A 43376-nucleotide genomic window follows, 5' to 3' on the forward strand; every position below is an offset into this window, starting at 1 on the left:
AAGAAAAAGCGTATCAGAAATCTGAAAGAAAAAAAGATTTAAAAAACAAACTTGACCATCTAAAATACCGCACACATATGATAGAATCATTGCAAAAAAATATTCTTTTATGTTCATGTGGCAATCTTATGAAATGTGAATATACATAGGTACCCCTAATGACAGACTCTACAGTGAAAAATGCATCAATGATTGCAGAAGATACACTTATCGAAACGAAGTGTACTGCTTGTGGTCATATTGACAATGTTCCTAACTGGATCATTGGTGAATTGGCAGAAGAAGACAGAATCTCCAGTAAACATGGTGAAGTTGAAATAGAATGTCCTGTATGTAAAGGTCCTATGAGAAGAGTTAGGTAACTGTTATATAACACAGGGTAAAAAAATTCATACCAGATCACGCAAACATATCATAGTGTTTTGATATGAATTTTTATATACTATCTTTCTTGACGCATCCAAATTCTTAATAGATAAAAAAAAGAAAAGTAAACGGGCGTCGCTTACTTTTCCTACGTCATTCAATGAATATAGTTGTCAAAAAAATATCTAAGAGAAGAATGACTTTATAATCTTCTTTGATTACACTTTCATTTTACATATCTTTTATGAATTGAAAATGAAATTTATAGATTTTGATAACTATTTTCATATATTTTTTCATTTATGATTTAGTGTATGCAAATTATTTTCATCGATGTGCTTGAATAAAGGAAATATTTTTTAATTCAATTTCATTAAAATACTCTGACATATGATTATTCATCATTTCTGATGTCAAAGTTTCATCTGCACTATACCAACTTTTAGATTTAAAATAGTCTGCAATCTCAGGTGTTTTAAACGTACAATGATGTCTGGCATAAATTTCATTAAGTCCTAACCGTAACTGAGAATCATCTTTATTTTCTAAATCAGCTTCTGTAAGAAGTTCTGTATCACTATGAGCAAATATATATTCATCCTCATCTGTATTTTCTTCTACTGTTGTTTCTATTTTTTCATTTACAATAACTTGAAGAGCTTTTTCTTTACCTGATTCACTAGTACAAATTACTTTTGTCTTACCTGATGATAAAGCCGTAATTTTACCATTTGTATCTACGATACATATTTTTTCATTTTTCGATTGATAAGTACATTTAAGATTAGTTTGAATGGTATATTCATCTCCAATATTTAATGTAACTTTACTTTTTTCTAAATGTAATGGTTTTTCAACATGTTGACTAATAAGATTATCTGGTGAATAAGATGGTTTATTTCCTTTAAAAAATAAAATAAATCCTAACATAGCAATCACCACGACAAGTGCTATGATTCCTAAAATAATAATTTTAGTTTTTTTACGCACTTCTTTTTTATGTTTTTCTCTATTTTTAACCCTTGAACCTACTTCTTCTACTTGGATATCCTCTTGCGATATTCTTGTTCCACAAATATCACAATATTTGGCTCCTTTTGTTAGTAAACTATGACATTTTGGACATAACATAATCATCATCTCCTTACCTTTATTATAAAATAAAATATATTGATTTTCACTACCCGTTTTAGTATAATGTCAAAGACTGGTTCGAGAGCCAAACCCAGTATAAAAAACTAAGGATAAGTAATGAAGATGGCTCTATCATCTTTTTTATTTTATCTGGCTTCTAACTGTACTTTAGAAGAGGAGGACTACAAATGAATAATAAAAAGGTACAATTAATTGTAATGAATGCCATGATTGGGGCTGCTTATGCCGTTTTAACAATTTTGATTTCACCTATTGCTTATGGAGCAGTGCAAATGCGCTTAACTGAAATTATTGTTTTACTTGCATGTTACAACAAGAAATTTATTCCAGGACTTACTATTGGATGTTTGCTTGCAAACCTTGCATCTCCAATGGGATTATATGACATTTGTTTTGGAACAGCTGCAACATTGATTGCTTGTCTTGGTATGTATTATGTTAAAAATGTTTTTGCTGGAGCTTTAATTGGTGGGGTTGTCAATGGTTTAATCGTTGGTTTAGAACTTTATCTAGCTTTAGAATTACCATTTATGATTAATGCATTCTATGTTTTCATTGGTGAATTTATTGTTTTAATTATTGGAGCATTCTTATTTAAATGTTTAGAAAAAAATAAAACACTTATGGATAAATATATTTTAGAATAGTAAAAAAAGCTATAACAGCGAAATGCTTGTTATAGCTTTTATTTATGTTCTTCAATATAGTTTACTATATCGTTTACTGTTTTAAAATTCATAACGTCTTCATCAGGAATTTCAATTCCAAATTCTTCTTCAGCAGACATGATTAGTTCAACTGAATCTAATGAATCTAATTCTAGATCTTCTTTTAATTTAGCATCTAAAGTAATTTTTGATTCATCAATATCCATTGTATCTTTTAAAATTTCTTTGATTTGATCAAGTACCATTTTATTTCCTCCTTCTGTATACAGCTATTATAACAAATGCTTTTGATTTGTAAACAAAACAATTTGACAAACAACCTAAAAGTCTATATCATTTAGGAAAGTATGTTTGGGAGGTAAAATAATGATTTTAAGACCAACGAAAATCGAAGATATTTCACGTGTCATTGACATTATTAATCAAGCAAAAACTTATTTCAAAAATAATGATATTGATCAATGGCAAGATGGATATCCTAATGAAGAAACAATTGAAAAAGATATAGAAAATAATGAAGCTTATGTTTTAGAAGAAGACGGTGTTATTTTAGGAACGTGTATGGTAACGATTCATGGAGAACCTGCTTATAACCGTATTGAAGGAAAATGGATTTTAAATTGTCCTTATATATGTGTACATCGTATTGCTGTTGATAATGAATATAAAGGAAAAGGATTAGCTTCTACGATTTTAGATCAAGTAGTTGCTATGTATCCAGATTATCATAGTGTTAGAATGGATACACATCATGATAATCTTTCTATGCAAAGTTTTTTAACTAAATATGGTTTTAAATATTGTGGAGAAATCACTTTAAAAAGTGGTGCTTTAAGAAGAGCTTATGAAAAAAGAATCTAAGCTCTTTTTTATGTCCTTAATTTTCCTTCTTTAAGTAATCTTAATAATTCATCATTTTGCCTTTGTGAACCTGTATAATTATCTATTCCATTTAATTTAGCTAATTTTGTTCTATTAGCAAAAGAAGCATCTTCTTGAATAGAACGCAATGCATCTGTAAAACTATTGCCTGTATAATCAGGTGCACTTAAATATCTTATCTTTCTTTCTATGACCTGATCATTGACCCAGCCGGCATCTTGTCCTATAAGATAGGGATTTCTAGCACCTTGAACAATTCTCGTAATAATTCCAAAATGACGATATGGCATTAATGGTTGCGTAGATTCACTTGTTAAAAATACATGGTGAAATTCTACCTCATCGCCTATCTTATACCTTGTTAAATTCGTATTAGAAAAATTATTATAACCACCTTCTTCGATGATTTGTGGAAAATCTTTATAGGCATAATTTAGATCCACCATTGTATCAATTCCTAAAACATTTCCTGTAGCGCTATATTGCCACATACCATATTCTCCATCATAATTAAGTTCATCATTATATCTTGCAATCCATTTTGTATACTCATTAAAGATTGGACTTGTAAGTTTAGTTCTAAACCAAAACAATGATGCATACATTCCTACATAGTAACCTTCTTGTTCGAGTCTTTGAGCAAATGTTTGTGCAATATTCGCTATTGTTTGATTACTTTGTCTTCCTGTTGTATTATTATCTTCTAAATCATAATAAACAGGATAGGCCATTTGATAATCCTTTACGAGTCTTAATACATGTTTAGCTTCTGATAGAGCTTCTCTTTCATTGGTTGCATAAGAATATAAATAAACCCCAAAAGGGATTTTTAAACGTGTACATTCATCCGCATTTCTTTTAAAATACGGATCATCTTGACTTTCCAGATTACTTCCATACCCACATCTAATGATTGCAAAATCAATATGTTTTTTAACTTCTTGCCAATCAATCAACCCTTGAAATTTAGAAACATCAATTCCATGTTTTACCAAAATTTTTCACCTCATTATAAAATATGTCATAATGTCAAAAATGTTATTATTATCGTTGTTTATATTTACTTTTGGTTAAAAAAATAAGATAATAGCTACGGGAGGAATTATAGTTATGAAAAAGAGTTTAATCTCCATGATTTGTTTTACTTTGTTAGTATCCTTTTTTTGTTCTACAAGTCAAGTTCATGCAGTAAACTTTGAAGGACAAGAAGATAAATATATGAAACTTTGTTCTAGTAAAAGTTTATCTAATAGTAATTATAATACTTGTAAACAATTTAATTCATACTTAAAAAAGAAAAACAATCAGTTACAAAGTTCTATTGATGAATCTAAATCTAAAATTTCAGATACTCAAAGTTCATTAGATGACGTTGTTTCTAAAATTGCTGATTTAAATAACCAAATTGAACAAAAGCAACAAGAAATCAACTATTTGGAAAGTTCAATTAAATCATTAGAAGCAAGTATCACAGCTAAAGAAAACGAAGTTAAAGAACGTATGTATGCTATGCAATCATACAATAATAGTAATAGTTATATTGAATTTATTTTTGGTGCTTCAAACTTCTCTGATTTCTTTTCAAGAATTGATAGTGTCAATGAAATCACTCAATTCGATAAAGAATTAGTAGAAAAAATTGCTGATGAAAAGAAGCAAGTTGAATCTCAAAAAGCAACTATTGAAACAGTAAAAGCAAATATTGTTTCTCAACAAAACGAACAATATACTTTACAAACTCAATATGAAGATCTATTAGCTAAACAACAAAAAGATTTAGCATCTGCTGAAAGTGAACAATCTAAAATTTCTGATACTCAAAGTTCATTAGATTCATTCTTATCATCAGTCGTTGTTACTCAACAATCTTCATCAGGTAGCAGTAGTGGTTCTACAACTATTAGACCATCTACAAATGTTCCTACTACAAATAAGTATGGTTCTACAGTTGTAGCTGCTGCTTATTCTAAATTAGGTTGTCCTTATGTATGGGGAGCAAGTGGACCTAATTCATTTGACTGTTCTGGTTTAGTTATGTGGTGTTATGCACAAGCGGGTGTTTCACTTGATCACTATTCTGGATCTCAAGGTCAATCTGGAGCAATTATTCCATTAAGTCAAGCTCAACCAGGAGATATCTTATGGAAAAGTGGACATGTAGGTATTTATATTGGTAATGGTCAATATATTCATGCACCACAAACAGGTGATGTTGTTAAGATTGCATCTAATGTAAGTAGATTTACTTGTGCAGTTAGACCTTATTAGTCATGACTTAAAACCTTTAAGTTTATAAGCTTAAAGGTTTTTATTTTGTATAAAAACAACTTTTATTTACTTTTTTTAGAAAGTGATGTATAAATAATATGAGGGGGTGTTTTGTTTGAAAATTAAAAAATATTTTGTAGGATTTGTTGCATCTACAATGCTTGTATCAACATGCTATTGTATAAAACCTGTAGAAGCTATTGATTTTTCAAAAGATGAAGCAAAATATATGTCACTATGTGCAAGTGGAAAACTAACAAATAGTAATAAAAAAACATGCGAAGAATTCAACAGCTATCTCAAAGCTAAAAATAAGAAGTTAAAAAAAGATTTAGAAAATCAAAAAAGTGCTGCAGCAAGTACAACTCAAACATTAGATAGTGTACAAAAGAAACTTAATTCTTTAAATTCTGACATTTCATCTAAAGAAGCTGAAATTCAATATGTTGAAACATCTATACAAAATACCCAAGCAGATATAGATAAAGATAATCAAGAAATAAAAGATCGTATGTATGTCATGCAGTCTTATATGAATGAAAATACTTTTATCAATTATATATTTGGGGCTGATAATTTTACTGATATGTTATCTAGAATAGATAGTTTCAACACACTTACTTTAAGTGATCAAGATTTAATTGCTCAAATGTTAGAAAAGAAAAAGGAAATTGAAAATCAAAAAATTACTTTAGAAAACGCAAAAGTTGTTTTAGAAGAACAAAAGAAAGAACAAGCTGCTATTCAAGTACAATATGAAACATTATTAGAAGAACAAAGAAAACAAATTGCTGCAACTGAAGTTGATGCAAATGTTGCTGCAAGTCGTAGTGAAGCAATTGATGCCTCATTAACAGAATTCTATGAACAATCTAAAAAAGACGATGTAGGTCATGTCAGTCAGATTCCTACACCAAAACCATCTAACAGTAACAACAATAATCAAACTTCAAATTCAAATAATAATAACAATACAGGTAATAATTCAAACAATAATTCGAATAATAATACAACTAACAATGGTTCTCAACCATCTCAAGATAGTACAACATTAGGAATAAGTATTGCTAACTATGCTTTATCTAAACAAGGTAAACGCTACTATTGGGGAGCAAGTGGACCAAATTATTTTGATTGTTCTGGACTTGTTTACTGGGCACATAATCAAGCAGGCGTAAAAATAGGTAGAACAACTGCTGCTGGATATGCTGGTAGTGGTAAAGCTGTTTCTTATAGTAATTTACAAATTGGTGATGTCATTACTTTCAATTATGGAAGTGGTGTCGCTCATATTGGAATTTATATTGGTAATGGTAATATGGTTCATGCCTCTGGTAAAGGATCTGGGACAGTGGGTCAATATCCTGATCAGTGTGTTAAAGTAACATCAGTTGCTCCAGGAAGTTATTTCTATCGTCATATTTATAATTGTCGTAGATTATACTAAAATAGGATGCGCTACATTTTGTAGCACACCCTATTTTTTATTTTAAAAATGTTTTGTAGTCTTCATAATTTTTCTTTAATAATTCAGGAGTATTTAAATGATATGGACAATGTTGTTTACATTTACCACAATTTAAGCATTCTTCAATTTTTTTCATCTCTGCTTGCCAATGATCATTAAGCCAACTTGCTGCTGGTGCTCTTCTTAACATTAAAGACATTCTAGCACATTGATTGATTTGAATTCCTTTAGGACAAGGCATACAATAACCACATCCTCTACAGAAATCTCCTGCTAATTCTTTTCGATCATGAGCAATTAAATCTTGAATTTCTTGAGTAAGTTCTGGTGCTTTTGTTTGATATGAAATAAATTCATCCAATTCACTCTCTTTTTGAATTCCCCAAATTGGTAAAACATTATCAAACTGTGCTAAATATGCATAAGCAGCATCCGAACGGTTAATAAGTCCACCTGATAAAGCTTTCATACAAATAAACCCAATATTGTTTTCTTTACATTTATTCACTAAATCAATATCTTTTTGATCTGCTAAATAACTAAATGGGAATTGAATTGTATCATATAACCCACTTTCACAAGCTTCTATAGCTACTGGTAAACGATGATTCGTTAAACCTATAAAATGTATTTTTCCTTGAGCTTTTGCTTCTAACATTGCTTCATATAAACCTGTACCATCTCCTGGTTTAGGGCAAAATGAAGGATTATGAAATTGATAAATATCAATATAATCTGTTTTTAAATTATTTAAACTTGTTTCTAAGTCTTTCCAAAAACCTTCTACTGTAGTAGATCCTGTCTTCGTTGCAATATAAATGTCTTTTCTAACATCGCTTAATGCATTTCCTAGCTTTTCTTCACTATCACTATACCATCTTGCACTATCAAAAAAACGAATTCCTTGATCATATGCCTTTCTTAAAATTGTTATTGCATCTTCTCCAGTTACTCGTTGAATTGGTAATGCCCCAAACCCATTACGATTCACTGTAATTCCTGTTCTTCCTAATGTAACTTTTTCCATTCCTTTTTCCTCTTTTTCTAATCTTAACTTAAATATTCCCCAATTCCATTTACAATTCCTTGAACAATTTTATTTTGATAATCCTCACTTGAAAGCAATCGATCTTCTCCTGGATTTGATAAAAATCCCATTTCTACAATAGTAACAGGCACTTTTGACCAATTTAAACCTGTCATATTATCAACAATTGAAACTCCTCTATTTCTAGAACCTGTTGCCTTACAAATATTATTCACAATACTTTTTGAAAGTGATTGTGATTGGCTTGCAATACTTGCACAATATCTATTAGAAGTTGAAGGCGCAAGTGTCAACGTTCCTGTAGAAGAAGATGATTCACTTGAATCACAATGTAAACGAATAAATGCATCTGCATTTGCCTCATTTGCCATTTGAGCTCTTTGAGCATTAGATAAATCGACATTTTGTGATGTACGACACATAACCACAGTATAACCTTGATTTGATAAAGCTTCTTGTAATTTAAGTGCCACTTCTAAGTTGATTTGTGATTCTGTTTTCCCTGTTACACATCCTATTGCCCCTGTTGTCACTTTTGCTTTCATTGTCGATGAACCTGGCCCATTAGGTTCTAATGAACTATTTCCTCGTGCTTGATGTCCTGCATCAATACAAATCACTTTTCCTCCGCCATGATAAATCTTAGCTGCTGATAATTCTTGTTTAGGTTTTTCTTTTACATGTACAGTTATTTCTTTTTCTGCTTGATTTCCTGAACTATCTTTCGCAAATACTTTTATTTGATAATCCCCTGCTTTATTTATATCTAATGAAGATAAATCATATTGTAAATCAATATTGCTTAAATCTGTTGTTTTGATTTCTTGATTAAAATCATAATTTTCTGTTCCTTCTTCAAATGAAACTTCATTTATTTCATTAAAAACAGGCGCTGTAGTATCTTTAACAATCACTTTCTTTTTTAGTTTTTGATCTTGATATTTAATATTTATTGTATAGTTTCCAATTGCTGGATAATCTTTTTGATCTTCATTTTTTAGATTGTCTGTTATTTTTGTTTCTTTTTTTATTTCTTTCAACTTATCTTTATCTATGTCTTTTGTTTGAATGAGATCATCAAATGAATAATGAACTGTATTTCCATATTCTACAATAATCTCTTTTTTATTTTTTAAAGATAATTCCATTTTTTCTGCTCGTGTAAGATAATAAATACCTCCCACCATCACCGCGATAACAATCCCAATAACTCCTATAAACTTCTTTTTCATATTCCCTTTTTCTCCTTAAAACTATTATACAAAAAAAAGAGAAGAATGGAAGTTCTTCTCTATAAACCTTTGACATGAATACGTGTAATTGCACGTTGCAAAGCTGCTTGTGCTCTTAACATATCGATTTCATTGTTTTGTATTTTAAGTCTTTCTTCAGCTCTTCTTTTTGCCTCTTGTGCTCTTTCTAAATCAATTTCTTCTTGTGATTCAATTGCATTAGCAATTAAAGTTGTTTCTGTTTCATTTACATAAATGAAACCACCTGCGACAGAAAAATATGTTCTTTTTCCATCAATAATATAATTCATTTGAGACACTTTCACACCACTTGCTAGTGGAATATGATGAGCTAAAATACCTATTTGTCCAGCAGTTGTATCAAGATTTATCTGATCAATTTCCACTTCTTGGTAAATACCTTGAGGTGTAATGATTTTTAGCTTAAATTTAGTCATTTTCGATTTGTTTAGCCTTTTCTACAGCTTCTTGAATAGTACCAACATTATGGAATGCTTGTTCAGGTAATTGATCCCATTTACCTTCAAGAATTTCTTTAAATCCTTGAACAGTATCTTCTACACGGACATATTTTCCATCTAAACCAGTAAATTGACTAGCTACTGTAAATGGTTGTGATAAGAAGTTACGTACACGTCTTGCACGTGCAACGATTAATTTATCTTCATCACCTAATTCATCCATCCCAAGAATTGCGATGATATCTTGTAATTCTTGATAACGTTGTAAGATTTGTTGAACACCATGAGCTACTTCATAATGATCCTTACCTACAACTAATGGATCTAAGGCTCTTGATGAAGAGTTAAGTGGATCTACTGCAGGGTAAATACCTAAAGCAGCGATTGAACGATCCAAGACGATTTTAGCATCCAAGTGAGCAAATGTTGTTGCTGGTGCAGGGTCAGTTAAGTCATCTGCTGGTACATAGACCGCTTGTACTGATGTAATTGATCCTTTTTTAGTTGATGTAATACGTTCTTGTAAAGCACCCATTTCAGTTGCTAGAGTTGGTTGATATCCTGCTTGTGATGGTACACGCCCAAGTAAGGCAGAAACTTCTGAACCTGCTTGTGTGAAACGGAAGATGTTATCAATGAATAATAACACGTCTTGACCTTGTCCATCACGGAATTGTTCAGCCATTGTTAAACCAGTTAAGGCAACACGTAAACGTGCTCCTGGTGGTTCGTTCATTTGTCCAAAGACAAGTGATGTTTTAGATAAAACGCCACTTTCTTTCATTTCATAGTATAAATCGTTACCTTCACGGCTACGTTCTCCAACACCGGCGAATACTGATAAACCACCATGTTGTGTTGCGATATTGTTAATAAATTCTTGGATCAATACTGTTTTACCTACTCCGGCACCACCGAATAACCCAATTTTACCACCTTTGATAAAAGGACAAATTAAGTCTACAACTTTAATTCCTGTTTCAAAGATTTCTGTAGTTGTCATTTGTTCTGCATAAGTTGGCGCAGATCTGTGGATAGGCATACGTGGAACATCATTTCCTAATTCACCTTTACCGTCAATTGGTTCACCTAAAACATTGAACATACGTCCTAATGTATCATTTCCTACTGGAACTGAAATTGGGTGACCTGTATCAACAGCATCCATTCCTCTTACTACCCCATCAGTTGGTCCCATGGCGATACATCTTACTGCATCATCTCCAATGTGTTGAGCAACTTCTACGACTAATTCTTCTTCACCATTTTGAATACGAATTGCTGTATTTAATCGAGGTAATTTATCTTCGCTAGCAAATGCAATATCAATAACTGGCCCACGGGCACTAATTATTTTCCCAATATTTGCCATATTGACCTCCTTATTGCGCATTAGCTCCAGCAACAATTTCACTAACTTCATTAGTAATTGCTGTTTGACGAGCTTGATTGTATTTTAATAATAATTGTTCTGTTAATTCTTCTGCGTTATCTGTAGCATTTTCCATTGAAGTTCTACGTGACGCATTTTCACTTGTCACACTTTCAACAAGATAGCCATAAACGACAGCTTGTAAATACATTGGTATTAAACTATCTAAAACTTCTTCAGGACTTGGTTCAAAAATAGTGAATTTATTGGTAATTTCAATATTTTCAAACTCATTTGTATCAATTGGTAAAAGTGTTACTGTACGTGGTTTAAATGTTAAGTTATTAACAAATTCAGTATAAATGATTTTTATACTTCCCACTTCTTTATTAATATAAAGATCTGTGACACTTTTTACTAATTTAGTCACTTCATCAAAAGCTAATGTTGAATTTAATGAAGCAAAATCAGTATTGATTGGTCCTTGATGCGTTCTACGGAAATAATTTGTTCCTTTACTTCCAATTGAGTAAACATAATCTTCATCTTTAATTTGTTGACTAATTTCTTTAAAGACATTGGCATTATATCCACCACATAATCCTAAACTTGAAGAAATAACAATATAAACATCTTTATCTACTTTATTTTCAGCGAGATAGGCAGAATCTTTTAACCCTTTATTAGAAGCTAAAATTTCTGCACATGTTTGTCTAACACCTTGATAATAAGGTTTTAATTCATCAAGTTGATTTCTTGTTTTACGAAGTTTAGATGTCGCAACTAATTCCATTGCTTTTGTAATCTTTTTAGTAGATTCAACGGATTTAATACGACGCTTAATTTCTTGCATTGATCCAGGCATTAGTTAGCCCCTTGTGTTTTTAAGAATTGATCAACATAAGCGCCTGTTGCTTCTTTCATCTTCGCTTCTAATTCATTTGAAATCACTTTTTGAGTTTCTATTTCAGTAATAAATTCAGGATGAGACATTTGAATATTTTCTACTAAACCATCCATAAATTCTTTTACTTTTTCTACAGCTATTTGTTTTGTATAACCATATTTTAATGCAAATAAAGTAATGACTTGTGTTGGCACACTACGTGGTGAGTATTGTGCTTGTTTTAATACTTCACGTACTTTTGCCCCATGATCTAATGTTGCTTTAGTAGCAGCATCTAAGTCAGAACCAAATTGCGCGAAAGCTTGCATTTCTGCATATTGAGCAAGTTCAAGTTTTAATGAACCAGATACTTGTTTCATCGCTTTAATTTGTGCAGTAGAACCTACACGTGATACAGATAATCCTGTATCTACAGCTGGTCTAAATCCAGAGTTGAACAATTCTTGTTGTAAGAAGATTTGTCCATCAGTAATTGAAATAACGTTTGTTGGAATATATGCTGAAATATCCCCAGCTTGTGTTTCAATGATTGGTAAAGCAGTAATTGATCCTCCACCATTTTCTTCATTTAAACGGCAAGCACGTTCAAGTAATCTTGAATGTAAATAGAAGACATCCCCTGGATAAGCTTCACGTCCTGGTGGTCTTTTTAATAATAACGACATTGTACGATAAGCTACCGCATGTTTAGATAAATCATCATAAACAATTAAAACATCTTTTCCTTCATCTAACCAATGTTCAGCAATTGCACATCCAGCATATGGTGCAATATATTGAATTGGTGCAAGTTCACTCGCTCCGGCAGAAACAACACATGTATAATCCATTGCTCCACCTTGACGTAATTTTTCAACAACTTGTGCAACCGTTGAATTCTTTTGTCCAATAGCAACATAAACACAATAAATGTTTTGTCCTTTTTGGTTTAAAATTGTATCAATAGCAATTGCAGTTTTACCTGTTTGACGGTCACCGATAATTAACTCACGTTGACCTCTACCGATAGGAATGATAGCATCAATTGATGTAATACCAGTTTGTAATGGTTGATCAACTGATTTTCTTGTCATTACACCACTAGCAACACGTTCGATTGGTTTAGTTTTACCAGTATTGATTTCACCTTGCCCATCGATTGCTTGTCCTAATGGATTAACAACTCTTCCTAACATTTCATCCCCGACAGGGACTTCAATAATTCTTCCAGTACGTTTAACTTCGTCTCCTTCTTTAATCGTACTTTCAGATCCAAGTAGTACGGCTCCTACACTATCTTCATCTAAGTTCATGACCATTCCGTAAACATCATTTGGGAAAAGTAATAATTCACCTAACATGGCATTATCTAACCCATGAATAACACTTACACCATCACCAACAGTCACGACTGTTCCGACATCTTTTTGTTCAATGATATCGTCATAATGCTTAATTTGTTCTTTAATTAAAGCACTAATTTCATTTGGTCTAAGCCCCACTATTTCCACCTACTTTCTTAATAGTTCTTTTTTAAGCATTTCTACTTTATTTTTAATTGTTCCATCATAAATACGGTTAGCAATTTGAACTTTAATACCACCTAATAATGATGGATCAATAGATACTTTTAAAGTAACCTTTTTGTTTTCTTTTTGACTGATTGCTTTTTCTATATCTTGAATTTGTTGATCAGTTAATTCATAAGGTGTATAGATCATACCTTCTTCTATACCTAAATATTGATTTGATAAATTAATATAAGATTTAACAATATCATCAATATAACGAATTCTTCTTGATTGCACTAATAGTTTTAAGAAATTTAAAACATATTGATCAACATTCCCTTTAAATGATTGATCCAATAATTGAATCTTTTTATCATTTTCAATAAGAACGTGATTAAAGAATTGAACAATTTGAGGATCACTATCTAGAACCTCACCAACTAATTTGATGTCATCAAGATATTGAGTGACTTTATTTTCTTCTTTCGCTAAATCAAATAAAGATTCAGCATATCTATCGCCAACAACACTCATTAGTTAACCACATCATCAACAAATTCTTCTACTAATCCTTTGTTGATTTCTTCATTCATTTCTTTGTTCATCACTTTAGTTGCAACCTCAATAGCAACATCCACAATTTCTTGTTTCATATCTGCTTGAGCTTGTTTCTTTTCTGTTTCAATTTCTTTTTGTGCTTGTTCAATTTTAGCTCTTGCTTCTTCGTTTGCTTGGTCAATAATTTGTTGTTTCACTTTTTGACCATCATCTTTTGCTTGATCAAGAATTTCACGATATTTGCTGGCAGCTTCACGTGCTTCTTTTTCAGCTGTTTCTAAATTTGTAGAAGCTTTTTCGTTCATTTCTTTTGCCTCATTGATTGTAGATTCTATGTAATCTGCTCTTTTAGCAAAATATTCCATGACATTTTTCCATAAAAACTTCTTAAAAATAAGTAACAAAACTCCTGTAGATAATAATTGAACAATCAGTGTTGTAAGATTAGGGAATAATTTTCCTGCTATATCTGGCATCTTTATTCCTCCTTTGTCAGATTTTCAATTATTAATATACGAATAATAAGATTAAAGAAACTAATAAACCATAGATGGCAACTGTTTCTGATAAGGCAATCCCTAAGATCATCATAGTACGGATTTTACCTTCAGCTTCTGGGTTTCTACCAACAGCTTCTACAGCTTTACTAGCAGCAATCCCTTCACCAATCCCTGTTCCTAAACCTGCACATACAGCAAGACCTGCTGCAATAGCAATTAAACCTTTTACCATAATTTTTTTCCTCCTAAAAAATAGTTCATTTTTCATTTATATCTTAACTAGCAAGCTAGTAAAGAACTTAATCTGGATTTTCCATCATTATCAAGATAGATGATAATGTAACGAATACCAATGTTTGAATGCATCCCGCAAAGACATCAAAATAACAATGTAGCCAAGGAGCAATCACTGGTCCTAAAAAGTTAAAGTTGATCAATAACCCTGAAATGTAACCTGTTAATTGATAAACTAAATACATAAGGATCGATCCACTTAAAATATTCCCAAATAAACGCATTGATAACGAAATCAATGGCGAAAGAATACTTAATAAGTTTGTTGGTGGCCATACAGCACCCCAAATGTAAGATAATAATCCTTGTTTTTTGATTGCATTAAACTGAATTAAACAGAATGTAATTGTTGTTAATGCAAGAGTAATAGAATAATTTGAAGTTGGTGCTTCAAATCCTAATAATCCACTTAAGTTAGCAATGACCAAATATGCAAAGAGCATTGCAAAGTATGGATAATAGTTCTTTTCAAATTTCTTTGGCATGATACTTTTTAAATAGTCGTAAATCATTTTAACACCTGTTTCAACAACTAAAACAACACCTTTAGGTCTTGCTGTTGGATCAGCAGTTGCAAATTTTTTTCCGGCATAAATAAAGAAAATAGCCATCACCACCATAATAATCAATGAAAAGATTAATTCTACCTGTAAAGAATCTAAGAAGTTACTCACCCTTTCACCCCCTTCATTTGATAACTTACAATATATATGGTTATTTTAATGACCATATATCCAAAAAGAACACCTATCAGATTAAACCATTTTGGAATAAAAATAGCAATTAAAAAACCAATCGCATAAATTGCAAGTTTGACTATATTTAATAAGATAATTAAACTTGTAGATCTTTTTAAGTTCAATATCATATCAGACGTGATAATAATAACATAAAAAATTGCAAGATTAAATAAATATCCAAGCAAAAAACCTAGCGAATAACTGAAAGATTTCATCATCAAACCAATAATTGAAAAAACGATAAAACCTATCAAAAAAATAAAAAATGATTTCTTAAAAACTAACTTTTCATTCATGATTTTCCACCTTTTAATAATGTTCTCATCACTTCTATAAACGCTAAAACAAGAAATACTAGCGTCAGAAGAGGTTTGGTTAGTAATATACTATCCAAATATAAACCCAATATGACGCCAGCTATTAAAGTTCCAAATATTTTACCTGATAACGTCAATGCATAAAGCAAATCTTTAAAAAGCTTCTCTTTATTATTCATTTGTTCCAAACAAACGATCTCCAGCATCTCCAAGTCCAGGAACAATATAACCATGCTCATTTAATTTTTCATCTAATGCTGCAAGTGTAATATCAACATCAGGATGTGCTTCTTGAATCGCTTTAACTCCTTCTGGTGCTCCTACTAAACAAACAAGTTTGATTTTTCTTGCTCCTCTTTGTTTAATATTTTCAATTGCCATATTAGCACTTCCACCAGTTGCTAGCATTGGATCTAAAACAATGACTAAAGCATCTTCTAGACCTTTTGGAAATTTAGCATAATATTCACGTGGAATTAAAGTTTCTTCATCTCTTTCCATTCCAATATGTCCAACTTTAGCTGTTGGAATAATATCTCTAAAACCATCAACTAAACCAATTCCTGCACGTAAAATAGGTGCAAGAATAATTTGTTGATCCATTTCTTTCCCCACCATTGGACAAACAGGTGTTTCAATTGCTTTATCTTTTAATGAAACATTGCGTGTTACTTCAAATGCCATAAGTTTAGCAATTTCATCTAAGTTTTGTTTAAAAATATAAGTTGATGTATTTTTATCACGCATAATTGTTAATTTATGTTGAATTAAAGCATGATCTAATATTGTTACTGACATATTTGCCTCCTAGATATATTTAATATTTGAATACATTGTGACCTTTTCAGTAAGTTTTGCTACTCGTTTTAAACATTCTTCTTTAATTTCGTCTGTTTCTTCATTTTTTAAACGATAAGCAATAATTCTAGCAACTTCTTCAAAATCTTCTTCTTTGAATCCTTTTGTTGTCATTGCTGGTGTTCCAATACGAATTCCTGAAGCTTTGAATGGTTTTTCTGTATCAAAAGGAATTGCATTTTTATTAGCTGTAATATTGATTTCATCAAGTAAACGTTGTGCTTTTTTACCAGAAATACCACAACTTGCTTTAACATCAACAAGTAATAAGTGGTTATCTGTTCCTCCAGCAACCAATCTGAACCCTTCTTCTTTAAAGACTTTTTCCATTGCTTTAGCATTTTTGATAATTTGTTTTGCATAGTCTTTAAATTCTGGTTGTTGTACTTCATAAAAACATTGTGCTTTAGCAGCGATAATATGCATTAATGGTCCACCTTGCATACCTGGGAAAACTGCACGATCAATATCTGCAGCAAATTCTTTTTTACACATGATGACACCACCACGAGGCCCTCTTAATGTTTTATGTGTTGTTGTTGTCACAATGTCAGCATATGGAAATGGTGATGGATGAACACCAGCAGCTACAAGTCCAGCGATATGAGCCATATCTACCATAAATAATGCGCCATTATCATGAGCAACTTTAGCCATAAATTCAAAATCAATAATTCTACTATAAGCACTTGCTCCAGCAACAACGAGTTTTGGTTTAATTTCTTCTACTTGTTTTTTATAAGCTTCATAATCAATTGTTTCTGTTTCTTTTGAAACACCATAGCTATAAAATTCATAGTTAATTCCTGAAAAGTTCAATGGATGTCCATGTGTTAAATGTCCTCCATCAGCAAGTGACATTCCTAACACTTTATCTCCATGTTGTAATAAAGCTAAATAAACTGCAGTATTTGCTTGTGCCCCACTATGTGGTTGAACATTAGCATGTTCTGCCCCATAGATTTCACAAATTCTTTGTCTTGCAAGTTCTTCAACTTCATCAACAAATTGACATCCCCCATAATATCTTTTTGCTGGATATCCTTCAGCATATTTATTTGTAAGAACTGATCCAGCTAATTGTAATACTTCTTCAGAAACAAAGTTTTCTGAAGCAATCAATTCAATGTTATTTCTTTGTCTATTTAACTCTCTTTCAACACTTTCAAATAATTGTGTATCTTTCATAATTTATTACTCCTTTTCTAAAGCCATCATTTTTTGAATTCTTGCATCATGTCTTCCGCCTTCATATTCGCTTTCAAGCCATGCATGTAAGATTTCTAAAGCTAAGCCTTCCCCTATAACACGTTGCCCCATTGCTAACATGTTTGAATCATTATGTTGACGTGTTGCTTTTGCACTAAATACATCATGACATAATGAACAACGAATTCCGTTTACTTTATTGGCAGTAATGCTGACACCAATTCCAGTTCCACATACGACAACCCCCTTGTCGCACGTTCCATCAGCAACAGCTTTTGCTGCTTTAGAAGCATAATCTGGGTAATCACAGCTTTCTTCTGTGTATGTACCAAAATCTACAACTTCATAACCATTTTTTTCTAAATCTTCTTTTAATACATTTTTTAATCTGAGACCACCATGGTCACATGCCATTGCAATTTTCACTTCAATACCTCCCTGATTTTTTCTTCACTAATACAACCTTGACGTAATATTGTTACATCATCATCAATTTTTACCACTGTACTTGCTAGAGAATTTTGACATTTTCCTTTGACAATCATCTTTAGTTTCCCATTAAATTCATGATACACATCTAAATCATTTAAAAGTGTCTCTTGACCTGAAATATTAGCGCTTGTTACTAACATTGGCCCTACTCTTTTCAATAATTCTAATACAAATGGATCATCAGGTATTCTTATACCTATCGTTTCTAATCCCGCTGTAAAATCATCTGATAAAATTGATTTCTTTTTTAAAACAAGAGTTATCATTCCCGGCATAAATTCATCAATCAATTTTTGAGCATTTGTATTTACATAAGCATATTTTTCTATATCTTGAGAATCATAGATCATCAAAGATACTGCTTTACTATGACTTCTATGTTTAATTTCATAGATTTTTTCAAGTGCCGAAAGATTTCCAAACTTCACACCTAAGCCAAAAACAGTCTCGGTAGGAAAAGCCACAACCTCATCTTGTTTTAATAATTCAACAACCTCGTTTATGTTCTTTTTTTCTACCAAAACTGTTTCCATGATTCCACCTCATTTTGTGATATTATACTATTTTATTATTTAAAATGATACCCTTATCCCTGGATATTTATCTCTTTCAATAGAATATTTAGCATATTTCTTAACGATTTTCCCACTATTTCTTTAATTTTCCCTAAACAAGCAAAAACCAACCTATTTTATATAAAATAACAGTGAAATCTCTATACAAATAAAATTTAAAAAAAGATATTTCACTACCGACACACAGAAAATAAAAAATCTGAGATCATATCTTAAAAACACATTTCGCGTTCTCAGTTTAATATAGAGATTTTACTTGTGTTTAGAAAGGAGGCATTTAAAAAGCAACTCTGTTTAATGAGAGTTGTTTTTTATTTAAACCAAAAATGAACAAAAAAAGTAATCACCTATGCTGACAAGTTTGTGATTACTTTTTAATAAATTTTGAAATAAACCATCATAGCAATGAATCTATTTGATAGCTCTTTTCATATATATTACATTTTATTTCATCTTTAAAGACAATTCTATTTTTGATTATCTTTTAACCTATATTTTCTATTTGTGTTTGTACCAATAGCTTCAATTGTTTTCATTTCTGATAATATTTTTCTTGTTCTAGCAGAACTAAGATTTAGATATTCAGCAATAGCATTTGTTTTGGATTCACCATTTTCTTTAAGATAATTTTCAATTTTTACCATGTTTTCTATTGTTTTATTTCTAATCTTACTTCCTTCGCTTGTTTTCTTCGCTTGTTTTCTTCGCTTGTTTTCTTCGCTTGTTTTCTTCGCCGTTTTTTCTTTGTTTGTTTTATCTACAAATTCAAGTGTTAAGATAGTTCGATCAGGATCAAATCTTTCTTCAATAACAGGTTCTTTCCATCCTTGATCTTCCCATGTATTGAAGATATTAGGAACACCACTTCCAGAACGTTCACCTATGTTTACAAGATTAAACATTTTCATAAGAGTTTTATTACGCGGATCAGATTCTCCACCTTTTCGCATTTGTTCCTTTCCAGTTCTAATATATCCAGGATTTTCGAAAATAATTTGATTTTGATCTTTTTTAATAACAACCCCTCTTGTCCCATAGTAATCTGCATTAATCAAACAATTAGCCAATGCTTCACGAAGTGCTTTATGGACAGGTGTATCATCTATCCTGTCCCCTCCTTTCATCGAAAAAGGAACCTTAACATCTTTAATGATTTTATTATAGACTCTAAAATAAAAGTCACATATATTTCCAGACCATTCACCTGAACTTGATTGTAAACGATCAGTCCAACGAATAGATGGATCTAAAACTTCTCGATAATCTAAAAAATAATCTGGAAAATGACGTACAATATTATACTCATCTCCAAACATCAGCATTCCTGCTGCTGTAGGATGTAATTGATGATCTTCTTTTGAAATAGCTGCTGCACCAATGCTTCTTAAATATTCATCATTATTTAATCTTTCAAAGGGATGTCCTGCATTTAATACTTGATGTCTATTTCGATAACCTTGGATTGTTTCATAGTTTAAATCTCCTAATGGAACATCATCTAACACTTCCATATCCATTGTTTTTTCTGCTTGGTCACGTAACATTGTTTTAACTTGCAAACGTGTACAATGATAATCACCATCATGATTTCTTCTATATGTTCCATAAAATAAATTATTATTAATATAGACAGGTTTTTCTTCCCTTCTTGCCATTGGAACATGAATCACAATAATTTGATCATCTTCTTTTTTATAAGCTTCTACATCATCATCTCTTAATAAATTAATACTTACTTTTTGTCTATTATTAATATCATTCCAAAATTGTTTAATTAATTTTTGACAACTGTCAGCATCTAATCCTGAAGTAGACCATGTTCCATCTTTATTTTCTATTACCCCTAGAATAATAACTCCACCATATCCATTTGAAAAAGCAGAATACGTTTCCCAAATAGAGTTTGGTAAACCATTTTTAGCACTTTTTACTTCTCTTCGATTATCTTCTTTATATGAATCAAATTCACTCAAATCAAATAGTTTTTCCACAAAGATTATTCCTTTCTTTTTATTATATATAATATATGTTCATATATTGTATAAATTATACTATTTTCACTTCTAAAAAAATAGCTTATTTTAGCAAAAATAAAAAGGCACTGATCACTCAGAACCTTCATTATTTTTTAAATACAACCAACTTACTTAAAATATAATTTAAGATAACAACAATCACATTGACAACAACTTTAGCAACAACATCATTAACAATATTAAAATTCACTAAGAACCACATTAACACCATATCCATGATTCCTGTTGCCAACCTAGAGCCAAAAAAAGAAATCGCTTCTTTAATAATTTGATTATTTTTACTATCAAAAACATACTTTCTATTTGTAACATATGCAAATAAAACAGACAAAAACCATGCTACAGCATTCGAAAATAAATAGTTCATATGTATAATATTTGAAAATAAATAATAGCAACAATATTTACAGCTGTTGTTAATGTTCCAAAGATAAGATACATAATGATTTCTTTAAGCGATTATCTTTATAATGGAAGCAAGAGCTGTAATAAACACTATAAATCTAACAGTATCCATTTTAATAATCATCCCAATTTTCTTAGGTATACTTCTAACAATTCTGATATTACGAAATGAATCAATCATTTCATTTGTCATATCCATTAAACCTTTTGCACAATAAGGAATCAATAAAACAAAATATGTAATAGTATATTGAGATTTAGCTTCCCAAAATAAATGAAATAAAAATCCACCAATAAAAATAGTTGGTAACAATAATCTATGTAATTTCATATGTCTTCCAGTAAAGTAAATATAAGCTAATGTTCCTAATAAAATAACCGTTTCATAGACATTATATATTTGATACCATAACTCACTTTGAATATAAAAACTACTATGCCTCGTTACCCAAGTTCCTTGAAAGTCAGGATTACACCATTGTGAAACTGTCTTTCGATATAAAAAGTTAATAAATTCTCCAGGGTGTGTTATGTAATAAGATAACGTATTACCTAAATCGCTTTTTGCTTGTGAATTTGCTACATCATAATCTCCGTTATTATTTTCATATACGCTCCAATTGTAGCCGTTATACCATCCTGGCGCTACATCACTATCTTGTAATCCCATTTCTACATATGCTATCATCGGTATACCTTTACCAAGTTCAATACCTGTAATATTTTTGATAATTGTATTAGGAATCATTGAAGATGCAAAATAGGCAGGTACAAATAAAATCAATAAAATAATAGATGTATATTTTTTATTTAAAATAATATCAAATAAAATAAAGATAACCATTGCAACAAAAACAATCATATAATTAGATTTAAACATCATTGCAAAAATAATTGAAACAATCGATAAAACTATATATTTTATTTTACTTGTTTCAAAATATTGGTATCCCGCTAATATCGCAAGTAATGAAAAAGTATGTCCAAAGATATTCCCATATACAAAAGCAACATAAAATGTTAAAGGAAAAAATATAAATAATAAAATAAGTGTCCAGTTTTTTAACTCATCATTATGAAAACTAATTTGTGATATTTTGCATAAACAATAATAACTAACTAATAACCCTATAATATTAAGTACTTGAAATGCTTGATAATTATTTTCTCCAAAGATAAATGATAAATAATAAAGAATAACAACAATTCCCGCTTGATTAGAACACTTTCCTACATATCCCATTGGTGTAAAATAACTATAATTGCCATTCTTTAATCCAGCTGCTGCTTCTAAAATAGATGCTTGATCAGCTACAGGAACAAAATCAAATTTGAAAATCATAAAAATACCAACAATCAATAATATCAAGCTTAATATAATAAATATTTTATTAAAATAATAAGTATCCTGTGTTCTATAATGTTTTCTAACAAAATAAACAAAAAACAATACTATAATAAACCATAATAATAAATAAAATGGTTTATCAGCTACGATTGTTGTATGCTCATCCCAACTTAAATAAGCATTATTAAATAAACATAACAATGTAAGTAATAATGTGATAGCAGCAAAAAATCCTAATACAACATTTTTACCTAATTTCTTTAATTTTGAATCAAACACATAATCACCTTCAATTTAAATTATTGTACTTCCGAAACAAACAGCTATATAACTTGAATAACAAATAACGAATAATAAAATATAGATCCCTATCATTGATAACTCTATATATCTTGATTTTATTTGTATTTTATTTTCAATAAATTCACTAAAATATTCATAACCAATACTCATAAATAAAGCAATCGGAATTAAAATAGACATAATATACCTTCCTTGAGGTTGATAATCTATAGAATAAGAATATTTTATTGATAAAATAATTGGAATCAAAACACATAAAATTAAACATATTATAAAATAATTTTCAAATTTAAATTTGAATTGATATTTTCTTTTTAAAGCAATAAGCATCATAATCATACCAAACAAAATTATTATTAAATATAAACAAAAACGTTTTCCACTAATCATATATTGCATATATCCTGTGGTACAAATAAAACTTTTTATAGTTGTTATTATCCAATTTGTATCAAAAATCATAGAAAACACACTAATTCCTTGATTTTGATAAGTATCTCTTTGTGATAATTGATAACCTGGCATTGCATATTTTTCACCACAATCGTACATAGAATTCATTCCTAAAAAATCTCCATTATGGATCATTGCATTTCTAATAAAAAACCATCCGCCAACAACTAAGGCAGCAATTGCTATTATAAATCCTTTTTTTAAAAACTCATTAAATGTAAAATGTAATTTATAACTACTCATACAATATACAATAATACTACATAATATAAATCCATAAGCATTATAATAGGTTAATGCACATAATCCTATAGCAACACCTAAAAAAATACACCATTTACAATTCCAATTTGTTTTTATTCCTTTAATCCAACCATAAACAATAAGTGCTGTTGCAAATATTGAAAACGAATCATTATTTAAATAAAGAGATAAGTACATGAATTGTGGTAATAGTGAAACAAAAATAGCAAAAAGATATATTGTCATCTTATGATTAAATATTTCTTCACCAATTTTACAACATACAAAAAACGTAAGTGCCCCCGCAAGAACACTTGTTAGTCTTGCCGCAATCAATAAATGTACTGGAGTAGTTGTAAAGATAGAAGCTATTTTCATAAAGAAAAAACTAATTATTGAAGGAAGATAAGGTGTAAATCCATAAGAAAATCCCCATATTGCATTTAATATTTCTTTTTCATCACCTTTAGGTAAATATGAATGATTGTAAATAAATAAGGGGATATCATATCTCATATATTCATCTGGTGCTACATTCATACATAATTTTGTTGAACAATAAAATAAAAATAGAAAGAGAATCAATGTTCCTATAATATAAAATTTATTCTTATTTATCATTTGTTTTAATTGCGCCATTATTAATGTTCCTTTTTTAAATAAGTTATTGTTATATAAAAATAGCTGCTTATAAAAAGCAGATATTTTTATTATTTACTTGGATATTCAATACTAAATCCCCTAAAAATTCCATTTCTATTTTCGTTACAGCAATCAAACATATATTTATATCCTGCATCGTCTGTATAATGGAATCTACCATCTGTCTCTTGTTCAGGATCTCCAAAAAGTTTTCTAACTTGTGCATATTTTACTTTATTGTTTAAAGCTAATGTTCCTTCACTTGTTTCTACTTCAATACCTTTTGCTGCTTTATCATATTCTTCTTCAGCATATTCATCGTATTTAACTTCAATAAATGTTACAGATGCTTCAGCAACACTAATTGTTTTTTTAGTTGGATTTTCATATCTTAAATAGAAATGAGCTTCATCTCCACTATCTAATTCAACATTTAAATAGGCAGCCATTGATGAAATACCATTACCTTCTAATTCAACATCTTCTACTTTATCACCTGTATCATTTAATGTAACAGTTCCTACTTGTGATAAGTAATTTGCATATTCACCAACTGTTTCAGGAATAGCAATTTTTTTATCGTCCATTGTAAAATATTTAATCATACCATCAAATTCTTGAAAATCACTTACATCTTTGATTTTAGTACTGCTTGATGTAGTTGTCTTTTTAGATGTTGTTTTTTTATCACTCGAATCATTACTACATCCTACTAATGACATCGATAAAACAAATGTCATTAATACAGCCATTATTTTCTTTATCATAATTGTTCCTCCACGAAATTTTCATTTCTTTTCTTTATTACTATATAACAAATTACAATTATCTACAAATCTTTTTTTCTTAAGAACAAGCTTTCATAGTCTGAAACAATCTTTGTCCAACTATAAGCATTTTTAATTCTATCTTTAGCAGCTTTTCCTAAAGTATCAATATAATCTTGATCAAATGTTTCAACATGTTCTATAAGATGTTTTAAATTATTCTTTTCTTTACCCCAATAAATACATGAATCTAAACCTACTTCTTGATTAAAACCAACATTTAATAAAAGATTTAAAGAAGTAGAGCCTAAAGCTTCTAATAAAGATGGATTTGTTCCCCCTACTTCGTGACCATGTAAATAAGCAAAAGCATTCTTTCTTACACTTTTTAATAAAGCATCGTCATAAATTGTACCTACAAATTTAACTCTTTGATCATTTTCAAAATGATACTTGTTATTTAAAATATGATACAACTTACTTTCTTGATATCCAGTAACAATCACTAAATCTTTTTTTGTATTTGAACTCATGAATTCTCTAATCATTGTTTCATAATTATTTTCAGGAACAAAACGTCCAACAATTAAATAATATTCATTTTTTGAAACCTCATGTTCCTTAGCCCATACTTCAAATTTTTCTTCATCACTGTTATCAACAACATCTGCTCCATAAGCGATAAATGTTGTTTGGGGTTGATACTTTTTGTAATCTTCTTGAATATACTTTTCAATATTTTGTGAATCACAAACGACATAATCTGCATTTTTAATCATCAATCTTTCAGATAATTTCCAATATTGTCTAATAAACCAATTCCATTTAGCTCTTTTAAATTCATGACCGTCAGGATTAACAAAAACTTGAATATTTTTAGTATGAAACATTTTAACATATTTCTTTAAAAATGGACCAATACGACAAGCTAAAATATAAACAATCCCCTCTTCAATGTTATGATCAACAACATATTGATAAACTGCTTTTAAAGCTGCAATATCATAATAAACTGCTTTTGCTGGTCCAATATTAGGCACTTGTACTTTAAAACATCTTGATTGATTATGTTCAAATTCTTCTTCATGATCAGACAAACAAGCTACATGATACTTAATATCATCACTGACCTTATACTTTGTTAAATATTCGACAAAGGTTTCAAAGCCACCATAATTAGCAGGTATTCCTTTACTCCCTATAATAAATACATTTTTCATATTTTACATACCTTTCCATAATAATTGATAGATTGTATTATATAAAAATAAATCTATATTTTTTATTGATGGAACTAATTTCCCTTGTTTTTTCATATCATATTTATATGTAATAGTTCTTTTCAATAAATCAACATTGACATTATGACAATATTCTTTTAATAAATCAACCATTTCCATGTTAGACTTATGCACTTGGTCTATACTTCCTGAAACATTTTCTCCAGTATACTTATGGGTATATAATACATCATAATTCACATTAAATTGACATTTATTTTCAATCATCAAAAGCCATAAAAAGTAATCATCTGCCGAATTAACAGACATGACATGCTTTGTCCAATATTCTGGTATACTTGTTTTTTTAATCAAACAATGACCTGGTGAAACAATTAAGTCTCTTACTTTAATAAAACCAATTTGTTTCTTTAAATAATCTTGTGATTTTTGATTTTTATAAATCAAACATTTCCCATTTTCTGATTCCATAATGCCATTAGCGATACATAAATCTGCATCTCCAATATGTTCTAATTGACTTTTAATAAAAAAATCACTAATTTCATCATCTTGATCTAAAAATAAAATATATTTACCTAACGCTTTTTTTAAACCGTTGATTCTTGTTTGATGAATTCCTTGATTCATTTCATTATTAATAATTCTAATTGGAAAATCATGTTGACTACCTACAATAATTTCTTCATCAGGATAATCATTAACAAAAATAACCTCTATTTCTTTTTGACTTTCTTGATAATTCTTCTCTATTTTATTTAATAAAGATTCTATATATCCATTCCCTTTATAAATAGGAATAATAACTGACACATCCATACTTTCACATCCTATATTCCATTAAAAATATCCACTAGATTTTGAGAAATATCATTTACATCATACGCTTTGGCCGTTTGATAAGCATGATCTTTAATCTCTTTTATTTGATGTTCATTCATTGATAAAATATCTTCTATTTTTTGATTTAAATCTTTACCATCTCTCGGTTTAAAGAAAAAACCATTTTCTTGATTTTTAATATAACTTGTTGGCCCTGCCATATTAGATGCAATAACTATACAACCACAAGCCATAGCTTCTAATCCAACCAATCCTAAACTATCGCTTTTACGATAGGTTGGAAAACAAAAGATATCAATAGCTGAATAAAATAACGCCAATTCTTTTTGAGTTTGCATTGGATATTTTTTTATCACATTTTCTAAATGATATTCTTGAATAAGTGCATTCGCTTTTTCTTCATCTTCACCAACACCCACCATCACGATTTGATATTGTTCTACGTTTTCTAATAAACTAATAGCCTTTAAAAAGACTTCCCAACCTTTTCTTTTTTCATATCTTCCTATATAACCTATACATTTTTTATTTGGATCTAAATGCAATTTTTCTTTAGCGTTTTCTATTTCTTGAAAGACATCAAAATTAATACCTCCTGAAGGAAAAATCTTGATTTTATCTTCATTCAATCCATATTGTTCCATCATGACCTTTTGATAATAACTTGATGGTACAATACATAAATCTATTAGAGGTAATGTTGATTTAACTAAAGGAATAAACTTCTCATCATGTGCGTCTTCTGGAACAACGTCATTTCCATGAACATTTACAATAACCTTTATACTTGGTTTTAATTTCTTAATGATTTTAATCAATAGAGCACAATGTGAAATATAATGAGCATAAAGATAATCATAATGATGAAATAAACACAAAAAGATACTTTTTAAATAAAAACTTAAATATCCACCTAATTTTCCTAACTTACTATCTTTCTTTTTTAAAGCTGATACATCTACTTGATATCCATTATTTTTCAAAATACTTGCTGTATTTTGAACAAACACACCATAATGTTTATATTTTTTAGATGGATACATATTTGATATTAATAATATTTTTTCCATACAATCACCTATTTAATAATGTTCACTAAATCTCCTAAAAAAGTTTTAACTCTTCCAAATCCTTTATATTTTCCTTTTAAAAAGTATAAAATCAAAGAACAAGCTTTCTTTTCTTTCATCATTAAAACTCTTTGTGTTAAATAATCTTTATATTTTAAACAATATTTTTTTTGTTCTCTATTTAGCTCTAATCCCAATGCAAAATTCACATTTTCTATTTGTGCTTTCGTCTGTTCAATACGTTCATTCACTCTTTGTTTCTTTTCATTAATAATATTCCCATCAACAATATTATCCATTCCAATTGTATTATTATTATGAATTCTATAATCAATTAAAGGAATATCTAAATAATAACATCCATTTTGAATAGCAGAAATAATATTCAATTCCCAATCATGAGGCAATTTACCTTGTGTTACTTTTAAATATTCATCTTTAACTTCTTTTTTGATAGCCATACAACAACCTTGAGAAAAATTCATTTCTAATAAACTCTTTAAATCGATTTCCGTTAATTCTTCTGTTACTTCTTTAAAAAGTAAATTATTATTTGAACGTCCTTTTATTTTATTCACTTCGAAACAATTTCCATCTTGATCCATAAAATTAAAACTCGATGCTAGAGATAAAATAGTGGATTGACTCATTTTTTCAACCATCACCTCTATTTTATTTAAATGCCAACGATCATCTTGATCACTTAAAAAGATGATATCCCCATCTACTATCTCTAATCCTTTTTTAAAATTCTTACGATATCCTAAATTATTTTCATTTTTTATAAGTTTCCAATTAATAAGTTTATAACCATCGATATACTGATGAATCAACTCATAACTATTATCAGTAGAAACATCATCTATTAATATTACTTCATCAATTAGATACGTTTGTTTTCTAATAGAATCTAATTGTTCAATTAAATACTTTTCGCCATTATATACAGCCATTACTAATGATACTTTCATAACTATCCCTTTCTTTTGTTAGAAACAGTATAACATAATTTAAATTATAAAGCGTAGTCATGGCACATAAAATCAACTAGATTTTAATTACTTCGTCTTTGAAAATGAGTAATTAAAAATACTATAATCCTATGTAGCTTTGTATAATTATCATATAGTTTAAATGTGACTACTCAATAACAAAAATTAACATTTAGTTTTATTTCTTTACTTTACAATTGATATATAAGCAACATTTTAATTATCATTTCTAACATATATTCTAAATACTGATCTTATTTCTTTTAGTAGTAACAGTTTATAAAACAAACAATTCCCATCTATCAAATATATAATGTATATAAAATTAATGCGGCTTTAAAAACATATTTTTCAATTTAACAAATTTCATATTAATTTTCTACTTTTAAGCCTACTATGTTTATAAACCAATACTTTAAATATTTTTTATCTTTGAATATTAATTTAATCTTTATTGACCTTTAAATAGCTTTTCTCTATTTCTTTTCTTTTAAATTCTTCCTTATCTATTCTTATTCCTTTATCATATGCATTTGAAGTTTTCTCATATAATTCTAAAAGTGCAATTTTCTTATTTATATCATCAATATTTTTTCCTTCAAACTTTAATAACGTGTTATTAAGATATTTAGATTTATTATATTCATAATCAAAATAACTATCCTCTTTAAAAATTTTTGATAAGACATTCATACAATAAATCCAAACAGAAACAATAAAAAAAAGAAAACATATCATTTCATATGTATTATATTCATTCAGTTTTTGATTTAATAAGACAAAATTGGACAAATACAAAGATAAAACAAAAAAATATAATTCAATAAATTTTTTTGTTAATAATTCCCATTGTACAAAGTTATATTTAAAATCATATTTAATTTTAATCTTATATTGAATTTTGTCTATCACCACAAATATAAGGACAAAAATAGTCAATACAAAAATATTTTTAAAACTAAAAATATATATAATTTCTCTAATCATTTTCCTATTCAATCTTAATAAACTAAAATTTGGAAAAAATATATATGTACTCATTACAATAACACCAAAAGTCATAAATTCTAATAAACTAACACCTTTAGGTATTATTTTTTCCATTTTCTTCTCAATATATTTAATATCCATTATCATTTTCCTCTCACTATTATAAAACCAATTACTTATATTAACAACAAATCATAAATCTTATATTTTTCTTTAAAATTATAAAATTAAAACTAAAATTCGCTCATTTAAAATGAGCGAATCAATCTTAATATTCAATTTCTTTTAAATATCTACTTAAAGCATCTTGCCATGTAGGTAATGGTTTAAAACCATTTTCTACAAGTTTTGACTTATCCAATCTACTATTAAATGGTCTAGCAGCTTTAGATAAACCATATTCTTCAGTAGTTACTGGTAAAACTTCTGTTGTATATCCTGCTTGTTTAAAGATTTCTACTGTAAAATCATACCATGAAATATATCCACCTTCATTAGTAGCATGATAATAACCATATTTATCACTTTCAGCCATATCTACTAATAATCGAGCAAGATCATAAGTATATGTTGGTGTTCCAATTTGATCATTAACAACTTTAACTTGTGGATATTTCTTTCCAACATTTAACATCGTTTTAATAAAGTTTTTACCATTAACACCAAATACCCAAGCAATACGAATAATAAAATATTTATCTAAATTAGAAGAAACTGCAAGTTCACCTTCTAATTTAGTTTGTCCATAAACATTTAATGGTTTGTAATCTTTACAATCGGGATCCCAAGGTGTTTCACCTTGTCCGTTAAATACATAATCTGTAGAAATATAAATCATTTTACAATCTAACTTTTTACATACTAAAGCAATATTTTCTGTTCCTTTAGCGTTAACTGCTCTTACTTTTTCTACTTTATCATCATCTTCTGCTAAATCAACAGCAGTCCATGCTGCACAATGAACAACAACATCAGGATTGATTTTTGTAATTTCTGATTCTACAGCTTCTTTATTTGTAATATCTAATTGAACATATTTTTGAAAATGTTCATTACTTTCAGTAATATCACTTCCAATTGCTTCATGTCCTCTTTGATTTAATTCATTCATAACGTCATAGCCTAATTGACCATTAACACCTGTTACTAATACTTTCATTGATTTACCTCCAATCAGCATACTTATTATAGCATACTTTCTAATTTTCTTGAATTAACACATAAAAACGTTGCAATTACGATCAAAAAATATGAATTCACAAATGTTCTTGTTCCAGAAACAAAAATAGATGGTGAAAATCCAAGTACAACTCTTGAACAAAATGCTGCACAAATAATTATGAAACTTAGAAACATTGTCTTATTTCCTAGATTAATTTTTATTACATAAAAACTAATCAATAAAATACATATAAAATAAAGAATAATTAAACAAACATTCATATTCAACGAAATGTGTTCAATAACTTTTGTATAATCATTAAACACATTAAAGATTTGATAAAACCCTCTATGATTACAGTATCTATCACTTACACTAACTACAAAGGTAACAAAGGTCATAAGACCTACTAGTATATATTGTCCTTTATTTTTTGTATTTTTATAAATGATATAAATCAACATAATGTTCCAAACAAAAATAATATATGCAGGTTGTAAAGAACCAATTGCTATTGTTGAAAGAACTCCTAACAATAACTTATCCATCAACTTAAAGCCATAAAAAGCTGGATAATAAGCATTCATTTCTGCAACTTTTCTTAGCTCATTTCCAGGACATAATGCATGATATCCTAACATTATAAACGATAACACTAAAAGAACATACATTAAAACAGGTACCTTTTTATGTTTTACTAAACTATATATCATAAATAAAGCATAAAATCCTACAAACAATGCACACATTTGTTCTTGATTGATAGCGTATAAACTAGCAACCACATAACTTATTTGTTGAGCTATTGATATCTTTTCATTGGAAATGATTTGTATAATATATGAAAGTCCATATAATCCTAACGCAAGTGGCCATACATAGTTAAGTGTCGTCGCATACCATCCAGCCACGCCAAATGTTCCAAAAGGAAATAACATGATTACAAGCATTAGAAAAAAAGTAATGATCCAATCATTTTCTTTTGTTGGACAAATTATTCTTCTTAAAGAATGTAAAACAAGTACAAACATTCCACTATCTAAAATGATCCAAGCCCATTTATTAATATTTAATAAAACAAGCATCACCAATTCAATGATATTTCTACTTGTCCAAGTTTGTATCCTCATTTGAGTATAGTTAATTAATCCCATTTTTGATTGTTCAAGAAACCATACATCATCTGCCACTCCTAATTTTACAGATGCATGCCTAATAACCATAAAAACAAATAAGATTAGATAAATGACCCATATATGATTTTTGATACATTCTGTTACTTTTTTCATGGTGTCCTCCTATTTTAGACAATATAAATAATAAGTAAAATCCATACCTTCATAAAGTTGTTTGAATTTTTTTATTTCTTTATAGTTATCATTTAAATAAGGAATATTCTTTCGATATCCTATTGTATCTTTATATTCTCTTATCACAACAAATTCAATTTCCTTATTTTTAATAGCCTCTCTTTGACCATCAATAATTTGAGGGTAACGATCATATCCAACATTTTGTCGCATAAAATATTTAACATTAGGAACAATATTACATGTTGTATAAAATCCCCCATCTAAATTATCATAATTCAATAATGTTTTATTTTTTGATTTATCAATAATATCTTTAAAAACATATTGTGCATATGCACTTTGAGGGATATTCATATATCCTCTATTAGGACTTTTTAATGGATAATGAACAGAAAATATCATTCCTCCACATAGTATACATATCGCTAAAGTTTGACTACTTAAATAATTTTGAACAATTGAAAAAACAAAAATAAATCCAAAAATAATATATGCTTCAAAACATAAAAAATAATAAATAAATGGTAATCCACCTACATAAACACCAATCATTAGAAAGATAAATGATAATAAAATAAATATATTGATCCAAATATTTTTTAAAATCTTTGTTGTTAAACAATTTACAAAACCAAGACATAATAATATATAAATTGTTCTATTGTATTTCATTTGTTGGAAAATTGCTGAAAACATATTTAATATTCTTGTTTTTAAATCAATAGTTGTACTATAAGCAGTTAGATTAAAAGTAATATATACATCATAATAATCTCTTAATGCACCATTGATAACAAAATAAATAATTGATATAAAGATAGGAATAAACATTCCCACTAAAAAATAAACACAACTTATAAAAGCTTTTTTTATTTCCTTTAAAGAAATTAATTTAAAGAAATATAAAGCCATCCAAATAAACCACAAACCTAATAAATTAAATTTGATCAATGAAACACATCCAGCTATTGCCCCATTAATTAATAAATATTTCTTTCCAAAATCATTTTCATTAATAATTTTAATAAAGAAATAAACACTACTTGCAACAAAAGGTAAACAAAATTCTTCTGCACTACCTCCTTGTACAAAAGAAATCGATCCTGAAATAATAGCTAATGTCAAAACAGATGCTAATAAGGCATAAAATTGATTTAAATAAGTTCTAGCAATTTTAAAAAGAAAATAGCCAAAAATTGTATATGAAATAACTTCTAATAAATAAACACCTAAAAATGTATCATGACTTATTAAATAACCTATTCCATATATCAAATAAAGCAAAGGTCCCTTTTGTTCAAATAAATCTTTATAAGGAACCTTTCCATTAAACATACCTTTTCCCATTGTAAAAAAAGCATTACCATCAACCCAATCATTATAAGGATATAATGGTGAATTTTTTGAACAAATCAAAAGAGTTAGGATAGAAACAATCAATAAGATAGCTAAAATAACTTTTTTATTATCTAAATAATTACTTAGTTTTTTCATCTTCGATATTTGTATCCTTTACAATATAAACAGGTCTTTTCTTAGTTTCTAAATAAGTTTTTGATAAATATTGTCCTAAAATACCTGTACAGAATATTTGTATACCACCAATTAAAGTAATAATGCATACAAGAGATGGCCATCCACTTGTAGGATCATTAAAAATAAGTGTTTTAATAATTATAAATATTATAAATATAAAAGCAATAAATAACATCAACATCCCTATAAGCGATGCAATCGCTAATGGTGCTGTTGAAAAAGCAACGATTCCTTCAATACTATATAATAATAATTTCCAGAAAGACCATTTTGTTTCTCCTGCAACTCTTTCTACATTTTCGAATTCAATCCACTTTGTTTTAAATCCTACCCAACCAAATAGTCCTTTACTAAAACGATTATATTCTTTTAATTCTAATAAAGCATTTACAAATTGTCTTGTCATTAAACGATAATCACGTGCACCATCCATTAATTCAGTATCAGATATCTTATTCATGATTTTATAAAACATTCTTGCAAAAAATGATCTTATTGGTGGTTCTCCTTTACGAGTCACTCTTCTTGTAGCAGCACTATCATAACCTTCTTCTCGAATTGCTTTTAACATTTCTGGTAATAAGCGAGGAGGGTCTTGTAAATCAGCATCCATTAAACATACATAATCACCTGTACTATTTTCAAATCCAGCATACATAGCCGCTTCTTTTCCAAAATTTCTTGAAAAAGAAATATATTTAACTCTTGAATCTTTTTTAGCAAGCTCCATCATAATTTCTAATGTTTTATCTTTTGAACCATCGTTTATGAATAATAATTCAAAATCTACGTCATTCATTTCATCCATGACCCTACTCATTTCCTTGTAATAGTAATGAAGTGCTGCTTCTTCATTATAACAAGGTACAATTACTGTTATTTTTTCCATCCTATTTATCCCCTTTAAAAACAACTAACTTACTTAATACATAATTCAATACAACCACAATGACATTAACAATCACTTTAGCGATAACATCATTAACAACATTAAAATACACAAATAGCCACATAAGTACCATATCTAAGATTCCTGTAGCTAATCGAGAACTAAAAAAAGAAACAGCTTCTTTTAATATATTTTGACTACTACTTTCAAAAACATATTTTCTATTTGTGATATAAGCAAATAAAACCGATAAAAACCATGCTAGTGCATTAGAAATCAAATAATTTATGTGTAAAAGCTCTGCACTTAAAAAATAAACAACAATATTAACGACCGTTGTAAGAACACCAAACACAAGATACATAATGATTTCTTTATATTTCATTAATAATTCTTTCATTTTCTTCTCCTAAAAAAATGCTAGTTTTGTCATAGACATACTAGCATTTTTTTTACTAATATTCAATTTTATAATTCTTAATTATTCTTTATCTAAGACAAATGCCTTCTTCAAACTTAAATTAGGATTATAAAAACGATCACTATATAACATATAACCCCATTTATCTTTGATGTAATCGTGTTCTTGAACAAATCTACGATATTTAGCACTTTTTGTATCAACTGTATCATCTCCTCTAGATTTAGATTCATAATGATATAGTTCTACTTGATTTAAACAAATATTGTAATAACCTTGTTTTAATAATTTTAAGTTAAAATCAACATCATTGAAGGCTACTTGTAAATCTTCTTCCAAACCATTGACTTCTAAATATTTTTCTTTAGAAACCATTAAACAAGCTGCAGTAACAGCGCTGTAATTAAATGGAACTGATAATCTTCCATAGAAACCAACATCTTCTCTTGGATTATCAATAAAACAATGTTGTGCAATTCCACCAATACCTAAAATAATACCTGCATGTTGAACCGTATTATCAGGATATAACAATTTAGCACCTACTGCCCCAATATGAGGTTGCATTGCATAGCCAACCATTACTTGTAACCAATGTGGTGTAATAATTTCAGTATCATTATTTAATAAAACAATATATTCACCTTTAGCCGCTTCTACAGCTTGATTATTGATTTTAGAATAGTTAAATTCATAATTAGCATCAATAACTCTAAAGTTAGAATATTTATTTTGATATTTTTTAAATAAATCAAAAGTTTCTTTCTTTTCGCTATTGTTATTCATTAAAATAACTTCATAATTTTTATACGTTGTTTTTTCAAATAATGATTTTAAACATTGTTCTGTAATATCTGCATAATCTTTTGTTGGAATAATGATTGAAACCATTGGTTCTGTTTCATATTCATATCTTACTAAATAATAAGGAACTCTTGGATGAACAGTTACTTTAGCTTTAATACCTCGACGTTTTAAAGCATCTTCTACTGCCATTCTTCCTTTTTCAACAGCATATCCTTTACTATCAATTGTGGCAGCCGTTGACCCTTCAATCATACGCCAATGATATAAAATCTTTGGAATATGATAAACACGTTCAGGAGTTGTTTTTTCTAAAAATCTTAAGAAAATATCATAATCTTGCGCCCCTTCATAACCTACTCTAAAACCACCGATTTCATCAACAATTGATTTTCTCATGATTTCAAAGTGACAAATATAGTTACTTCCAAGTAATGAATCAGGTGCATAATCTGATTTAAAATGAGGATCTCTTCTTAATCCTTTCATATCCATCTTATCTTCATCCGTGTAGATAAAATCTAATTCTTTATTTTTATTTAAAACAGCGACACATTCAGCTAATGCATTTCTAGCAAGTAAATCATCATTATCCATTAAACCAATAAATTCACCGCTAGCAATATTTAAAGCATCGTTTGTTGCTTTAGAAATATGTCCATTTTCTTTACGATGATGTACTTTGATTCTAGAATCTTTCTTTTCATATTCATTTAAAGTATCAATTGTTTCTTGTAAAGTTGAACAATCATTAGATAAACATATTTCAAAGTTTTGATATGTTTGATTTAAAATAGAATCTAAACATTCTGCTAAGTATTTTCTTTCCACATTATAAACTGGTATACAAATTGAAATAAGTGGATTGTAAGAAAATTGAGGATGTTCTTCAAATGGTTTTTCATTTTTTTCTAACCATAAAAGATATTCTTTTTGATTTAAGAAATTATAAACATCTAAAAATTTATTTTTTGTTTTCTTATTTTCTTTAATACGTCTTTTACTTTGTTTTAATCTATTTGGTGTTAAAACAAAATGATATTCCTTAGCTATATATTTAACTTCTTTACCAATAGCATAAGTATTTACTTTTACCTTATTATTTGTTTCTTTTATTTTTCTAACTGTTTTTTGTAAAAGTGTTCTAATCTTTGACTTAATTCTTTTCATTAAAGTATTCTTTCTTACACAAACAAGTTCCTTTTGATCATCATGTATTAAATAAACTTTAACTTTAGAATCATCTTTACTCAATGATAATGTTAATTCATAATTATCACTTGCTAGATCTGGTAAAAAACGTGCTTCTCTTTTTTTACCATCAACAGTTACTTCAAAAGAATAATCTTTTAAAGAACAATTTCCATACATAATAAATGTAGGATTAACAAGACCATGAACCTGTGCATCTCTCACATTTATATAATCTAATGTTTTCATGTCTATCACCCCTTATATTTCTTCAGCAAATCCTTTTTCTAATTTTCTAAAGATAAACATTCCTAATACAAAACAAATAATAGCCATTACAACCATATAAAGCACACTAGACATTGCTGGTAACGTATGATACATAAAGAAATCACGGTAGGCACTTACGATATGTGTAAAAGGATTTAAATAAAGTACCCAACGAATAGCTTCTGGAAATAATTCTGCCGGATATAAAATAGGTGTTCCATAAAATAACATATTAATAACAAATTGAATAATATATTCTGTATCTTGAATATAAACATTGATTGCACTTAAACCAAGAACCATTCCTGCTGTAATTACAAATTGAATCAACGCAATAAATGGTACTAATAAAATATGCCAACTTAATCCAAGTCCACCAAAAACACAGAAAAGAATAATAATCAAACAAGCGATAAAAAAGTTAACAAGTCCACTTAATGTGGCTGATATTGGTAAAATTTCTCTAGGAAAATATACTTTTTTAATAACACCTGCATTATTTTTAATACTTCCCATTCCAAGTCCCATAACTGTCGTAAAGAAGTTCCATGGAATAACCCCACAAATTAAATATTGAAGATAATTATCTGTTTTGATTCTCATGATATAAGGAAATACAATGGCATAAACGGCAACCATTAATAATGGATTTAAGAATGACCATAATACTCCTAAAAATGAACCTTTATATTTACCTCTAATATCTTTTTTTACATTTGTTTTTAATAATTCACGATAGTCATATAAGTTTTTAAATAATTTCATTTTCTTTTTCTCCTATATGATATTAATCTTTAAATCTTTTTCAGATATAACTTTATCTTTTTCGTCTAATAATTGAACAAGAATAGAATGTTCTCCTAATTCCATTTGACTTACATCTACAAAATAATCAAATCCACATTCATCATCATTTGTTCCATAACCACCATATTTTTCTTGATAAGCCATTAAAACATCACTTCTATTTATTTTTCTCATTTCAGTAACCTCTTGATCATCAAAAGTTACTTTTAAACGATCATTTAAACAATCACTCAATGACCATCCAGAAATTGTAAATTGAGCTGTATCTTTTTTAACTTCAGCAAATGATTGAGGAATATCAACAACAACAATACCATGGTAAGTATCTAATGGTTTTTGATATTTTTTCTTAGCTTCTTCTTTATGATCTAATTTAACTTGTTTTAAATATTCATCAATAACATAAGTTGGATCACCATCTAATTTAAATTCACCTTTATAGATCCAAACAGCACGTGTACATAAATCTTTAACTGTATCTAAACTATGTGAAACAATAACAATTGTTTTATCACTATCTCTTAATTCTTTTAATTTATCAAAACATTTATCTTGGAAATGTTGATCTCCAACTGCTAAAATTTCATCAATTAATAAAATTTCTGCATCTACATTAATAGCAATTGAAAAAGCAAGTCGCATATACATCCCAGAAGAATAAGTTCTAACTGGATTATCAATAAATTCTCCTAGTTCTGAAAATTCAATGATATCATCTACTCTTTTTTCAATTTCAGCTTTTGTTAAACCAAAAACAGCAGCATTAAAATAAATATTTTCTCTTCCTGTAAAATCTTGATGGAAACCTGCACCCAATTCAAGTAACGAAGTCAACTTACCATGTGTTTCAATTGTCCCTTCATTAGGATAAATAATCTTAGTCATCAACTTCAATAAAGTTGATTTACCACTCCCATTTGTTCCAATCAAACAAACAGTTTCACCTTTTTTAATATCTAAATTTATATTCTTCAATACCGTATGAACTTCTCTATTGCTTTTTCCAAAAGATAACAATCTTTCTTTTAAAGTATGCGCCTTATCATATTCAACTTTAAAATACTTTGTCATATTTCTTACTTCAATAGCATTTTCTTTATTCATAAGACCTCCGCTAAATCTTCTATTTTTTCTCTTATATTCTTAATAATTTCGTTATTAAACCTTATAAATATATACCACATACATACCTATTTGTCCAACACTTCATATTTCACACTGTATATTCTACCATATCTTTGCTTTATATTTTAGAATTTTAAAATAAAAATAGAAGCTAAATAAATATAGCTTCTATAATCTAATAACATAACACTCATTATTTGTATATTCTAATTGATATCCATGACTCATAAGCTCATCAGCTTGTTTTTTAGAAAATGTTAAGAAATATGATTCTCTATAATAATCAAATGCAAACTTCGTTTGATCAAAAGATGCTTTTTCACTCCAATAATCATAAATAGCATGATAAAATTGCAATTCATCTTCGTAAAGAGAACCTTCTTTTACAATTTGAATTCGATTACTTGACATATAGAATCCTTGATGATAAGTCACTTTTCCATGATAAGTAAATCCTGGAGGAGCCAATAATGTATAATTTCCATAAGGCAAACTGTCAAAATGTTCTCCTACATCATTAAATATATCAAGCATCATATTATCGCATTTAAATATTTGTGTAAAATCATAACCATATTGATTAATTCCACAACCTAAAAATGTATACGATTTAATTTGATTATAATTTTGATAAACAAATATGAGAGATGAAGTAATCGCTAATGTTGCTACTGAAACAGATATTGTTTTTAAAGAAATAATATCAAGTATTTTAGCAATAGATAACCCTATCAAGAAAACAACCATAAATTGAATTGCTGAATAAAATCTTAATATAACAAAGAAATAATTAAACGATGATAGACATAGTAGTTCATTAAACTTATTCTTAGCTACAATAATAATAAGCATTAATGTAATAATAGCCAGATATTTTCCATATTTTGAATTAATCACCAAAGCTAAAGCAATAGCTGCAATACATGTACTATATTGCATAATTGTATCAGTAGAAACATAATATCCATAAAATGGCGATAATTGATTACTAAAAGATTCAAAATCTGCTAAAGATAATAAAGGAGTATGGTCCAATTTATTTGTTAAAATCAATAATACTAAAACAAATAAGAAACAGCATAAATTAATAATAATCCATTTAGTATTTTTTCCCTTTATTGAAATACATGTATTATAAGCAAATTTAAGTATAAATAAAACAAAGAACATAACAATAAAAACAGGTAAAAAGACTGTCGAAAAGGACATCATTGAACAACTCGTGATACCAGCAAAAATAATATTTTTAATTGTCATTTTATTTTCAATCAAAGGTATACAAACAATACACATGATAGGTACAGAAAGTACTCTTACTACTGAACCACCATACCATATGGCATTTTGAAATTGCCATAAGTCAAATGATCTTATTATTAAAAAAGAACCATTATTTTCCATCAAATATCCATGGCCTATTAAAAATAAAAAGAATGGAATAAGTGCATATTGTGCTTTTCTTTTAGTAACAAAACTAGCCAATTGTTTAATTGCTAATGCAAATAAAGTATAGTTATGAATAACCATGAAAACTTTGCAAAAATAAACAGGATTAATATGAAAAATACTTGCGAGAGCACCATAAGTAATCTCATATGTATTCACCATTCGTGCATAATCTACAGATGTTGTAAGCCATCCTGTATAAAAGCTTTCATTCATTAAAGATGGTGTTCCTATAGAATTAACTACTTTCGCTATATAATAAGCATCATCGTAATCAAACTCATATAAAGCCATTACATTTGATACTGAAAATAAAGTGAATAAAAAAACAAAAAAATATATAACCCAATTATTTTTTACATGATCTATTATGTTTTCCTTTTTTAAGTTACTTTTAAATTCATTTACAAAGGTAGAAATATTTTTATATTTTCTCCATAATAAAAATACAAAAAAAGAAAAGAAAAGAACACAAAATAAAATAAAATAAACATTCCAACTCAATTGAAATAATTGACACGGAAAACCTATGATAAAAGAAATAAAAAATACAGATATAAATCCATATATAACATATGCTGTTGAATTTTTTATTTTTATAGCAAAACAATCAGCTACAAACTCTCCTATTAACCAATAAAAATAAAAAATAAAAATTAAAAATATAAAGGTTAAAAGATGATTCATATATTTCCTCCCTTATTATTAAACTTAAACAATTAAATACATTACGATTAAATCGTAATGTATTTAATAAATATTATTTATTTTAAATCATTTTTCTTTTTCAAAATAGCAATTTCTTGAATTAAGTTTTTTTGCTTTTCTTCTAGCATAGATACTTTATTAAATAAAACATATACTAAAATAATAAGCATAAAAATAATAGCTGCAAAAACTATATTTGCTGTTGAAATGACACCTATAAGTCTAGCTACAAAAAAAGCAATTTGTGGAAAAATACTTAAAATAATTAATGCTATCGAACAAAGAATCCATGCTAAAGCATAATCAGTTCTTAATTTACCTTTTTTAACATTCTTTACTAAAATAATAAAGAATAAAACAGTGAATATAATTAATAATATTTGTAATGTTAAACTCATACGTTACCTCCTAATTAAAGAATATAATTGTTATTAATACTTTTAACATATATTGAATAGAACTTCCTATTCCTGTATAAATACTTGTACCAGCAAGTCTATCTTCCATCTTAACTTGTACTTCTTTTGCTTTATAACCTTTTTTTATTTGAAATGCAAGTGTATCAGGTTCTGGTTTTCTATTTAATTCAAAAGCATAATCTTTAATTAATTCTTTATTAATGATTCTCATTCCACTTGTAGGATCATTAATAGTGGCACCTGTTGTTAGTTTAATCATTGCAGTAATAATTCTACTACCTAACATTCTCATGCTAAAATGCTTCTTTTCATCCACAAATCTTGATCCAATAACAATATCATATCCATTTTCTATTTCTTTTACTAAACTAGGTATATATTCTGGTAAATGTTGCCCATCACCATCAAATTGGATAGCTGCGTCATAATTATTATAATAAGCATATTTATAACCTGTTTGTACTGCACCAGTTAAGCCTAAGTTAACAGGTAAATCAACATGATTAATATTATTGTCATCTAAAATTTTTCCAGTACTATCTTTAGAACAATCATTGATTACAATATAATCACAATCAATATCTGCATTTTCAAGATTTCTAACAACTCTTAAAATGCTTTCTTCTTCATTATATGCTGGAATTATAACTAAAGTTTTCATACTTTCCCTCTTTCTCTAATACTATTCTTACTGATTATACCAATAAAATTATATATTTCAAACAAAATATACACAAAAACGGGATGTATTCATCCCATTTTTGTACATAATTTTAATTATCTAAGCCAAACACCATTAATATCAAAACGATTAACTACTCCATTGATTTTATAATCTCCTGTGACCATCTTTCCATTAGCGTCTACATAATACCAGTTATTTCCTGATTTTACCCATTGGGCACTAATTACACCACTTGAAGCTGCATAGTAATATTCACCATTGATTTTGAACCATCCTGTTTGCATTAATCCGCTTTCTGCAAAGTAGTATTTAGCTCCTGCAACTGTTTGATATCCTGTTACCATTTTTCCATCTGCGTCTACATAGTACCAAGTATTTCCTGATCC

The 43376-nt window shown here is 28.4% G+C and carries 45 protein-coding genes, 1 pseudogene and 1 riboswitch; of the genes and pseudogenes, 5 read left to right on the forward strand and 41 right to left on the reverse strand.

What is annotated here, in order from left to right; all coding sequences use genetic code 11:
• Positions 1-158 precede the first annotated feature (158 nt).
• A complete protein-coding gene (locus tag LJD34_RS07700) occupies positions 159-362 on the forward strand; it encodes a hypothetical protein (RefSeq protein WP_147580461.1) in 204 nt (67 codons plus the stop codon).
• Positions 363-693: 331 nt separating this feature from the next.
• On the opposite strand, the gene LJD34_RS07705 is transcribed toward LJD34_RS07700, so the two are convergent.
• The gene (locus LJD34_RS07705) at positions 694-1497 is read right to left on the reverse strand and encodes a YARHG domain-containing protein (protein ID WP_227359574.1); all 804 of its coding nucleotides are present in this window, start codon (positions 1495-1497) and stop codon (positions 694-696) included.
• Between the two features lie 70 nt (positions 1498-1567).
• A riboswitch (PreQ1 riboswitch) is annotated at positions 1568-1614 on the forward strand.
• A 74-nt stretch (positions 1615-1688) separates the two neighbouring features.
• Between LJD34_RS07705 and LJD34_RS07710 the strand changes: the two genes are divergently transcribed.
• Entirely contained in the window at positions 1689-2168 is a 480-nt protein-coding gene (locus LJD34_RS07710; protein WP_147580459.1) for a QueT transporter family protein, read from the forward strand.
• 38 nt (positions 2169-2206) lie between these two features.
• Here the strand turns inward: LJD34_RS07710 and acpP are convergent, their stop codons facing one another.
• Positions 2207-2434 (reverse strand): acyl carrier protein, encoded by a 228-nt coding sequence (gene acpP, locus LJD34_RS07715; protein WP_022001955.1) that lies wholly within the window; start codon positions 2432-2434, stop codon positions 2207-2209.
• A 121-nt stretch (positions 2435-2555) separates the two neighbouring features.
• On the opposite strand from acpP, the gene LJD34_RS07720 reads away from it, so the two are divergent.
• On the forward strand, positions 2556-3050 hold the full coding sequence (locus LJD34_RS07720) for a GNAT family N-acetyltransferase (RefSeq protein WP_022001954.1): 495 nt from the start codon (positions 2556-2558) through the stop codon (positions 3048-3050).
• Between the two features lie 8 nt (positions 3051-3058).
• On the opposite strand, the gene LJD34_RS07725 is transcribed toward LJD34_RS07720, so the two are convergent.
• On the reverse strand, positions 3059-4066 hold the full coding sequence (locus LJD34_RS07725) for a glycoside hydrolase family 25 protein (protein WP_022001953.1): 1008 nt from the start codon (positions 4064-4066) through the stop codon (positions 3059-3061).
• Between the two features lie 115 nt (positions 4067-4181).
• Between LJD34_RS07725 and LJD34_RS07730 the strand changes: the two genes are divergently transcribed.
• Both LJD34_RS07730 and LJD34_RS07735 read left to right on the forward strand, forming a co-directional pair.
• On the forward strand, positions 4182-5339 hold the full coding sequence (locus tag LJD34_RS07730; protein ID WP_032090878.1) for an NlpC/P60 family protein: 1158 nt from the start codon (positions 4182-4184) through the stop codon (positions 5337-5339).
• A 106-nt stretch (positions 5340-5445) separates the two neighbouring features.
• Positions 5446-6786, forward strand: coding sequence for an NlpC/P60 family protein (locus tag LJD34_RS07735; RefSeq protein ID WP_227359575.1), 1341 nt, complete (start codon positions 5446-5448; stop codon positions 6784-6786).
• A gap of 37 nt (positions 6787-6823) precedes the next feature.
• Here LJD34_RS07735 and LJD34_RS07740 read toward each other — a convergent pair whose 3' ends face one another.
• The 38 genes and pseudogenes from LJD34_RS07740 to LJD34_RS07925 form a co-directional block, all read right to left on the reverse strand.
• Positions 6824-7834, reverse strand: a complete 1011-nt coding sequence (locus tag LJD34_RS07740; RefSeq protein ID WP_227359576.1) for an aldo/keto reductase — start codon at positions 7832-7834, stop codon at positions 6824-6826.
• A 23-nt stretch (positions 7835-7857) separates the two neighbouring features.
• Entirely contained in the window at positions 7858-9087 is a 1230-nt protein-coding gene (locus tag LJD34_RS07745; protein ID WP_227359577.1) for an N-acetylmuramoyl-L-alanine amidase, read from the reverse strand.
• A gap of 59 nt (positions 9088-9146) precedes the next feature.
• Entirely contained in the window at positions 9147-9545 is a 399-nt protein-coding gene (gene atpC, locus LJD34_RS07750; RefSeq protein WP_032090880.1) for an ATP synthase F1 subunit epsilon, read from the reverse strand.
• A complete protein-coding gene (gene atpD, locus LJD34_RS07755) occupies positions 9538-10941 on the reverse strand; it encodes a F0F1 ATP synthase subunit beta (protein ID WP_022001947.1) in 1404 nt (467 codons plus the stop codon). The genes atpC and atpD overlap by 8 nt, the downstream gene beginning before the upstream one ends.
• 10 nt (positions 10942-10951) lie before the next feature.
• Complete coding sequence (gene atpG / locus LJD34_RS07760) at positions 10952-11806, reverse strand: ATP synthase F1 subunit gamma (RefSeq protein ID WP_032090881.1); 855 nt, start codon at positions 11804-11806, stop codon at positions 10952-10954.
• Positions 11806-13329 carry a F0F1 ATP synthase subunit alpha gene (gene atpA / locus LJD34_RS07765; protein ID WP_117782701.1) on the reverse strand — a complete coding sequence of 508 codons (1524 nt, stop codon included), beginning with the start codon at positions 13327-13329 and terminating at the stop codon, positions 11806-11808. Before atpA ends, atpG begins: the two co-directional genes overlap by 1 nt.
• Positions 13330-13338: 9 nt before the next feature.
• Positions 13339-13872, reverse strand: coding sequence for a F0F1 ATP synthase subunit delta (locus LJD34_RS07770; protein ID WP_117851323.1), 534 nt, complete (start codon positions 13870-13872; stop codon positions 13339-13341).
• The gene (gene atpF, locus LJD34_RS07775) at positions 13872-14372 is read right to left on the reverse strand and encodes a F0F1 ATP synthase subunit B (RefSeq protein WP_117828582.1); all 501 of its coding nucleotides are present in this window, start codon (positions 14370-14372) and stop codon (positions 13872-13874) included. Before atpF ends, LJD34_RS07770 begins: the two co-directional genes overlap by 1 nt.
• Before the next feature lie 31 nt (positions 14373-14403).
• On the reverse strand, positions 14404-14628 hold the full coding sequence (atpE, locus tag LJD34_RS07780; RefSeq protein WP_022001942.1) for an ATP synthase F0 subunit C: 225 nt from the start codon (positions 14626-14628) through the stop codon (positions 14404-14406).
• A gap of 67 nt (positions 14629-14695) precedes the next feature.
• Positions 14696-15364 (reverse strand): F0F1 ATP synthase subunit A, encoded by a 669-nt coding sequence (locus LJD34_RS07785; protein ID WP_022001941.1) that lies wholly within the window; start codon positions 15362-15364, stop codon positions 14696-14698.
• Positions 15361-15726, reverse strand: coding sequence for an ATP synthase subunit I (locus tag LJD34_RS07790; RefSeq protein WP_147580455.1), 366 nt, complete (start codon positions 15724-15726; stop codon positions 15361-15363). Before LJD34_RS07790 ends, LJD34_RS07785 begins: the two co-directional genes overlap by 4 nt.
• Positions 15723-15935 (reverse strand): hypothetical protein, encoded by a 213-nt coding sequence (locus LJD34_RS07795; protein ID WP_032090885.1) that lies wholly within the window; start codon positions 15933-15935, stop codon positions 15723-15725. The genes LJD34_RS07790 and LJD34_RS07795 overlap by 4 nt, the downstream gene beginning before the upstream one ends.
• Positions 15919-16545 (reverse strand): uracil phosphoribosyltransferase, encoded by a 627-nt coding sequence (gene upp, locus LJD34_RS07800; RefSeq protein WP_032090886.1) that lies wholly within the window; start codon positions 16543-16545, stop codon positions 15919-15921. The genes LJD34_RS07795 and upp overlap by 17 nt, the downstream gene beginning before the upstream one ends.
• A gap of 9 nt (positions 16546-16554) precedes the next feature.
• Positions 16555-17793 carry a serine hydroxymethyltransferase gene (glyA, locus tag LJD34_RS07805; protein ID WP_032090887.1) on the reverse strand — a complete coding sequence of 413 codons (1239 nt, stop codon included), beginning with the start codon at positions 17791-17793 and terminating at the stop codon, positions 16555-16557.
• A 6-nt stretch (positions 17794-17799) separates the two neighbouring features.
• Positions 17800-18240 (reverse strand): ribose 5-phosphate isomerase B, encoded by a 441-nt coding sequence (gene rpiB / locus LJD34_RS07810; RefSeq protein WP_032090888.1) that lies wholly within the window; start codon positions 18238-18240, stop codon positions 17800-17802.
• Positions 18237-18839, reverse strand: a complete 603-nt coding sequence (locus LJD34_RS07815) for an L-threonylcarbamoyladenylate synthase (protein WP_032090889.1) — start codon at positions 18837-18839, stop codon at positions 18237-18239. The genes rpiB and LJD34_RS07815 overlap by 4 nt, the downstream gene beginning before the upstream one ends.
• A 509-nt stretch (positions 18840-19348) precedes the next feature.
• Positions 19349-20872, reverse strand: coding sequence for an ATP-binding protein (locus LJD34_RS07820; protein ID WP_227359578.1), 1524 nt, complete (start codon positions 20870-20872; stop codon positions 19349-19351).
• A 130-nt stretch (positions 20873-21002) separates the two neighbouring features.
• Positions 21003-21338, reverse strand: a complete 336-nt coding sequence (locus LJD34_RS07825) for a GtrA family protein (RefSeq protein WP_227359586.1) — start codon at positions 21336-21338, stop codon at positions 21003-21005.
• A gap of 30 nt (positions 21339-21368) precedes the next feature.
• Entirely contained in the window at positions 21369-22949 is a 1581-nt protein-coding gene (locus LJD34_RS07830; protein WP_227359579.1) for a hypothetical protein, read from the reverse strand.
• Between the two features lie 15 nt (positions 22950-22964).
• Complete coding sequence (locus LJD34_RS07835; RefSeq protein WP_227359580.1) at positions 22965-24308, reverse strand: ArnT family glycosyltransferase; 1344 nt, start codon at positions 24306-24308, stop codon at positions 22965-22967.
• A 71-nt stretch (positions 24309-24379) separates the two neighbouring features.
• Positions 24380-25078 (reverse strand): hypothetical protein, encoded by a 699-nt coding sequence (locus LJD34_RS07840; RefSeq protein ID WP_032090892.1) that lies wholly within the window; start codon positions 25076-25078, stop codon positions 24380-24382.
• Between the two features lie 62 nt (positions 25079-25140).
• Positions 25141-26298, reverse strand: a complete 1158-nt coding sequence (cps2T, locus tag LJD34_RS07845) for a beta 1-4 rhamnosyltransferase Cps2T (protein WP_227359581.1) — start codon at positions 26296-26298, stop codon at positions 25141-25143.
• A 3-nt stretch (positions 26299-26301) separates the two neighbouring features.
• The gene (locus LJD34_RS07850) at positions 26302-27138 is read right to left on the reverse strand and encodes a glycosyltransferase family 2 protein (RefSeq protein ID WP_118473538.1); all 837 of its coding nucleotides are present in this window, start codon (positions 27136-27138) and stop codon (positions 26302-26304) included.
• Between the two features lie 11 nt (positions 27139-27149).
• A complete protein-coding gene (locus tag LJD34_RS07855; RefSeq protein WP_117825788.1) occupies positions 27150-28232 on the reverse strand; it encodes a glycosyltransferase family 4 protein in 1083 nt (360 codons plus the stop codon).
• Positions 28233-28240: 8 nt separating this feature from the next.
• Positions 28241-29203 (reverse strand): glycosyltransferase, encoded by a 963-nt coding sequence (locus LJD34_RS07860; protein WP_117871857.1) that lies wholly within the window; start codon positions 29201-29203, stop codon positions 28241-28243.
• Between the two features lie 465 nt (positions 29204-29668).
• Positions 29669-30355 (reverse strand): hypothetical protein, encoded by a 687-nt coding sequence (locus LJD34_RS07865; RefSeq protein WP_175302079.1) that lies wholly within the window; start codon positions 30353-30355, stop codon positions 29669-29671.
• Between the two features lie 127 nt (positions 30356-30482).
• Positions 30483-31373: a dTDP-4-dehydrorhamnose reductase gene (gene rfbD / locus LJD34_RS07870; RefSeq protein ID WP_032090898.1), complete on the reverse strand. Its 891-nt coding sequence runs from the start codon at positions 31371-31373 to the stop codon at positions 30483-30485.
• 26 nt (positions 31374-31399) lie between these two features.
• Complete coding sequence (locus tag LJD34_RS07875) at positions 31400-32665, reverse strand: DUF6056 family protein (RefSeq protein WP_227359582.1); 1266 nt, start codon at positions 32663-32665, stop codon at positions 31400-31402.
• Between the two features lie 9 nt (positions 32666-32674).
• Positions 32675-34183 (reverse strand): ArnT family glycosyltransferase, encoded by a 1509-nt coding sequence (locus LJD34_RS07880; RefSeq protein WP_227359583.1) that lies wholly within the window; start codon positions 34181-34183, stop codon positions 32675-32677.
• Entirely contained in the window at positions 34167-35114 is a 948-nt protein-coding gene (locus LJD34_RS07885; RefSeq protein ID WP_119364112.1) for a glycosyltransferase family 2 protein, read from the reverse strand. Before LJD34_RS07885 ends, LJD34_RS07880 begins: the two co-directional genes overlap by 17 nt.
• A gap of 1 nt (position 35115) precedes the next feature.
• Complete coding sequence (locus tag LJD34_RS07890) at positions 35116-35514, reverse strand: GtrA family protein (RefSeq protein ID WP_032090902.1); 399 nt, start codon at positions 35512-35514, stop codon at positions 35116-35118.
• Positions 35515-35595: 81 nt separating this feature from the next.
• Positions 35596-37779 carry a glycosyltransferase family 2 protein gene (locus tag LJD34_RS07895; protein ID WP_227359584.1) on the reverse strand — a complete coding sequence of 728 codons (2184 nt, stop codon included), beginning with the start codon at positions 37777-37779 and terminating at the stop codon, positions 35596-35598.
• Between the two features lie 12 nt (positions 37780-37791).
• On the reverse strand, positions 37792-38565 hold the full coding sequence (locus LJD34_RS07900; protein WP_022001916.1) for an ABC transporter permease: 774 nt from the start codon (positions 38563-38565) through the stop codon (positions 37792-37794).
• Between the two features lie 12 nt (positions 38566-38577).
• The gene (locus LJD34_RS07905; protein WP_117852108.1) at positions 38578-39711 is read right to left on the reverse strand and encodes an ABC transporter ATP-binding protein; all 1134 of its coding nucleotides are present in this window, start codon (positions 39709-39711) and stop codon (positions 38578-38580) included.
• Between the two features lie 189 nt (positions 39712-39900).
• Positions 39901-41865, reverse strand: coding sequence for a DUF6077 domain-containing protein (locus tag LJD34_RS07910; protein WP_227359585.1), 1965 nt, complete (start codon positions 41863-41865; stop codon positions 39901-39903).
• Between the two features lie 77 nt (positions 41866-41942).
• On the reverse strand, positions 41943-42284 hold the full coding sequence (locus LJD34_RS07915; protein ID WP_119364115.1) for a DUF2304 domain-containing protein: 342 nt from the start codon (positions 42282-42284) through the stop codon (positions 41943-41945).
• A gap of 10 nt (positions 42285-42294) precedes the next feature.
• Positions 42295-42966, reverse strand: a complete 672-nt coding sequence (locus tag LJD34_RS07920; RefSeq protein ID WP_119364116.1) for a glycosyltransferase family 2 protein — start codon at positions 42964-42966, stop codon at positions 42295-42297.
• A gap of 116 nt (positions 42967-43082) precedes the next feature.
• A pseudogene (locus LJD34_RS07925) lies at positions 43083-43376 on the reverse strand (N-acetylmuramoyl-L-alanine amidase family protein); the annotation flags it as partial.

Source organism: Faecalibacillus sp. MSK20_93 (genome assembly GCF_020589945.1).
GTDB classification, from domain to species: Bacteria; Bacillota_I; Bacilli_A; order Erysipelotrichales; family Coprobacillaceae; genus Faecalibacillus; species Faecalibacillus intestinalis.

Coding starts and splice junctions, on each gene's coding strand:
- LJD34_RS07880 (WP_227359583.1), bottom strand. CDS start 34,183: ATGAAAAAACTAAGTAATTATTTAGATAATAAAAAAGTTATTTTAGCT.
- LJD34_RS07710 (WP_147580459.1), top strand. CDS start 1,689: ATGAATAATAAAAAGGTACAATTAATTGTAATGAATGCCATGATTGGG.
- LJD34_RS07840 (WP_032090892.1), bottom strand. CDS start 25,078: ATGATAAAGAAAATAATGGCTGTATTAATGACATTTGTTTTATCGATG.
- LJD34_RS07900 (WP_022001916.1), bottom strand. CDS start 38,565: ATGAAATTATTTAAAAACTTATATGACTATCGTGAATTATTAAAAACA.
- LJD34_RS07920 (WP_119364116.1), bottom strand. CDS start 42,966: ATGAAAACTTTAGTTATAATTCCAGCATATAATGAAGAAGAAAGCATT.
- LJD34_RS07720 (WP_022001954.1), top strand. CDS start 2,556: ATGATTTTAAGACCAACGAAAATCGAAGATATTTCACGTGTCATTGAC.
- LJD34_RS07705 (WP_227359574.1), bottom strand. CDS start 1,497: ATGTTATGTCCAAAATGTCATAGTTTACTAACAAAAGGAGCCAAATAT.
- atpF (WP_117828582.1), bottom strand. CDS start 14,372: ATGCCAGATATAGCAGGAAAATTATTCCCTAATCTTACAACACTGATT.
- glyA (WP_032090887.1), bottom strand. CDS start 17,793: ATGAAAGATACACAATTATTTGAAAGTGTTGAAAGAGAGTTAAATAGA.
- rfbD (WP_032090898.1), bottom strand. CDS start 31,373: ATGAAAGTATTAGTAACAGGTGTTAATGGTCAATTAGGCTATGACGTT.
- LJD34_RS07790 (WP_147580455.1), bottom strand. CDS start 15,726: ATGAATGAAAAGTTAGTTTTTAAGAAATCATTTTTTATTTTTTTGATA.
- upp (WP_032090886.1), bottom strand. CDS start 16,545: ATGTCAGTAACAATATTAGATCATGCTTTAATTCAACATAAATTAACA.
- LJD34_RS07890 (WP_032090902.1), bottom strand. CDS start 35,514: ATGAAAGAATTATTAATGAAATATAAAGAAATCATTATGTATCTTGTG.
- LJD34_RS07770 (WP_117851323.1), bottom strand. CDS start 13,872: ATGAGTGTTGTTGGCGATAGATATGCTGAATCTTTATTTGATTTAGCG.
- atpG (WP_032090881.1), bottom strand. CDS start 11,806: ATGCCTGGATCAATGCAAGAAATTAAGCGTCGTATTAAATCCGTTGAA.
- atpC (WP_032090880.1), bottom strand. CDS start 9,545: ATGACTAAATTTAAGCTAAAAATCATTACACCTCAAGGTATTTACCAA.
- atpE (WP_022001942.1), bottom strand. CDS start 14,628: ATGGTAAAAGGTTTAATTGCTATTGCAGCAGGTCTTGCTGTATGTGCA.
- LJD34_RS07865 (WP_175302079.1), bottom strand. CDS start 30,355: ATGGATATTAAATATATTGAGAAGAAAATGGAAAAAATAATACCTAAA.
- LJD34_RS07815 (WP_032090889.1), bottom strand. CDS start 18,839: ATGGAAACAGTTTTGGTAGAAAAAAAGAACATAAACGAGGTTGTTGAA.
- LJD34_RS07850 (WP_118473538.1), bottom strand. CDS start 27,138: ATGGATGTGTCAGTTATTATTCCTATTTATAAAGGGAATGGATATATA.
- acpP (WP_022001955.1), bottom strand. CDS start 2,434: ATGGTACTTGATCAAATCAAAGAAATTTTAAAAGATACAATGGATATT.
- atpD (WP_022001947.1), bottom strand. CDS start 10,941: ATGGCAAATATTGGGAAAATAATTAGTGCCCGTGGGCCAGTTATTGAT.
- LJD34_RS07855 (WP_117825788.1), bottom strand. CDS start 28,232: ATGGAAAAAATATTATTAATATCAAATATGTATCCATCTAAAAAATAT.
- LJD34_RS07700 (WP_147580461.1), top strand. CDS start 159: ATGACAGACTCTACAGTGAAAAATGCATCAATGATTGCAGAAGATACA.
- LJD34_RS07875 (WP_227359582.1), bottom strand. CDS start 32,665: ATGAAAAAAGTAACAGAATGTATCAAAAATCATATATGGGTCATTTAT.
- LJD34_RS07905 (WP_117852108.1), bottom strand. CDS start 39,711: ATGAATAAAGAAAATGCTATTGAAGTAAGAAATATGACAAAGTATTTT.
- LJD34_RS07895 (WP_227359584.1), bottom strand. CDS start 37,779: ATGAAAACATTAGATTATATAAATGTGAGAGATGCACAGGTTCATGGT.
- LJD34_RS07740 (WP_227359576.1), bottom strand. CDS start 7,834: ATGGAAAAAGTTACATTAGGAAGAACAGGAATTACAGTGAATCGTAAT.
- LJD34_RS07915 (WP_119364115.1), bottom strand. CDS start 42,284: ATGAGTTTAACATTACAAATATTATTAATTATATTCACTGTTTTATTC.
- LJD34_RS07835 (WP_227359580.1), bottom strand. CDS start 24,308: ATGGCGCAATTAAAACAAATGATAAATAAGAATAAATTTTATATTATA.
- LJD34_RS07860 (WP_117871857.1), bottom strand. CDS start 29,203: ATGAAAGTATCATTAGTAATGGCTGTATATAATGGCGAAAAGTATTTA.
- LJD34_RS07730 (WP_032090878.1), top strand. CDS start 4,182: ATGAAAAAGAGTTTAATCTCCATGATTTGTTTTACTTTGTTAGTATCC.
- LJD34_RS07885 (WP_119364112.1), bottom strand. CDS start 35,114: ATGGAAAAAATAACAGTAATTGTACCTTGTTATAATGAAGAAGCAGCA.
- LJD34_RS07910 (WP_227359585.1), bottom strand. CDS start 41,865: ATGAATCATCTTTTAACCTTTATATTTTTAATTTTTATTTTTTATTTT.
- cps2T (WP_227359581.1), bottom strand. CDS start 26,298: ATGAAAAATGTATTTATTATAGGGAGTAAAGGAATACCTGCTAATTAT.
- LJD34_RS07745 (WP_227359577.1), bottom strand. CDS start 9,087: ATGAAAAAGAAGTTTATAGGAGTTATTGGGATTGTTATCGCGGTGATG.